At 63.8% G+C, this 53,620-nt stretch carries 62 protein-coding genes (2 of these 62 only partly in view); 34 read left to right on the top strand and 28 right to left on the bottom strand.

Annotated elements, in window-relative coordinates:
• Together FJW04_RS04825 and FJW04_RS04820 are read left to right on the top strand one after the other, a co-directional pair.
• Positions 1-521, top strand: partial view of an MFS transporter gene (locus tag FJW04_RS04825; RefSeq protein WP_015315355.1) — the end only. 727 nt of this gene lie to the left of the window's left edge; the window shows 521 of its 1,248 coding nt (coding positions 728-1,248); its start codon lies beyond the left edge, outside the window; its stop codon occupies positions 519-521.
• 31 nt (positions 522-552) lie between these two features.
• The gene (locus tag FJW04_RS04820) at positions 553-816 is read left to right on the top strand and encodes a metalloregulator ArsR/SmtB family transcription factor (RefSeq protein WP_010911936.1); all 264 of its coding nucleotides are present in this window, start codon (positions 553-555) and stop codon (positions 814-816) included.
• Between the two features lie 26 nt (positions 817-842).
• Here FJW04_RS04820 and FJW04_RS04815 read toward each other — a convergent pair whose 3' ends face one another.
• From FJW04_RS04815 to FJW04_RS04795, 5 genes are all read right to left on the bottom strand, one after another.
• Positions 843-1,307 carry an SRPBCC family protein gene (locus FJW04_RS04815; RefSeq protein WP_140712679.1) on the bottom strand — a complete coding sequence of 155 codons (465 nt, stop codon included), beginning with the start codon at positions 1,305-1,307 and terminating at the stop codon, positions 843-845.
• 17 nt (positions 1,308-1,324) lie between these two features.
• Complete coding sequence (locus FJW04_RS04810) at positions 1,325-1,696, bottom strand: nuclear transport factor 2 family protein (RefSeq protein ID WP_140712677.1); 372 nt, start codon at positions 1,694-1,696, stop codon at positions 1,325-1,327.
• A 13-nt stretch (positions 1,697-1,709) separates the two neighbouring features.
• Positions 1,710-2,033: a metalloregulator ArsR/SmtB family transcription factor gene (locus FJW04_RS04805; protein WP_140712675.1), complete on the bottom strand. Its 324-nt coding sequence runs from the start codon at positions 2,031-2,033 to the stop codon at positions 1,710-1,712.
• A 5-nt stretch (positions 2,034-2,038) separates the two neighbouring features.
• Positions 2,039-2,695, bottom strand: a complete 657-nt coding sequence (locus tag FJW04_RS04800; RefSeq protein WP_140712673.1) for a glutathione S-transferase family protein — start codon at positions 2,693-2,695, stop codon at positions 2,039-2,041.
• 88 nt (positions 2,696-2,783) lie between these two features.
• Positions 2,784-3,620: an alpha/beta hydrolase gene (locus tag FJW04_RS04795; RefSeq protein WP_140712671.1), complete on the bottom strand. Its 837-nt coding sequence runs from the start codon at positions 3,618-3,620 to the stop codon at positions 2,784-2,786.
• Positions 3,621-3,713: 93 nt separating this feature from the next.
• Here FJW04_RS04795 and FJW04_RS04790 point away from each other — a divergent pair, with 93 nt between their 5' ends.
• The 3 genes from FJW04_RS04790 (at position 3,714) to FJW04_RS04780 (ending at position 5,138) form a co-directional block, all read left to right on the top strand.
• Entirely contained in the window at positions 3,714-4,235 is a 522-nt protein-coding gene (locus FJW04_RS04790; RefSeq protein WP_015315348.1) for a helix-turn-helix domain-containing protein, read from the top strand.
• Positions 4,236-4,311: 76 nt separating this feature from the next.
• Positions 4,312-4,545, top strand: a complete 234-nt coding sequence (locus FJW04_RS04785) for a hypothetical protein (protein WP_023773965.1) — start codon at positions 4,312-4,314, stop codon at positions 4,543-4,545.
• Positions 4,546-4,706: 161 nt separating this feature from the next.
• Positions 4,707-5,138, top strand: a complete 432-nt coding sequence (locus tag FJW04_RS04780; RefSeq protein WP_015315346.1) for a heme-binding protein — start codon at positions 4,707-4,709, stop codon at positions 5,136-5,138.
• 9 nt (positions 5,139-5,147) lie between these two features.
• On the opposite strand, the gene FJW04_RS04775 is transcribed toward FJW04_RS04780, so the two are convergent.
• From FJW04_RS04775 to FJW04_RS04765, 3 genes are all read right to left on the bottom strand, one after another.
• Positions 5,148-5,549, bottom strand: coding sequence for a hypothetical protein (locus FJW04_RS04775; protein WP_015315345.1), 402 nt, complete (start codon positions 5,547-5,549; stop codon positions 5,148-5,150).
• A gap of 252 nt (positions 5,550-5,801) precedes the next feature.
• The gene (rpmF, locus tag FJW04_RS04770; protein WP_008834724.1) at positions 5,802-5,984 is read right to left on the bottom strand and encodes a 50S ribosomal protein L32; all 183 of its coding nucleotides are present in this window, start codon (positions 5,982-5,984) and stop codon (positions 5,802-5,804) included.
• A 141-nt stretch (positions 5,985-6,125) separates the two neighbouring features.
• Positions 6,126-6,887, bottom strand: a complete 762-nt coding sequence (locus FJW04_RS04765; protein WP_140712669.1) for a transglycosylase domain-containing protein — start codon at positions 6,885-6,887, stop codon at positions 6,126-6,128.
• A 222-nt stretch (positions 6,888-7,109) separates the two neighbouring features.
• Between FJW04_RS04765 and FJW04_RS04760 the strand changes: the two genes are divergently transcribed.
• Both FJW04_RS04760 and FJW04_RS04755 read left to right on the top strand, forming a co-directional pair.
• Positions 7,110-8,027 (top strand): polyprenyl synthetase family protein, encoded by a 918-nt coding sequence (locus tag FJW04_RS04760; protein WP_140712667.1) that lies wholly within the window; start codon positions 7,110-7,112, stop codon positions 8,025-8,027.
• Positions 8,028-8,138: 111 nt separating this feature from the next.
• Positions 8,139-10,478, top strand: coding sequence for a response regulator (locus FJW04_RS04755; protein ID WP_015315342.1), 2,340 nt, complete (start codon positions 8,139-8,141; stop codon positions 10,476-10,478).
• A 13-nt stretch (positions 10,479-10,491) separates the two neighbouring features.
• Here the strand turns inward: FJW04_RS04755 and FJW04_RS04750 are convergent, their stop codons facing one another.
• The 4 genes from FJW04_RS04750 to FJW04_RS04735 form a co-directional block, all read right to left on the bottom strand.
• Complete coding sequence (locus FJW04_RS04750; RefSeq protein WP_015315341.1) at positions 10,492-11,244, bottom strand: Stf0 family sulfotransferase; 753 nt, start codon at positions 11,242-11,244, stop codon at positions 10,492-10,494.
• Positions 11,245-11,370: 126 nt separating this feature from the next.
• Positions 11,371-12,225, bottom strand: coding sequence for a lytic transglycosylase domain-containing protein (locus FJW04_RS04745; RefSeq protein WP_140712665.1), 855 nt, complete (start codon positions 12,223-12,225; stop codon positions 11,371-11,373).
• Between the two features lie 5 nt (positions 12,226-12,230).
• The gene (ispG, locus tag FJW04_RS04740) at positions 12,231-13,484 is read right to left on the bottom strand and encodes a flavodoxin-dependent (E)-4-hydroxy-3-methylbut-2-enyl-diphosphate synthase (RefSeq protein ID WP_140616683.1); all 1,254 of its coding nucleotides are present in this window, start codon (positions 13,482-13,484) and stop codon (positions 12,231-12,233) included.
• Between the two features lie 333 nt (positions 13,485-13,817).
• On the bottom strand, positions 13,818-13,997 hold the full coding sequence (locus tag FJW04_RS04735) for a YdcH family protein (RefSeq protein WP_015315338.1): 180 nt from the start codon (positions 13,995-13,997) through the stop codon (positions 13,818-13,820).
• A 238-nt stretch (positions 13,998-14,235) separates the two neighbouring features.
• Between FJW04_RS04735 and FJW04_RS04730 the strand changes: the two genes are divergently transcribed.
• A complete protein-coding gene (locus tag FJW04_RS04730) occupies positions 14,236-14,439 on the top strand; it encodes a YdcH family protein (protein ID WP_015315337.1) in 204 nt (67 codons plus the stop codon).
• A 29-nt stretch (positions 14,440-14,468) separates the two neighbouring features.
• Here the strand turns inward: FJW04_RS04730 and FJW04_RS04725 are convergent, their stop codons facing one another.
• A complete protein-coding gene (locus tag FJW04_RS04725) occupies positions 14,469-15,257 on the bottom strand; it encodes an IclR family transcriptional regulator (protein ID WP_140712663.1) in 789 nt (262 codons plus the stop codon).
• A 170-nt stretch (positions 15,258-15,427) separates the two neighbouring features.
• On the opposite strand from FJW04_RS04725, the gene FJW04_RS04720 reads away from it, so the two are divergent.
• From FJW04_RS04720 to FJW04_RS04675, 10 genes are all read left to right on the top strand, one after another.
• Complete coding sequence (locus FJW04_RS04720; RefSeq protein ID WP_181172896.1) at positions 15,428-16,258, top strand: transporter substrate-binding domain-containing protein; 831 nt, start codon at positions 15,428-15,430, stop codon at positions 16,256-16,258.
• 73 nt (positions 16,259-16,331) lie between these two features.
• Positions 16,332-16,997, top strand: coding sequence for an amino acid ABC transporter permease (locus FJW04_RS04715; protein WP_140616681.1), 666 nt, complete (start codon positions 16,332-16,334; stop codon positions 16,995-16,997).
• Between the two features lies 1 nt (position 16,998).
• Complete coding sequence (locus tag FJW04_RS04710; RefSeq protein ID WP_140616680.1) at positions 16,999-17,649, top strand: amino acid ABC transporter permease; 651 nt, start codon at positions 16,999-17,001, stop codon at positions 17,647-17,649.
• A 5-nt stretch (positions 17,650-17,654) separates the two neighbouring features.
• The gene (locus tag FJW04_RS04705; RefSeq protein ID WP_140712659.1) at positions 17,655-18,449 is read left to right on the top strand and encodes an amino acid ABC transporter ATP-binding protein; all 795 of its coding nucleotides are present in this window, start codon (positions 17,655-17,657) and stop codon (positions 18,447-18,449) included.
• Between the two features lie 37 nt (positions 18,450-18,486).
• On the top strand, positions 18,487-18,948 hold the full coding sequence (locus tag FJW04_RS04700) for a RidA family protein (protein ID WP_015315331.1): 462 nt from the start codon (positions 18,487-18,489) through the stop codon (positions 18,946-18,948).
• A 25-nt stretch (positions 18,949-18,973) separates the two neighbouring features.
• Positions 18,974-20,179 (top strand): aminotransferase class V-fold PLP-dependent enzyme, encoded by a 1,206-nt coding sequence (locus tag FJW04_RS04695; protein ID WP_140662709.1) that lies wholly within the window; start codon positions 18,974-18,976, stop codon positions 20,177-20,179.
• Between the two features lie 411 nt (positions 20,180-20,590).
• The gene (locus FJW04_RS04690; protein WP_140712657.1) at positions 20,591-21,130 is read left to right on the top strand and encodes a sigma-70 family RNA polymerase sigma factor; all 540 of its coding nucleotides are present in this window, start codon (positions 20,591-20,593) and stop codon (positions 21,128-21,130) included.
• Positions 21,127-22,038, top strand: coding sequence for an anti-sigma factor (locus FJW04_RS04685; protein WP_140712655.1), 912 nt, complete (start codon positions 21,127-21,129; stop codon positions 22,036-22,038). The genes FJW04_RS04690 and FJW04_RS04685 overlap by 4 nt, the downstream gene beginning before the upstream one ends.
• A 99-nt stretch (positions 22,039-22,137) precedes the next feature.
• Complete coding sequence (gene purE / locus FJW04_RS04680) at positions 22,138-22,635, top strand: 5-(carboxyamino)imidazole ribonucleotide mutase (protein WP_023773946.1); 498 nt, start codon at positions 22,138-22,140, stop codon at positions 22,633-22,635.
• Positions 22,632-23,708 carry a 5-(carboxyamino)imidazole ribonucleotide synthase gene (locus tag FJW04_RS04675; protein ID WP_140712653.1) on the top strand — a complete coding sequence of 359 codons (1,077 nt, stop codon included), beginning with the start codon at positions 22,632-22,634 and terminating at the stop codon, positions 23,706-23,708. The genes purE and FJW04_RS04675 overlap by 4 nt, the downstream gene beginning before the upstream one ends.
• A 12-nt stretch (positions 23,709-23,720) precedes the next feature.
• Here the strand turns inward: FJW04_RS04675 and FJW04_RS04670 are convergent, their stop codons facing one another.
• Positions 23,721-24,140 (bottom strand): lysozyme inhibitor LprI family protein, encoded by a 420-nt coding sequence (locus FJW04_RS04670; RefSeq protein WP_140712651.1) that lies wholly within the window; start codon positions 24,138-24,140, stop codon positions 23,721-23,723.
• 242 nt (positions 24,141-24,382) lie between these two features.
• On the opposite strand from FJW04_RS04670, the gene ykgO reads away from it, so the two are divergent.
• From ykgO to FJW04_RS04650, 4 genes are all read left to right on the top strand, one after another.
• Positions 24,383-24,508 (top strand): type B 50S ribosomal protein L36, encoded by a 126-nt coding sequence (gene ykgO, locus FJW04_RS04665; RefSeq protein ID WP_112619114.1) that lies wholly within the window; start codon positions 24,383-24,385, stop codon positions 24,506-24,508.
• A 110-nt stretch (positions 24,509-24,618) separates the two neighbouring features.
• Positions 24,619-25,266, top strand: coding sequence for a hypothetical protein (locus FJW04_RS04660; RefSeq protein WP_140712649.1), 648 nt, complete (start codon positions 24,619-24,621; stop codon positions 25,264-25,266).
• 93 nt (positions 25,267-25,359) lie between these two features.
• Entirely contained in the window at positions 25,360-26,427 is a 1,068-nt protein-coding gene (locus tag FJW04_RS04655; protein WP_140712647.1) for an alpha/beta hydrolase, read from the top strand.
• A 52-nt stretch (positions 26,428-26,479) separates the two neighbouring features.
• On the top strand, positions 26,480-26,983 hold the full coding sequence (locus FJW04_RS04650) for a hypothetical protein (protein WP_140616892.1): 504 nt from the start codon (positions 26,480-26,482) through the stop codon (positions 26,981-26,983).
• Here FJW04_RS04650 and pyk read toward each other — a convergent pair.
• Positions 26,953-28,386 carry a pyruvate kinase gene (gene pyk / locus FJW04_RS04645; protein ID WP_023773940.1) on the bottom strand — a complete coding sequence of 478 codons (1,434 nt, stop codon included), beginning with the start codon at positions 28,384-28,386 and terminating at the stop codon, positions 26,953-26,955. The two genes, FJW04_RS04650 and pyk, sit on opposite strands and share 31 nt — an antisense overlap.
• The gene (locus tag FJW04_RS04640) at positions 28,383-28,829 is read right to left on the bottom strand and encodes a DUF1036 domain-containing protein (RefSeq protein ID WP_174361986.1); all 447 of its coding nucleotides are present in this window, start codon (positions 28,827-28,829) and stop codon (positions 28,383-28,385) included. The genes pyk and FJW04_RS04640 overlap by 4 nt, the downstream gene beginning before the upstream one ends.
• 286 nt (positions 28,830-29,115) lie before the next feature.
• Here FJW04_RS04640 and FJW04_RS04635 point away from each other — a divergent pair, with 286 nt between their 5' ends.
• The 3 genes from FJW04_RS04635 to FJW04_RS04625 all read left to right on the top strand — a co-directional run bounded on the left by FJW04_RS04635 (position 29,116) and on the right by FJW04_RS04625 (position 31,513).
• Positions 29,116-29,913, top strand: a complete 798-nt coding sequence (locus FJW04_RS04635; RefSeq protein WP_140712645.1) for an N-formylglutamate amidohydrolase — start codon at positions 29,116-29,118, stop codon at positions 29,911-29,913.
• Between the two features lie 11 nt (positions 29,914-29,924).
• Entirely contained in the window at positions 29,925-30,233 is a 309-nt protein-coding gene (locus FJW04_RS04630; RefSeq protein ID WP_015315317.1) for a DUF1244 domain-containing protein, read from the top strand.
• A 98-nt stretch (positions 30,234-30,331) separates the two neighbouring features.
• Positions 30,332-31,513 carry an MFS transporter gene (locus tag FJW04_RS04625; protein WP_015315316.1) on the top strand — a complete coding sequence of 394 codons (1,182 nt, stop codon included), beginning with the start codon at positions 30,332-30,334 and terminating at the stop codon, positions 31,511-31,513.
• Here FJW04_RS04625 and FJW04_RS04620 read toward each other — a convergent pair.
• Positions 31,471-32,385 (bottom strand): LysR family transcriptional regulator, encoded by a 915-nt coding sequence (locus FJW04_RS04620; RefSeq protein WP_140712643.1) that lies wholly within the window; start codon positions 32,383-32,385, stop codon positions 31,471-31,473. The genes FJW04_RS04625 and FJW04_RS04620 overlap by 43 nt on opposite strands.
• Positions 32,386-32,499: 114 nt before the next feature.
• Here FJW04_RS04620 and FJW04_RS04615 point away from each other — a divergent pair, with 114 nt between their 5' ends.
• Positions 32,500-32,709 carry a DUF680 domain-containing protein gene (locus tag FJW04_RS04615; RefSeq protein ID WP_140712641.1) on the top strand — a complete coding sequence of 70 codons (210 nt, stop codon included), beginning with the start codon at positions 32,500-32,502 and terminating at the stop codon, positions 32,707-32,709.
• An 89-nt stretch (positions 32,710-32,798) separates the two neighbouring features.
• Positions 32,799-33,758: an SDR family oxidoreductase gene (locus tag FJW04_RS04610; RefSeq protein ID WP_140712639.1), complete on the top strand. Its 960-nt coding sequence runs from the start codon at positions 32,799-32,801 to the stop codon at positions 33,756-33,758.
• A gap of 64 nt (positions 33,759-33,822) precedes the next feature.
• On the opposite strand, the gene FJW04_RS04605 is transcribed toward FJW04_RS04610, so the two are convergent.
• From FJW04_RS04605 to FJW04_RS04585, 6 genes are all read right to left on the bottom strand, one after another.
• Complete coding sequence (locus FJW04_RS04605) at positions 33,823-33,981, bottom strand: DUF3309 family protein (protein WP_015315312.1); 159 nt, start codon at positions 33,979-33,981, stop codon at positions 33,823-33,825.
• A gap of 96 nt (positions 33,982-34,077) precedes the next feature.
• The gene (locus FJW04_RS04600) at positions 34,078-37,254 is read right to left on the bottom strand and encodes an efflux RND transporter permease subunit (RefSeq protein ID WP_140712637.1); all 3,177 of its coding nucleotides are present in this window, start codon (positions 37,252-37,254) and stop codon (positions 34,078-34,080) included.
• Between the two features lie 76 nt (positions 37,255-37,330).
• Positions 37,331-38,506, bottom strand: coding sequence for an efflux RND transporter periplasmic adaptor subunit (locus FJW04_RS04595; RefSeq protein ID WP_140712634.1), 1,176 nt, complete (start codon positions 38,504-38,506; stop codon positions 37,331-37,333).
• Between the two features lie 536 nt (positions 38,507-39,042).
• A complete protein-coding gene (locus FJW04_RS29875; RefSeq protein ID WP_181171150.1) occupies positions 39,043-39,219 on the bottom strand; it encodes a hypothetical protein in 177 nt (58 codons plus the stop codon).
• A gap of 92 nt (positions 39,220-39,311) precedes the next feature.
• Positions 39,312-40,442 carry a patatin-like phospholipase family protein gene (locus FJW04_RS04590; RefSeq protein ID WP_140616664.1) on the bottom strand — a complete coding sequence of 377 codons (1,131 nt, stop codon included), beginning with the start codon at positions 40,440-40,442 and terminating at the stop codon, positions 39,312-39,314.
• Between the two features lie 218 nt (positions 40,443-40,660).
• Positions 40,661-41,749 (bottom strand): citrate synthase/methylcitrate synthase, encoded by a 1,089-nt coding sequence (locus FJW04_RS04585; RefSeq protein WP_140712632.1) that lies wholly within the window; start codon positions 41,747-41,749, stop codon positions 40,661-40,663.
• A gap of 93 nt (positions 41,750-41,842) precedes the next feature.
• Between FJW04_RS04585 and FJW04_RS04580 the strand changes: the two genes are divergently transcribed.
• Complete coding sequence (locus tag FJW04_RS04580; RefSeq protein WP_140712630.1) at positions 41,843-42,985, top strand: citrate synthase; 1,143 nt, start codon at positions 41,843-41,845, stop codon at positions 42,983-42,985.
• 20 nt (positions 42,986-43,005) lie between these two features.
• Here FJW04_RS04580 and phaR read toward each other — a convergent pair whose 3' ends face one another.
• Positions 43,006-43,614 (bottom strand): polyhydroxyalkanoate synthesis repressor PhaR, encoded by a 609-nt coding sequence (phaR, locus tag FJW04_RS04575; protein ID WP_015315307.1) that lies wholly within the window; start codon positions 43,612-43,614, stop codon positions 43,006-43,008.
• An 81-nt stretch (positions 43,615-43,695) separates the two neighbouring features.
• Entirely contained in the window at positions 43,696-43,923 is a 228-nt protein-coding gene (locus FJW04_RS04570) for a hypothetical protein (protein ID WP_140616661.1), read from the bottom strand.
• On the opposite strand from FJW04_RS04570, the gene FJW04_RS04565 reads away from it, so the two are divergent.
• The 6 genes from FJW04_RS04565 (at position 43,910) to FJW04_RS04540 (ending at position 51,943) form a co-directional block, all read left to right on the top strand.
• Entirely contained in the window at positions 43,910-45,088 is a 1,179-nt protein-coding gene (locus tag FJW04_RS04565) for an acetyl-CoA C-acetyltransferase (RefSeq protein ID WP_015315306.1), read from the top strand. The two genes, FJW04_RS04570 and FJW04_RS04565, sit on opposite strands and share 14 nt — an antisense overlap.
• A gap of 106 nt (positions 45,089-45,194) precedes the next feature.
• Positions 45,195-45,920, top strand: coding sequence for an acetoacetyl-CoA reductase (gene phbB / locus FJW04_RS04560; protein ID WP_015315305.1), 726 nt, complete (start codon positions 45,195-45,197; stop codon positions 45,918-45,920).
• Positions 45,921-46,651: 731 nt separating this feature from the next.
• On the top strand, positions 46,652-50,029 hold the full coding sequence (locus FJW04_RS04555; protein ID WP_140712628.1) for a helicase-related protein: 3,378 nt from the start codon (positions 46,652-46,654) through the stop codon (positions 50,027-50,029).
• A gap of 10 nt (positions 50,030-50,039) precedes the next feature.
• Positions 50,040-50,426, top strand: coding sequence for an RNA-binding S4 domain-containing protein (locus tag FJW04_RS04550; RefSeq protein WP_140712626.1), 387 nt, complete (start codon positions 50,040-50,042; stop codon positions 50,424-50,426).
• Between the two features lie 228 nt (positions 50,427-50,654).
• Complete coding sequence (gene fdxA, locus FJW04_RS04545) at positions 50,655-50,993, top strand: ferredoxin FdxA (protein WP_015315302.1); 339 nt, start codon at positions 50,655-50,657, stop codon at positions 50,991-50,993.
• 368 nt (positions 50,994-51,361) lie between these two features.
• The gene (locus FJW04_RS04540; protein WP_015315301.1) at positions 51,362-51,943 is read left to right on the top strand and encodes a CarD family transcriptional regulator; all 582 of its coding nucleotides are present in this window, start codon (positions 51,362-51,364) and stop codon (positions 51,941-51,943) included.
• Between the two features lie 77 nt (positions 51,944-52,020).
• Here the strand turns inward: FJW04_RS04540 and FJW04_RS04535 are convergent, their stop codons facing one another.
• The 3 genes from FJW04_RS04535 to FJW04_RS04525 all read right to left on the bottom strand — a co-directional run.
• A complete protein-coding gene (locus tag FJW04_RS04535) occupies positions 52,021-52,791 on the bottom strand; it encodes an amino acid ABC transporter ATP-binding protein (protein WP_015315300.1) in 771 nt (256 codons plus the stop codon).
• Positions 52,788-53,468: an amino acid ABC transporter permease gene (locus FJW04_RS04530; protein WP_027141826.1), complete on the bottom strand. Its 681-nt coding sequence runs from the start codon at positions 53,466-53,468 to the stop codon at positions 52,788-52,790. The genes FJW04_RS04535 and FJW04_RS04530 overlap by 4 nt, the downstream gene beginning before the upstream one ends.
• 135 nt (positions 53,469-53,603) lie before the next feature.
• Positions 53,604-53,620, bottom strand: the 3' portion of a protein-coding gene (locus tag FJW04_RS04525; protein WP_140616657.1) for an amino acid ABC transporter substrate-binding protein. Its footprint extends 757 nt past the window's final position; only the last 17 of its 774 coding nucleotides appear in the window; its start codon lies off the right edge, out of view — the gene reads right to left on this strand; it ends in the stop codon at positions 53,604-53,606.

Below are 53,620 nucleotides of genomic sequence, written 5' to 3'. Positions count from 1 at the left end.
TCGTCGCCGGCGCCGCCATGCAACTTCCGGCCGGGCGCCTCTCCGACAAGACCGACCGGCGTTTCGTGCTGGCCGGTGCCGCCTTCGGCGCGGCGCTGTTTGCGCTGCTCATCTTCCTGTTCGAGCCGCGCTCGGCGGTCTTCGTCCTCGTCTTCACCGCCGCCTACGGCGCTTTCGCCTACACGCTCTATTCGATCGCCGTAGCGCATGCCAACGACCACGCCCGGTCGGAAGATTTCGTCAAGGTGTCGGGCGGGCTGCTGCTGCTTTACGGCTTCGGCACCATGATCGGGCCGTTGCTGGCCGCCGCCCTGATGGGCTGGATGCGCCCGGAGGGCCTGTTCCTGGCGACAGCCTTCGCGCATCTGTCGCTGGCCGGCTACACGCTGCTGCGCATCAGCCGCCGCGCGCCGGTGCCGATCGGAGATCGCGATGCCTTCAAGACGCAGCCGGCCGACCGTTCGGTGACCCCCGAAGCATTGCGGCTCGATCCGAGAAGAAAAGCAGAAGCAAACAGTTGAGATTTGAAAAACTTTGCCTCACAAATGAGGCATGATGTTTTCCGACGCCTTCATGGCGATCGCCGATCCCAATCGGCGCCATCTTCTGGAAGAACTTCGACGCGGTCCGAAGACCGTCAACGAATTGGCGGCCGGGCTGCCAGTCTCCCGCCCGGCGGTATCACAGCATCTGAAAGTGTTGCTCGACGCCGGGCTGGTCAATGCCAAGGCTGAAGGCACGCGGCGTGTCTATACGGTGAGCAATGCCGGCTTCCTCAGACTCAACATCTGGCTCGACCAATTCTGGGAAGCCTGATCTTCTTCGATCAGCAGCCACAACGATCAGGTTTCCATCCGCAAAAACTTGCCGAGCAGATCGAGCAACACCCCGGTCCCATGCTCGCGTGTGCCGGACGTGTCATGGCCATCGAGGAAAGCGCCCTGCTCGGTCAGCACCAGGCGCGTGCCCTTGTCTTCGGCAAAAAATTCGATCGTGGCCAGCGACACCGAGATTCTGATATCGCCGAACAGCATGTCGTAGCTGTAGACGATGCGCTGGTCGGGCACGATATCCCAGTAAGTGGCAGTGTAGACATGGATCGGCCCATCCTTTGGCCCACCAGCGTTGATCTCCTTGCCGCCGACGCGAAAGTCCATCTCGAAGCGGCCAGGCATGGGATTGTCTGGATCGGTGAACCATTGTCGCTTGGCGTCAGGGTTGCTAAGCGCGAAGAAGACTTTCGCCGGCGCGGCCGGATAGAAGCGCTCGATGACAAAAGTGGAATGAACGACGGAACGTTCGGCCACGGTTGGGTCCTCGTTGGTCAGCTTGATGGATTCTGCGGAATGAAGGCGCCACCGCGATAGCTGGCGCCGAAATAGACCTCGACGCTGCGCAACTGGTCGCCGCGAAACGAATGCAGCTCGGTGTTGCGAAAGGTCTTTCCTTCAAGCGTCTCGCAGCTGTATCGGACGAACACGTCATTGCCGTCTTCGCAAATCCGCTCGATCGTCATCGACCGGAACAGCTTGCCATTCGGCCAGCAGCGCTCGAAATAGGTCGTGCGATCGATGGCGTCGTCATAGGGGCTGGTGAAGGTGAAATCGTCGGCAAGGGTCGCCTCCATGACGGCGCGGTCGCCGGCCTGAAAGGCCGCGAAATAGCCGCGGACCAGATCGGATTTTCTCTTTGACATGGCATGCTCCTCTTCAGTTCTCCGCAAGAAAATCGCCGAGCCAATCCAGCCGGCGTTCCCATGAGAGGCGCCGCTCATTGATCCAGTGTTCGGCCGCGCGCAGCGCCTTCGGCTCGATCTGACAGGTGCGCACCCGTCCGACCTTTTGCGTGCGCACGAGGCCGCTCGCCTCCAGGAGATTGAGGTGCTGGACGACCGCCGACAGCGACATCGCCAGCGGCTCGGCCAACTGGCTCACCGACGCCGGGCCGCGTGATAGCCGGTCGACCATCTGCCGCCGCGCCGGATCGGCGAGCGCCTGGAACATCAGGTCGAGTTGGGCGGGATCGTGCAGCATCGCGATCAGCCGTTGTTGTAGGGAAAGAACTTGAAGTAAGGCTGCGCCTCCTCGATCACCCTGGTGAAGGCGGCGCGCTGCAGCAGGCGGTCGTGATAGCGCTTCACGGCGGGATAGCTGTCGCCGAACGGCTCGACCTTGTTGGCATAGAAGAGCGCCGGAGACGCCGCGCAATCGGCCATGGTGAAGATATCGCCCACAGCCCATTCCCTCGACAGCATCTCCCGTTCGATGATGGCGTAGGAATTGCGCAGCTGGCTCCGCGCCTGCTCGACACCGAATGGATCGGTCTTGTCCTGCGGCCGCAACCTGTCGCCGACGATCTTCTGCATCGGCTCCTGCACATAGAAATCATAGAAGCGGTCAGCCTGGCGGACAGCCAGCGCCAAATCGATGTCGGCTGGAACGAGTTCGGCCGGTCCCGGATAGTGCGCAGCCAGATATTCCACGACGATGGTCGATTCCAGCACCGTCCGGTCACGCGCGTCGTCGCGCAGCGCCGGCATCTTGCCGGTCGTCGAAACCTTCAGAAAGGCCGCGCGCGATTGCTCATCGCCTAGGTCGACGATGACGGGCGCAAAAGGCGTGGCGTTCTCGTAGAGCGCGATCAGCGGCTTCCAGCAAAAGGAGGCCAGCGGATGGAAATGCAGCGTCAGGGACATTCTTGTGCTCATCTGCTCTGTGGAAACACTGAAGCATTTACTTAACTATTGCGCCAGGCCTCGCTCGTCAAGGCTCGCCCACGAAGTCTCAGCTGGATCGGACATGCTCGACAATGGCGGCTTCTATATCAGGCCAGTCATCCGGATGCAGTTCGTGACCGCCGCCTTCGACACGAAGGAGTTTCGCGCCGGTAACTGCTTGGGCCAAGGCCTCGCCATGCTCGACCGGAAAAATCGGATCCGACGTGCCGTGGATGACCAGAAGCGGCACCGCCATTTCGTGCAGGCGACCCTTCCATTGGTCATTGCCCTTGAGCATGAAATGATTGGTGGCGCTGAGCAAGCCGCCGGACCTGGTATAATCCCGCTCGATGAACGCCCTCATCCCGGCCTCGTCGAACCGATGCGCGGTGCTGGCGATCGCGCGTGCATCGCTGACCATGAAGTCGATGACCTGGCGGCGGTCCGCCCAGTCGACTTTGGCCCCATCGGCCGAATGCTCCATATAGGCATCGGTCGTTTGCGGCAGATGCGACGTGTCGGTCCCCACGGGCGAACTGCTGATCACGGTCAGCGAAGCGACGCGCGAAGGGTGCCGGAGCGCGACGAACTGCGCGATCATGCCGCCCATCGACATGCCCGCGACATGCGCCTTGCCGATGCCGTAACTGTCGAGAACGGCTATCGCGTCGTCAGCCATGTCGTCGAAAGTGTAGGGCGGCTGCCCCACCTGATATTTGGTCGACCGACCGGTGTCGCGATTGTCGTAGCGGATCACGTAAAGGCCGGCATTCGCGAGCTTCCGGCAAAACGCCTCCGGCCACCACAGCATCGAGGCCATCGCGCCCATGATCAGCAGCAGCGCCGGATCCGCCGGATCGCCAAAGGCTTCCGATACGATCTCGGGACGGTCTTTGCTCGTCATTTCATGGCCTCCTCATCTGCTTGCATTTTGCAATCGGTTGCACGATAATAAAACCGATACAATAATGCAACCGGTTTTTGTGGAGAAAATGGAATGACCCTCGATCGCCGGTCCGGCTGCCCGATCAACCTTTCGCTCGAGGTGTTCGGCGATCGCTGGAGCCTGATCATCCTGCGCGATATGATTTTCGGCGGCAGGCGCCATTTTCGCGAGCTGCTCAACGGCTCGATGGAGGGTATCGCCTCCAACATCCTCGCAGACCGTTTGAAGCGGCTGATGGAGCTCGGCATGCTGACCAAGGCGGACGACCCGAGTCATAAGCAGAAGGCGATCTACAGCCTGACCGAGATGGCCATCACGCTGGTGCCCATCCTGGCCCATCTCGGCGCCTGGGGCCGCGTCTGGCTGCCGACAAGCGAGGAACTCTCGATCCGCGCCGAACTCCTGGAAAAGGGCGGACCTCCAATGTGGGAGAAATTCATGGACGAATTGCGCCATGAGCATCTCGGCACCCCCCTCGACACAGCGCCCGGCTCCTCTGTCCGCGCGACGCTGCAGGCCGCCTATGAAGCGGTGGTTGCCGAAAAGGCCCGCAACGCCAGCCCGGCCGTCTGACCAACTATTTTCCCCGTTGAAAGGCCGGCTCTGCTACAAAGGACGGAAATCACACTTCACGGGATTGGATACGCTCTTGGTTGAGAACTCTAGGGACACTGCCCGCGCGCGTGCCGATCTGCGCTTCAAGAAGCAGGAAGAGGCGGCGACGGTCCGGCAGAAAGCCATGGCCGAATACGTCGCCGAGAGCGATGCCCGCAAGGCCAAGACCGACAAGCTGCGGGCGCTGCGGCTGGCCAAGGAAGCCGAAGATCTAGCCAACGCGCCTGCCGCACCTGCCAAGAAGCCAGCCCGCGCCAAGAAAAAATAGCCCCGTCTCTCCGCCAATGCCTCGTCCTGGATCGAGCGGTCGTAACGCATCCGACAGGCACGCCTTCGTCCCGCTGCTGCGCGGGAAGCAATTTCAACCGAAAGCGGGATTGCCTGGTCCGGCTGGCCGGCGATGATTGGGCTGTTCAACAGGAGATTGCCATGACCGCTCTGTCGCTCGAAAAAGCCGTCGAGATCATCAATGCCGCCTTCGCCAGGGGCGCCGACCTCAAGCTCAAGCCGCTCGGCGTCTCGGTGCTCGACGCCGGCGGGCACCTGGTCGCCTTCCAGCGCCAGGACGGCGCCTCGTTCCTGCGCCCGCAAATGTCGGCCGGCAAGGCTTATGGCGCGCTGGCGATCGGCATGGGCTCGCGCAGGGTCGAGGCCTTCGCCAAGGAGCGCCCGCATCTGGTTGCCGGCATTTCCGACGTGTCGGGTGGACGCGTGCTGCCGGTCGTCGGCGGCGTGCTGATCCGCGACAAGGCAGGCAGTGTCATCGGCGCTGTCGGCATTTCCGGCGACACGTCTGACAATGACGAGGCGGCCGCGATTGCCGGCATCGAAGCCGCCGGCTTCGCCGCCGATCCGGGCTGAGGTTCCGGTCTAACTCAAATTGATGTCGCGGCTGGCCGACCGCATCGACACCGCGAACCCGGCCAGCACGTCGAACAGCGCGATGATCAGCAGCGTGAAGAAGATGGAGTGCGCGGCACCCTTCACCAGCAGAAACTCGACCAGGAAAGCAACGAAGACAAGCGTCGACAACAGATGGTCCATGATCGAGGCGGTGGTCGTGCGCGCCGACTTCACCATTTCAAGGAACAGAAAAATCAGCCCGATCAGCACGATCAGGTCGCCGAGCGTCATCGAGAACACCCCGCCCGACATCATGCGGAACGAGAACATCTCGCTCGCCCACGGATCGTCGCCGCCGCCGAATATACCGAGCAGGCCGAGATTGTAGAGCACGAAAGGCACGATCAAAAGCGGGACGGCACCGAACATCTGGCGTCTCCATATGGGGGCACCTTCTGTAGAATGCCCCACAGGCACGGCGTCAAGATTTTTCGTGCGCGGCCGCAAACACGGTCGAATACCGGATGCAACAACCATGTCAGCCGGTTGCCCGGCCGACATGAAAGACGAGACAAAAAAGCTCAGCGCTTGAAGTAGCCGGCGCGCAGGGCAAGGCCAAAACGCAAAAAGACCGGCCAGAAGCCGGTCTTTTGTAACTCGGTTGCTTGGGAAAAGCTGGTCTCAGCTTTCCTTGGGCGTCAGCACCTGGCGACCGCGATACATGCCGGTCTTCAGGTCGATGTGGTGCGGGCGGCGCATTTCGCCGGAGTTCTTGTCCTCGACATAGGTCGGGGCCTTGAGGGCGTCGGCCGAGCGGCGCATGCCGCGCTTGGACGGAGAGGTTTTGCGTTTCGGAACGGCCATGGATATGCTCCACTACATGGTCAAAAGCCCCGCCCGCCCTCGTGAAAGGGCCATGTCGGGGCCTAAATCTGAGAAAGTCGGGTGCCTATACACGCCTGACACCGTTTTGGCCAGCACTGTGGTGAATCTTTTTTATACCGGCTAGTCCAGGCAACCGACATAGGCGCCGGAGCGGCCGGCGCGCCGCTCGATCAGATTGGCGAGCCTTCTCAAGCCCGGCCCTGGTTTTGCCGGATTGCGGGCGATCGGATTGGGCAGCGTGACGGCGAGAAGGGCCGCCTGCCGTCTGGACAGCTGCTTTGCCGAAATGCCGAAATGGTGCCGCGCCGCCGCCTCGATGCCGTAGATGCCGGGCCCCCACTCGGCGATGTTGAGATAGATCTCCATAATGCGCCGCTTCGACATCACCGCGTCGAAATAGACGGCCAGCGGCAGTTCGACGACCTTGCGCACCGAGCCCAGCGGCCGCGACCACAGGAAGAGGTTCTTCACCGTCTGCATGGTGATGGTCGAGGCACCACGCGTCGCCTCGCCGGCCAGCGCATCATCGACGACCCCCCTGAGCTCGCCAAGATCGACGCCGCGATGAAAGCAGAACTGCCCGTCCTCCGACATGATGACGGAATGGGCGAGCACAGGCGCGACATCATCGATCGACACCCAGCGCCGGTCGTAGCCGGAGAATGTCGCGAGATCCTTCAGCATCAGCGTCGACACTGGATGCACGAAGGACGGCAGGTAGAGAAAGGTCAGCACCACCGGGATGAGCGCCAGCACGGCGGCCACGACGATGCCGCGCCGGACCCAGCGCCTGAGACTGCGGCGGCTCACGCCTCGCGATCTCGTCGCCATGTCCAGCTTTTCGGTCTCATGATCGACGATCGGTTCCGCCAAGCCGCCCAACCCATGCCAGAGAACTCGCTTTGAAACTGGCTCCCGTGAGTCATGTGAGGGTGTTTTCGAGAACCGGAGCGGAGCGTACATTCGAGTACGTGAACACCGGAAGCGCGGAAAACGCCTTCAGATGACCGCAGGAGATGAGTTTCCAAACGGGCTCTTACCGCCCCGGCATAATGGCGCTTGCCTTCTTGCGCAACGTCTGAGTGTCGGCTACCGGTCCCGGCCATGACGAATGACGACGAAATGGCGTTCGAAATGGCGCTCATCAGGCGCGCGGCCGCCGTCGAGGTGATGCTGCGTCGCTTGCTCGACGACCGACCGCTTTCGGGTGAGATCGCTCGGCCCGATCGTCTGATGGCGGCGATGCGCCATGGCGTGTTGAACGGCGGCAAGCGCCTGCGCCCCTTCCTGGTCATGGAAAGTGCCGCCCTGTTTTCCGCCGATGGCGAAGCGGCGTTGCGCGTCGCGGCGGCGCTCGAATGCGTGCATTGCTATTCGCTGATCCACGATGACCTGCCGGCGATGGACGACGATGACCTGCGCCGCGGCCAGCCGACCGTGCACAAGGCCTTTGACGAAGCCACCGCCATCCTCGCGGGCGACGCCTTGCTGACGCTTGCCTTCGACATCATCGCCGGCGAAGCGACGGCGCTGCCGGCCAAACGGCGCGCAGCCCTGGTGCTGGCGCTCGCCCGCGCCGCAGGAGCCGGTGGCATGGTCGGCGGCCAGAAACTAGACCTCGAAGCCGAGCAGGTGCGACCGGACGAGGCCGGCATCATAACACTGCAGGCGATGAAGACTGGCGCGCTGATCCGCTTCGCCTGCGAGGCGGGTGCGATCCTGGCCGGCGCACAGTCGGATGACCTGGAAAGGCTTGCCGAGTTCGGTTCGGCGATCGGCCTGGCCTTCCAGCTCGCCGACGACCTGCTGGATCTGACGGCCGACGCCGAGCAGATGGGCAAGGCGACCGGCAAGGATGCCGCCGCGGGCAAGGGTACGCTGGTGGCCTTGCACGGTGCGGATTGGGCACGCAAGCAGCTCGACGGCCTCGTCGGCCAGGCGCACGCGCTGCTCGAACCCTATGGCGAAAAGGCTGCCCTGCTGAAGGCCGCGGCGATCTTCGTCGCAACCCGTAACAGCTGACGGCAGGCTCATGTCGGTTGCGCGGTGCACCTGCGGTCCACCAACGAAATCTTAATGTAAATGAAGCGTAATCCCAATCCTTAGAATGATGCGTATGTGTTGGGGTTGCGCATGCCGGAATATTCTTCCTTTATCCGGTCCGTCCGGATACGTTATCTTTCAGGATTGTTGGTTTTCGCGCTGGCTTCAGCCGCCATCATGGTTGCGCTCAATCGCGTCAATTCCTTGCGCCATGAAATCGATGCGCTGAGCAGCAATCTCGTCATTTTCACCCGCGATCTGCGCAACGCCACCAGCTTCGCCGAGACAACCAGTTCCGCCTGGCGGATCGAGACGCGCGATGCGCTGACGGCTTCGGCGCGCGACCATTCCGAGCGGCTGACCGGCGAGATCGAGACCCTGACCGCCCAGCTCGCCGCGATCCGCCCGCGCCTGTCGGCCAAGACCGTCAGCGAGCTCGCGGCCGCTTCGGTCAATGGCGACCTGTTCTGGTCGCCGCGTGACATGGTTCGCAACTTCAACCTGATGTCGGTGGCGCAAAAGACCGATGAATGGAGCACTCGCGAGATCCGCAACCAGAACGACCTGTTCGTTCAGCCCATGCTGGTGCGTGTCCGCACCGCGATGGACGACGAACGCCATCAGGCGGACGCGTCCAGCGACCGGCTGCTTTTGTGGGCAAGCGGCTTGTTGTTTGCCGTCCTGGGCATCGTCGCTTTCTGGATCTTCCGCCCGATGGAACAGGCGATCCGTCGCGCCTTTGCCCAGTCGGCCGAATCCTTGTTCAAGGCAGAGGCCGCCGACCGCGCCAAGTCGGAATTCCTGGCCAATATGAGCCACGAGATCCGCACACCGATGAACGGCGTGCTCGGTATGGCCGAATTGCTGGCCAAGACCGAGCTCAACCCGCGCCAGAAGACGTTCACCGACGTTATCGTCAAATCGGGCAACGCGCTGCTCACCATTATCAACGACATCCTCGACTTCTCGAAGATCAATGCCGGGCAGTTGACGCTCGACCCCGCCCCCTTCCGCCTCTCGGAAGCGGTGGAGGACGTGGCGACGCTTGTCTCGGCGCGCGTCGCCGAGAAGAACCTGGAACTCATCGTGCGCGTCGATCCCAGGCTGCCGGCCTATGTCGTCGGCGACGCCGGCCGCTTCCGGCAGATCGTCACCAACCTGGTCGGCAATGCGGTGAAATTCACCGAGAAGGGCCATGTGCTGATCGATGTCGGCGGCGAAACCGTCAACGACGTCGTCCAGCTCAAGCTGCGCGTCGAGGACACCGGCATCGGCATCCCGGCCGAGAAATTGCAGAACGTGTTCGAGAAGTTCGCTCAGGTCGATGGCTCCTCGACCCGCCGTCACGAAGGTACCGGCCTTGGGCTCGCCATCGCCGCCCGCCTCGTCGACCTGATGGCCGGCAAGATCGGCGTCGAGAGCGAGATCGGCCGCGGCTCCGTCTTCTGGTTCGCCGTGCCGCTGCCGGTCCACCGTGCCGAGGCGCGCGACGCCATCGTGCCGGTCGACGTCACCGGCGCGCGTGTGCTGGTCATCGACGACAATCCGGTCAACCGCGAGATCCTGCTAGAACAGCTCAGAAGCTGGAGCTTCGACTGCGCCGCCGCCGAAAGCGGCGCGGTTGGCCTCGCCTTCCTCGATCGCGCCTGCCAGCTCGGCGCCAGCGTCGACTGCATCATCCTCGATTATCAGATGCCCGGCATGAACGGCGCCGATGTCGCCCGGGCCATCGCCGCCGACAGCCGGCTGTCCACCATCCCAGTCGTTATCCTGACCTCGGTCGACCAGGTCGATTTCGGCAAGATGATCATCGACTTCGGTATATCGGCGCATCTGACCAAGCCGGCGCGCTCGGCGGTCCTGCTCGGCACCGTCATCTCGGTCATCCAGAAGGCGCGCTCGCAGGTCGGCAAGGCGCACTTCATTCGCGAACCGATCCAACCGATGCCTCAGCCGGCTCCGCCGGCCTTCACGGTTATCCGCGGCCCCGCCATGCCGATCGCGGCAGTGCCGGAATCGAATGCCGCGCCGAACAGCCCGATCGACATCCTCATCGCCGAGGACAATGACGTGAACCAGATGGTGTTCGGCCAAATCCTCAATGGGCTGGGCTTGAGCTACCGCATCGCAGGCAATGGCCGCACCGCGGTCGAGATGTACCGGTCGCTGCATCCGAGGCTGGTTCTGATGGACGTCTCGATGCCGGAAATGAACGGCTACGAGGCGACACGCGCCATTCGGGCGATCGAGGCGTCGTCGGGCGGCCACATTCCGATCATCGGCGTCACCGCGCATGCGCTGAAGGGCGACCGCGACAAGTGCATCGAGGCCGGCATGGACGACTATCTGCCCAAGCCCGTTTCGCCCGATCGCCTCGGCGCCAAGATAGGCACCTGGCTCAGCGAAACGGTGGTGGCCAAGACGGCCTGAACTCCGTCCGGCGTCAGACGGTTGCGTCCAGATGGTAGCGGCGCATCCAGTCGAGGCTTGTCGCGTCGGCGAGCTTCGCGACACCCGGTTTCACATCCCCGGCGTTCGGCGACTGTACGCCCAAGGCCTGACAGATGGAAATCAGTGTCGCCGCCGGGCTGCTTGAAAGCCGCTCGTAGCCAATCCGCAGTGGCGTTATGTCTTGCTCGGCGAACCATGTGTTCCACGCTGCGTCATAGGCCTCAAGCTCGGCGACTTCGTCCCTGATACGCTGGAAATCGTACCGCGGTTCTCCTGGCGATCCGACCCTTTCGATCTCCGTTCCATCGGGAGCGACGTGCCAAAGGCCGGTCTGCTCCGCCTTGACCAGGGAGACAGCCTGCGCAAGCTTGTTCTCACGCGACAGATGCACGTAGAGAACGCGACCGAAAGCCCTTTCGAAACGCGCTTTGTCCGACACAAGCCCCGGAAAAATCCGGTCGAGGATCGCTGAAAGCTCGTCCAGGTTTTCTCGCATCAGGCGCAGACCGAAGATTTCCGTACCACCCTTGCCGGCATCGATCGCCGCATTGAGATAGGCAAGCTGGAATTCAAGCTCGCCCATCGTGTCGCGAGGCGGCAGGTTCCATTCTTCGGCCCACTCCGACACATCCTGCCGCCGATAGAATGAGTGTGGATCGCCGGTCGTTCTGGTGGCCGCCAGCAGTTTGCACAGCAAGGTGCTGCCGGTTCTGGGCGTGCCGCAGATAATGTACGCGTCGAACATCGCTGTCCCTGTAGCTGCCGAAGGCGGACCAGCCCACCGGTCCGGCGCCGCTATAGCTGAAATCGTTGCTGGATACGATGGGCACATTCCAACGGCGTGTGCCCCGTGCAGCCCAACCCTCCTCGGCTACCGGTTGCGCACCACCACGCAGGCGCCACCGATGCTTTGCAGTTTCTGGCAGATGACATTGGCGGCGGCGCGGTCGTCGACGCCGATCCGGACCGCGTAGATGCCGCGCCGGCCGATCGGCGTACGCACTCGGCTGACCACCGGATCATGCCCGGCAAGCAGGGCCGGAAAACGGCCCCGTACCCTGAGCCATTGGCTGATCGCGGCGCTGCGGCGGAAATTGCCCGCCACCTGAATGCCCCATGGCTTGATGTTGATTGAGGCCATCGCCACGGTTCTGGACATGATCACCGGCAGCTTGCGGCAGGCGACCGCGAAATCCAGCTTGGCGTCGAGTGGCTCGACTTTGCCGGCATAGGCCCGGTCGGTGAACTTGTCGACCGGCTCGCCCATCACGTCGAAGACATAGCTTTCCGTCTCCATCGGCAGGAAGCCACCGGAATTCAGCCAGCGCGACACCCGGCTCTCGCCGGCATTGTAGGCAGCGGCCGCCAAACCGAGATTGCCATAGCCGGCCTTCATTTCGGCGAGATATCTAGCCGACGTCGGAATCGCCTGGTTGATGTCGAAGGAATTTTCAAGCCCCCGCATCTTGGCGGTGCCCGGCATGAACTGGGCAATGCCTTCGGCGCCGACAGGGCTCACGGCGTTGGGATCGAACCGGCTTTCCTTCCAGATCAGGCGGGCGAAGAAATCCCGAGGCAGGCCGTTCTGATCGGCATGCGCCTGGATCAGGTTACAGACCTTGTCGATCAGCCGCTGCTTGGCCGATTGCGGTGGATCCGCCTGGGCAAGCGTCGACCAGCCCATGCCACACAGGAAAATCAGCGCCACCCACGGGAAACGCCGCATCTGGCTTACTCTGCCGCGGCCTTGCCGCCCCGACCGAAGCGCTGGTCAATATAGTCGGCGACCATTTTCTCGAAATCCGCCGCGATCGACGGCCCGCGCAGCGTCGCCGCCTTCTTGCCGTCGACGAAGACCGGCGCGGTCGGCGTTTCTCCGGTGCCGGGCAGCGAAATGCCGATATCGGCATGCTTGGATTCACCGGGACCGTTGACGATGCACCCCATCACCGCGACCTTGAGGTTCTCGACGCCCGGGTATTTCTCCCGCCACACCGGCATGTTCTTGCGCAGGTCCGCCTGGATGTTCTGCGCCAGTTCCTGGAACACGGTGGAGGTGGTGCGGCCGCAGCCCGGGCAGGCCGCGACGATCGGCACGAACTGCCGGAAACCCATGGTCTGCAGCAGTTCCTGCGACACCTGCACCTCGCGGGTGCGATCGCCATTGGGCTCCGGCGTCAGCGAGATGCGGATGGTATCGCCAATGCCTTGCTGCAAGAGGATGCCCATGGCCGCGGAAGACGCGACGATGCCTTTGGAGCCCATGCCGGCCTCGGTGAGGCCGAGATGCAGCGCATGGTTGGAACGGGTCGCAAGCTCGGTGTAGACGGCGATCAGGTCCTGCACGCCGCTGACCTTGGCCGACAGGATGATTTTTTCGCGGCCAAGACCGATTTCCTCGGCCATCTCGGCCGACAGGATCGCCGACTGCACGATTGCCTCGCGCGTCACTTCCTGCGCCGTCAGCGGGAAACCCTTGTCCTGGTTGTCGTCCATCAGCCGCGTCAGGAGCTCCTGGTCAAGCGAGCCCCAGTTGACGCCGATGCGCACCGGCTTGTCATGTTTGATCGCCATCTCGACGATCGCCGCGAACTGCCGGTCCTTCTTATCCTTGAAGCCGACATTGCCGGGATTGATGCGGTACTTGGCCAGCGCCTCGGCGCAAGCCGGATGATCGGCCAGGAGCTTATGTCCGATATAGTGGAAATCGCCGACCAGCGGCACGTTGATGCCAAGCCGCTGCAGCCGCTCATGAATGCGCGGCACGGCGGCGGCACTTTCATCGCGGTCGACGGTGATGCGCACGATCTCGGAGCCGGCGCGGTGCAGCGCCGCGACCTGCGCGACTGTCTGGTCGATATCGGCCGTGTCGGTGTTGGTCATCGACTGAACGACCACCGGCGCGCCGCCGCCGACGACCACGCCGCCAACATCGACGCCGACCGAGGTGCGGCGGGGGAAGGGAGAAGAAAAATATCCGGTCATGCCGGCAGCCTTTTGTCTCTGGAGCGCTATGCGTCTCTCTGAAGCGCGTGCGTCCACCTGGACGCACAAGCCGGGGCCGATGCGTTGAAGTCCGGCATGAGGTGGAGGAGCAAAGATGGCTTGTCAATGGCGACAGGTCGCCACTGGCAGCAATTGGTCCCGGCCGGGACCTGAAACAGCACACGAGCTGGCAGCGGCCAGGCGGGCAAAATGGGTCCGAAGGATATTAGTTTCCGCTTATGGTGCAGCGCTGAAAATCGCAATCACTGCACCGGCGGCTGGCGCCGCCGGCAAGGAAGACCGCCAGTGGTGAGCGGCTATGTCAGGTGAGGATCAATGCGTGGTTGGTTGCGCCCTCAGTTTCTCAATCGCATCCTTGAGTGCCAGCTTGCGTCGCTTGAGATTCCCGATTTCGAGGTCATCAACCGACGGGTGATTCATCGCGTCATCGATTTCGCGTTCGATGTCGCCGTGTTTCCGCTGCAACTCATCAAGATGGGATGCAAGAGACATGATTGGTTCTCCCTTTCATGGTTTCCTCGATTGCAGCCGCCAAGGCACGTCCACCGCAGGTCGTATCTGTGACGGCACAATGACAGTGTGCCACCATCGAGCAGCGATGTCGAATGCTGCGTGGTAGCATTCCACGACAACGTGAAATGTGATATGGGCTGCGCGCCGGTGGCAGAAATTGCCGCCCCCGCCCAACCAGGCCCAGTTTTGGGCGCCGCAGACGTGCAGACGGTAGAGAATGTCCGATCAGGAACAGGCCGATACTCGCCTCGAATTTTCCCGGCTGAAGCAGGAACACGCCGATTTCGATGCCGCGATCAACGCGATGATCGCCATGAATTGCGACCCGCTGCAGATCCAGCGCATGAAAAAGAAGAAGCTGTTCCTCAAGGACCGACTGATGAAGCTGGAAGACAGGATCATTCCAGACATCATCGCCTGAGACGGAATCGCGCCGCCGGCACTTTCCGCCTATGCGCCGATCGAGAGCCCGGCGGCGCGGCCGCGCAGCAGGCCGATGAGATCGGCGGTCCGCTCCTCCGACGTATCGATCGGAACCACCAGGCACATCGTCGCCTCGACCTTGCCTGGCGCTGAAAAGACCGGCACGGCGAGGCATTTCGTATAGGCGTCGACCAGGCCCGAGGTGACGCAGTAGCCGGTCACCCCTGCCTTTGCGATGTCGGCGATGAAATCGTCGAGCCGCAGCTTGCGCCCGTCAGGCAGCACGAGATCGTCATCAGACACCATGGCTTCGATCGCAACTCTATCCAGCCCCGCAAGCAATAGCCGGCCAGACGCGGTCCAGGGCAGCGGTATCTGCAGGCCGGTGGCCGAACTGATGCGGAACGGCCTGGTACCAGGGCTGGAATGGACGATCGTATAGCGGCCGCTCTGCAGCATGCACAATTCCGAGGTCTCGCCCGTCTCGCGCGACAGATGGTCGACCTCCTGGCGCCCGCGCCGCAACAGGTCGTTGCCGCGCACATAGTCCATTCCGTAGAGGTAGAGCTTCTTGCCGAAATAGACGCGATTGCCGTCGCCGGCCATTTCCAGAAGGCCGGCGTCGACCAGCGACCGCACCAGCGTGTAGGTGGTCGAACGCGGCGCATTGACGCCCTTGGCGAGATCGCCAATCCCGATCGCACGCTGCGTCATGTGAAGGAACTCCAGGATCTCCAGGACCCGGTTGAGGCCCTTTTCACGGGACCCCGGCGCCTTCTCGTCGGCCGAAGCAGCCAAAACACTACCATCTTGCATTGTCGATTCCCGGTGCTAGTATCTGTCTTGTACAGGATACATGCGTCTCTTGTAAGAGACAATCTTTGATAATCACTGCCGCGTGTATGGGCTGTGCATAGGGGAACACAACACGAAAGGAGGTCGCCGTGAACGACACATCCGGAAGACGTGATTTTCTGAAATTGGGAATGGCGGGACTTGCCACGGCCGGCGTGCTGGCAGCCGTCGATGCGCAGAAGGCCGCCGCACAGGCCGCATCCGACAGCCTGCTGCGCACCGTGCTCGACAGAGGCAAGCTGATTGTCGGGACCGGCAGCACCAACGCGCCCTGGCATTTCGAGAACGATGCCGGCGAACTGGTCGGCATGGATATCACCATGGGCCGCATTCTCGCCAAGGGCCTTTTCGACGACCCGACCAAGGTCGAGTTCGTCATGCAGGATCCGGCCCAGCGCATTCCCAACGTGACCACCAACAAGGTCGACATCACCATTCAGTTCATGACCATGACGGCGCAGCGCTCGCAACTGATCAATTTCTCCCGGCCCTACTATGTCGAAGGCGTTGCCTTGCTGACCCTGCCGACCGCCGAGAACAAGACCTTCGACAAGCTGCTGGCCGGTGGTTCGGCGACACGCATTTCCATCCTGCAGAATGTCGACGCCGAAAGTTCCGTCCACTACGCTCTGCCGCAGGCCCAGGTGTTGCAGATCGACACCCAGGCGAACGTGCTGCAGGCGTTGGAGTCCAAGCGCGCCGACGCCGCCGCGGTCGACCTGTCCACCGTGCGCTGGCTCGCCTCGCGCAATCCCGACAAGTATTTCGATGCCGGCAAGAGCTGGTATTCGATGCTTTACGGCGCCGCACTGCGGCAAGGCGATTTGGACTGGCTGACCTTCGTCAACCAGACTTTCACCATCGCCATGTTCGGCCATGAATCGGCGCTCTACGACGCCACCTTCAAGGACTATTTCGGCCAGGAGCCGCCGGCGCGTCACCCCGGCTTCCCGGTCATCTGATCCCGGATTGCGGAAGGGTGGCGTTGTCGCCCTTCCGTTATCGACTCGACGTCCTTCACACCGAGGCGGATGCATGGGCTATGCCCTCAATTTCAACCTGATCTGGCGGCATTTCGACAAGCTCTGGGGCGGCCTGCTGCTCAGCCTCGAGCTTGCCGTGATCTCGATCGCCATCGGCGTTGTCATCGGGCTGGTGCTCGCTGTCTGGTACGTCTCGGCCGGACGCGTGGTGCGGGCGGTGATCGCCGCCTATGTCGAATTCATCCGCAATGTGCCGCTGATCCTGCTGGTTTATCTCGTCTTCTACGGCCTGCCGACCGTGGTCGACCTGGCCTACAGCGCACCAACCTCGTTTGTATTGACCCTGTCGGTCTATAGCGGCGCCTATCTGGTCGAGGTGTTTCGCTCCGGGCTCGAGGCTGTCCCGCGCGGCCAGCTCGACGCCGGCAAGGCGATCGGCCTGACCCCGTGGCAGAGGCTGTTGCACGTGCGCCTGCCGACCATGCTGCGCATCACGCTGCCGGCGCTCTCCAACACCTTCATCTCGCTGTTCAAGGACACCTCGATCGCCTCGGTCATCTCGGTGCCCGAACTCACCTTCGGCGCCCAGTGGATCAACTTCAACACCTTCCGCATCGTCGAGGTCTACCTAGTCACGACGGCGATGTATCTGGTAACCGGCTATGCGCTGCTTTTCGGGCTGCGGGTCGTCGAGCGCCGGTTCAGGGCGGCGCGCTGACATGCTGAGCCAGATCCTCTACGCACTGCCCTTCCTTGCCCAGGGCTTCGCCGTGACCTTGTGGGTGTCGCTGCTGGTGGTGGTGCTGTCGCTCATCGCCGGCGTCCTGCTGGGCGTCGGCCTGGTCTATGGTCCCGCCCCTTTGCGCTGGGCGGTGCGCATCTTCTCGGATACCATTCGCGGTATTCCGATCCTGGTGCTGATGTTCTTCGTCTATTACGGCCTGCCTGCAATCGGGCTGCATCTGCCATCGTTCTGGGCCGCGGTGTCCGCGCTCACCCTGTTCAAGACGGCGCAGGTCATCGAGTATCTCAGGGGCGCGGTCGGCTCGATCCCGAAGGGACAGTCCGAAGCCGCGATGGCGATCGGGCTGACCTTTCGCCAGAGGCTCACCTACGTCATCTTTCCGCAGGCCTTCAGGCGCTTCCTGCCGCCCTGGATCAATGGCGTCACCGACGCGGTCAAGGGCAGCGCGCTGGTGTCGCTGCTCGGCATCACCGATTTGATGCAGGCTATCAACCAGGTCATCGGCCGCACCTATGAAGCGATGCCGCTCTATATACTGGGCGCGCTCCTCTATTTCGCGGTCAACTACGCACTCTCGCTCGCCAGCCGGCGGCTCGAGCGGCGTTTCTCCTTCATCCGGGAATAGCAACGATGTCCGAAGCCCCAAACGCCAGTCCCGCGCTGCTCGACGTGCGCGATGTCTCCAAGGCCTTCGGCGCCGTCGACGTGTTGCGCTCCGTCAGCCTTCAGGTGAAGCGCGGCGAAGTGGTGACCGTCATCGGCCCTTCCGGCAGCGGCAAGACCACGCTGCTGCGCTGCGTCAACTTCCTGGAGAGCTACGACAGCGGCTCGATCCGCATCGACGGCAAGGAGGTCGGTTTTCGCGAAGCCGGAACGCGTCAGCGCCGTAGCGAACGCGATCTTGCCGCCATGCGCGCCGAGACCGGCATGGTGTTCCAGAGCTTCAACCTCTTCCCTCACCTGACGGCGGCCGGCAACATCATGCTGGGTCTGACCAAGGTGCGCGGAAAAAAGGACGCCGAGGCACGATCGATCGCCGAACACTGGCTCGGGCGCGTCGGCCTTGGCCACAAGGCCGACAGCCTGCCGGCCGAACTCTCCGGCGGCCAGCAGCAGCGCGTCGGCATAGCCCGCGCCGTGGCCATGGAACCGAAGATCCTGCTGCTCGACGAGATCACCTCCGCGCTCGATCCCGAACTTGTCGGCGAGGTGCTGGCCGTGGTGCGCAGCCTCGCCGAGGATGGCATGACCATGCTGATGGTAACCCACGAAATGGCCTTTGCCCGCGACGCTTCTAGCCGCATCGTCTTCATGGCCGATGGCGGCGTCAGCGCCGTCGGGCCGCCGAAGGAGATCCTCGCGGCGGAGACCAGCAACGAACGCCTCCGTACTTTCCTGGCGCGCTTCCGAGCCTCGCATTTCTAAACTCAGGCGGCCAAAGCCGCCCAAGGAGCCTTCATCCATGACGCCTTATATCAGGCTCGCCGAACTCGGCCTGACGTTGCCCGAGCCGCCGACGCCGATCGCCAACTTCGTCACCCATGCCGAGAGCGGGCGGCTGATCTTCCTCTCCGGCCAGGGGCCCCTGCGCGCCGACGGCACGCTCTGCACCGGCAAGGTGGGCGAGGACGTGACGGTCGAGCAGGCCTATCAGCATGCCCGGCTGACCGGGCTCAACCTGCTTGCCGTCATGCATGCCGCCGCCGGCGATCTCGGCCGTATCGTACGCGTCGTCAAGCTGCTCGGCTTCGTCAACGCGACGCCGACCTTCAGCGACCACCCGAAAGTGGTCAATGGCTGCTCGGACCTGTTCGCCGATGTCTTCGACAAGATCGGCGGCCATGCCCGCTCGGCGATCGGCGTCGGCTCGCTGCCTGGAAACATCACCGTCGAAATCGAAGCGGTCGTCGAGATCGCCGCCTGACCTGCCACCCACGGGATTAGCTCACATGAAAACCTCTTCCGACACCGGCTCCAACACCACCATCCGCGAACGGCTGGGATTGCGGCCGATCATCAACGTCTCGGGCACCATGACCGCGCTCGGCGCCTCGATCATCGTCCCGGAAGCGATCTCCGCCATGGCTGAAATGGCCTCGCAATGGGTGGAAATGGACGATCTGCAGCGCGCCGCGAGCACGGTCGTCGCACGCCTCACCGGCGGCGAGGCCGGCTTCATCACCGCCTGCTGCGCCAGCGGCATCACCATGGCGATCGCCGGTGCGATGACCGGAACCAGCCTGCTCGCCATCGAGCGCCTGCCCGACGACACTGGCGACCTCAAGTCGGAGGTCGTCATCCAGCTCGGCCACATCGTCAATTACGGCGCCCCGATCGACCAGTCGGTCCGCGTCGCCGGCGCCAGGGTGGTGCCCGCCGGCACGGTCAGCGTGACCCAGGACTATCATGTAAGCGAGGCGATCAACGAGCGCACGGCGGCGGCCCTCTACGTCGTGGCCCACCACACGGTGCAATACGGCATGCTGTCGCTGGAGGAATTCTGCGATATCTGCCACGCCAAGGGCGTGCCGGTGATCGTCGACGCCGCGTCCGAGTATGATCTGCGCGGTTTTCTGGCGCGCGGCGCCGATGTCGTCATCTACAGCGGCCATAAATTCCTGAGCGGGCCGACCAGCGGCATCGTCACCGGCCGCAAGGATCTGGTGCGGGCCGCCTATCTGCAGAACCGCGGCGTTGCGCGCGCCATGAAGGTCGGCAAGGAAAGCATCGCCGGCACCATGGCGGCACTCGAAGCCTGGGAGAAGCGCGACCATGCCGGCATCCGCCGGCGCGAGGAAGCAGCACTGAACCTGTGGAAGGACGCGCTGCAGGGACTGCCCGGCATCGCCGCCATCATCATTCCCGACCCCACCGCCAATCCGCTCGACCGGCTGCAGATATTCGTCACGCCGGAGAGCCGCTTCACCGCCGCCGGTCTTGCCTCGGCCCTTGCCGCCGGCTCGCCGCCGATCATCGTGCGCAACCACGAGGTCGAGCGCGGCCATTTCTTCCTCGACCCCTGCAACCTTCACCCCGGCGAGGCGGAGATTGTCGCCGAACGTCTGCGCGCCGTGCTGACGGCGAAGGAGCGCCCGGCCGACGCGATGAAGGTCGCCCGCAAGGATTCGTCAGGCGTCTTGCGCTGGCCGGATTGATTGCTAAACCGACCATGCCGAAGGCATCGGCTGATCACGCGACTGTGAACAGCCGGAATTTGCCCACGCGGGAATAAATCCTCTCTTCAACAAGTCTCCTCGACATACGCCACGGCTGGCGTGAGGAGACTGGCATGCCCCATCATTGCGAACACAGCGAACACGGCTGCGGCGTCAGCCGCCGTCATGCGCTGCCGAGCATGATCGTCATCAGTCCCTTCTCCATGGCGCCCCTCCTTTTCATAGCGCCCCTCATAGCGCTTGACACTGGTGACGCAGATGAATTCACTTTCAGCAAGGCAGACGACTTTGCCCGTTTCCGGGGGCTTTGCTCCTGCAAGCCAGGCAAAATCGCTGTCGCATCTTGAGGCGGCACGGCCTGTCCGCTCCGGAGGGGATCATGGTGCTGCTTTGAGCGACAAGGCCCTGGCAGAGCGCTTCAACCAGGTGGTGCTGCCGCATCTTGGCGACGCGCTGGCGCTTGCCCGCTGGCTGACCGGCAATGCCGCCGACGCCGAGGATGTCGTTCAGGACGCCTGCATCAAGGCGCATGCGGGCATATCAGGCTACGCCGGCGGCAATGCCCGTGCCTGGCTGCTGACCATCGTGCGCAACACCTCCTACACCTGGATGGCGCGCAACCGGCCGCGCGGCATGATGGCCGTCGGCGACCTCGGCGATCTCGACGACATGGCGGCGGCCCATGGCACCAGCCTGCCGCACGAGGACGGTCCGGAAGCGAGCCTGATCGCCAGGGCCGACACGGCGGCACTGGAGGCTGCGATCGCTGCCCTGCCGCAGCCGTTTCGCGAAACGCTGGTGCTGCGCGACATCAACGGCCTCAGCTATCGCGAGATAGCGGCCATGCTCGACGTGCCGATGGGTACGGTGATGTCCAGGCTGGCCCGCGCCCGCGGCCTGCTGGCGTCCGAACTGGGGAGAGCGCCATGACCGGCCATGACGATGGACTGCCCAATGATCCCGAAGGTGTCAGACTGATGATCCACGCCCTTGTTGATGGCGAGCTTGATGCGGCGGCGGCCCTTGCGGTGGAGCGTCGCATCGCCGCCGATCCCCGGCTTGCCGCCGAACATGCCCGCATCCTTGCCTTGCGAGGCGCGGTCAGCCGCCTGCCGCGCCCCGACGTGAGCGACGCCTTTCGGGCCCGCATCGCGGCGATCGGCATGGCCAGCACCGAGCAGCCGGCGACAGCCGAGGCAGCAGAGCCGCAGCGCGGCACGCCGTCGGCGCTGCCGGGCTTGATTGCCGGCGCTGGCGTCGGCCAGCGGCGTGAAGCCGGGACGCGTCCTTCGCTGGCGCGGAGATCGCCGAGGGCAAGCCGCTTCGGCTCGTTCGACTGGCGCGCCATGGCGGCATCGATCATGATCAGCGCGGTGCTGGCCAGCGGCGCGACGCAATGGGTAATGTTCAACGGCGCCGAAGACGGCTTGGCCGCGGCCGTCGCCAGCGGCCATCGCCGCAGCCTGCTCGCCGCGAGCCCGATCGACATCGTCTCCTCCGACCGCCATACGGTCAAACCCTGGCTGGACGCCCGCATCGGCGTCTCGCCGCCGGCGCCGGATCTTGCCCAGGAGGGTTTCGCTCTTATCGGCGGCCGGGTCGAGGTGATATCGGGCCGGCCGGTACCGGCACTGGTCTACCGCCACCGCGAGCACCTGATCACCCTGGTCGCCGAACCGCAGCAGGGCGGCAAGACCACCCAGCCGGACGATCTTTCCTCCGGCGGCTTTTCGATGGTGCACTGGAGCGACGGCGCCTTCTCCTATTGGGCGATCTCCGACATGGAGCGCCCCGAGCTCGACGACTTCGTCGCTCGCTTCCGCAAGGCGGCGGTATGAGCCGGAATGTGGCCGTCGGCATCTCGCCGATGGCCTGAAATCCTTGCGGCCCCGCGCGAATTCCGCTAAGGCGCGCCTTTGTCGCCGGGGAGCAGAAGCTTGGACGATCAACGCGCCGACGTCGCCATCATCATGGGCAGCCAATCCGACTGGGCGACGATGCGTCAGGCAGCGGAGACGCTGGAGGCGCTTGGTGTGCCCCATAAACGGCTGATCATTTCGGCGCACCGCACGCCCGACCGGCTCTACGAATTCGCCAAAGGCGCCAAGGCCGCCGGCTACAAGGTCATCATCGCCGGCGCCGGCGGTGCCGCGCATCTGCCCGGCATGACGGCGGCGATGACGCCACTGCCGGTGTTCGGCGTGCCGGTGGAATCGAAGGCGCTGTCGGGCCAGGATTCGCTGCTTTCCATAGTCCAGATGCCGGCCGGCATTCCTGTAGGAACGCTGGCCATCGGCAAGGCTGGTGCGGCCAACGCCGCCCTGCTGGCCGCCGCCGTGCTGGCGCTCAACGACGACAAGCTTGCCCAGCGCCTCGATGCCTGGCGCGCCTCGCAGACCGCCAAGGTCGCGGCCGAACCGACGGATACGCCGTGAGCCTGCCCGCCGGATCGACCATCGGCATCATTGGCGGCGGCCAGCTTGGCCGCATGCTGGCAATGGCCGCCGCCCGGCTCGGCTATCGCACCATCGTGCTGGAGCCTCAACCGGATTGCCCGGCGGCACAGGTCGCCAACCGGCAGATTACGGCCGCCTATGACGATCCGGCAGCACTTGCCGAACTGGCGGCTGCAAGCGCCGTCGTCACCTACGAGTTCGAGAACGTGCCGGTCGCCGCCGCAACCGCGCTTGCCGCCAAAGTGCCGGTCTATCCGCCGCCGCGGGCGCTTGACGTGGCGCAGGACCGGGTGAGCGAAAAGACATTCCTCAACGGCATCGGCATCGCCACCGCCGTGTTCCATCAAGTCGACACCGACGACGAGCTGGCGGCGGCGCTGAAGGCCTTCGGCGGCAGCGGCATCCTGAAGACGCGGCGAATGGGTTACGACGGCAAGGGCCAGCGCGTCTTCCGCAACATGGAAGCCGGCGGTTTCGCCGGCACCTGCGAGGGGATGGGCAATGTGCCGCTGATCCTGGAAAGCTTCGTGCAGTTCGAGCGCGAGATTTCCGTCATCGCCGCGCGAGGGCTGGACGGCACTGTCGCCGCCTACGATCCAGCCTGGAATGTGCACCGCGACGGTATTCTGCACACATCGACCTTGCCGGCCGGCGTTGCGCCGGCGACCGCGCGGGACGCGAAAGACGCGGCGACGAAAATCCTGTCGGCGCTCGACTATGTCGGCGTCATCGGTGTCGAGTTCTTCGTACTGGCCGACGGCTCCCTGCTGGCCAACGAGATCGCGCCCCGCGTCCACAATTCCGGTCATTGGACCGAAGCCGCCTGCATCGTTTCGCAGTTCGAGCAGCATATCCGCGCCATTGCCGGCCTGCCATTGGGAAGCTCGAACCGTCATTCCGATTGCGTCATGGAGAACCTGATCGGCGACGACGTGCTGCGCGTTCCCGCCTTGCTCGCCGAGCCCGACCTGATGCTGCACCTCTACGGCAAGGCCGAGGCCCGGCCCGGTCGCAAGATGGGTCATTTCACCCGCATCAGCCGCCGCGGCTGATACCAGACACGCCTATTGCACCTCGTCGCTGTCCGCGTCGGGGCTGGCGCAACTTGCATCGCCTTCCTCGCAATTGGCGGAGACGGCGAGCTGCTTGATGCGATCATTGGTCAGCCTGGTCAGGCATTGCGAGACCTCCATCGCATGGATGGACCCGCCCTGGCTGGCGGCGGTGTTATGCGCGCATTCGGCATCCCGGAAGCTGATCCAGGCGCGTTGTGCCACATGAAGCAATCTCTTGCCATCGGCATCATCGGAGCCGATCAGCGCCTGATAGGCCGCATTGAGCCTGGCGTCGGCCGCCTGATAGTCCTCGCCGGCACAGATATTCATCATCTGCTGGCTGTCGTCGGAGCGGTTGCATTCCTGCCCTCGGGCAGCCGAGCTCGCCGCCAGGATGACGAGGCAGGAGGAGAGGAATATTCGGCGCATGGTCGTCCCCAAATCGCTTGCGATGGACGACATCATCCCAGCCGGCCCATGGCCGCGCAATGCCACGGGGCCGACATGGCGGATATTTGATGATATCGGGACGCGGAGCACGCTTGCGGTTGACTTACGGTTGACATGGGCAAGTCTCCTCGTTTATGAGCCACCCACCGTTCAAAAGGCGCGTCTTCTGGCGCGCCTTAAAAATTCGACCCCGAACCGGGTCCAGACCGACAGGCAAGACCATGAAGATCAAGAATTCGCTCAAGGCGTTGAAGGCGCGTCACCGCGACAACCAGCTGGTTCGCCGCAAGGGCCGCGTTTACATCATCAACAAGGCCGCCCCGCGCTACAAGGCGCGCCAGGGTTGAGTTTTCGGCCGGAGGCTTTTTCGTCTCCGCCCACTGATGCTTGTCGGCCAGCCGACCTTCCCACGCTAAAATCACTTTGATGTTCCGCCGCCCGGGATTAAACTCGGGCGATGCGGATTCTTTTTGTATTCTTGACGACTTTGCTGGTTTCCGGCGTCATCTCCCTGCCGGCCCAAACCGGTGATCGGCCGATCGCGGTGGCGGCCGCGGATGGTCAGCCGGCGCCCGCCGATGCCCAGCCAGCGGCTCCGGACACTCCGGCCACGCCGATGACGAAACAGGCCCGGCTCGACAAATTGTTCTCCGACCTGAAGCGCGAGCGCAACGAAAAGGCCGCCGAGCGCATTGCCGGCAGCATCTGGAACGAATGGTTCCAGTCCGGCAGCGCCTCGATCGACCTGATGATGCAGTGGTCGCAAAAGGCGATGAATGATCAGAAGTTCGACGTCGCGCTCGATTTCCTGGACCAGGTGGTGACCTTGCAGCCTAGCTACGCCGAAGGCTGGAACCGTCGCGCCACCGTGCATTTCATGATGAAGAACTACGGCAAGTCGATGGCCGACATCGACCGCACGCTGCAGCTCGAGCCACGCCATTTTGGCGCGCTGTCGGGCCTGGCCCAGATCATGGCCGAGACCGGCCACAAGCAATCGGCGCTCGAGGCCTGGCAGAAGGTGCTGGCCATCTACCCGATGATGCGCAGCGCCCAGAACCAGGTCGCGACCCTGTCGGAAGAGCTTGCCGGCGAAGGCATTTGATAGATCAGGAATAGCCATTAGGCGCTGGCGCTGGCGCTGGAGCCAGCCCTACTGCCCCACAACTTATCCCCCTCCATTCCCGTATATCCCCGCATGAACCTGATCTATGCCGCGCTCGCCTTCGTGATGGCGCTTGTCCTTGCCCTTGTCGGCGTCACCCGCGCCGGCTCGTGGCTGATCGAGCGCCGCGGTCCATCGGTCGGCGCGTTCGCCGACATCGACGGTGCTCGCATCCACTACGTCCACCTCCCCGCCCCAGCCAGTGCGGATCTGCCGCCGATCGTCTTCATCCATGGCGCCAGCGCCAATTTGAAAGACCAGATGCTGCCCCTCAGGCCGCTGCTTGAAGGCCGCGCCGAAATGCTGTTCTTCGACCGGCCTGGTTTTGGCTGGTCCGGCCGCGGTCCAGGCAACAATGAGGACCCATCGGCGCAAGCCGCAACCATCGCCGCCCTGATGGACCGTCTCGGCATCAAGAAGGCAATCATCGTCGGCCATTCCTTCGGCGGCGTGGTGACGGCGGCTTTCGGCCGCGAGCATGGGGACAAGACGCTCGGGCTGGTCTTCCTGGCGCCGGCGACCCATCCCTGGCCGGGCGGCGCGACGTCCTGGTACTACGACCTGACCACCATTCCGGTGATCGGCCGGCTGTTTTCCGAGACGCTGACCTATCCTGCCGGGACGCTGTGGATGGCGGACGCCACGACCTGCGTCTTCTCACCCAACAAGGTGCCCGACAATTATCTCGCCGCAACCTCGATCCCGCTGGTGCTGAGGCCGTCGGCCTTTCGCGCCAACGCCACCGACGTTGCCGGCCTCTATCGCTATGCGCTCGCCGCCGCACCGCACTACAAAGAGATTACGGCCCCGACCGTGGTCATCTCCGGCGACCGCGACAAGGTCGTCTATGCCCGGATCCACTCCGTCGGCCTGGTGCGCGACATCCCGGGTGCCGAGCTCGTCTGGGTGCATAATCTCGGTCATAAGCCGGACTGGATCGCTTCCGACCTCGTCGTCGGCGCCATCGAGAAAGTCGGCGGCAAGGATATCGATCTGGAAGCAATCGCCAGGACGGTGGAGGCACGGATTGCCGGCGACACGTATGGCACGGGCAAATGCGCCGACATCAAAGAACCTGAAGCGGAGCTCGCGCCGACCTGATGCGTGCCATCCGAAAACGGCCACCGCAGCCCGCCATTGGGATCAGAGCGGCATGTACGTCCTGAAACACGGCATAAAGAGAAATCCGGAAAAGCGATGGGCGCTGCCGGATCGCATCTTCTTCGGTCACGGCGCATGCGCCATTCTCGCCGGCACCTTCCTCAAGCATCCGCCTTTGGAGGGATTTTACGGCGAACGGATCATTCCTGACGAAGGCTTTTCAGGAAACCATATCTATGTGACGAACGGCCTGATCGCTTTCGACTATCATGGCTATTGCGCCCGAGAGCGGTTGCTCGAACACCATGAAAGAAGCTGGGCTTCGCGCAACGCCGGATGGCGTTGCACGATTGCGAAAGTGGATTTCGATCTGCTCGATAAGACCGAACTCAACCGGCGAAAGATGCTCGGCCCGGATCAGTATCTGCATGACCCCATTCCTCGCGCGCGACGGTTCCTCCAGCGAAAAAACCACGCGGAAGCCGCGGTAAGAGCGCTCAGGACTGCAACGACGCTGGGGGCCGACTACCGGCCGGCTGTTTCCGATCCGACATAGGCGATGCGCAGCATGTTGGTCGATCCCGGAGTCCGCAGCGGCACGCCTGCGGTGATGATGACCCGGTCGCCCGGCTTGCCGAAGTCTTCTTCCAGCGCGATGCGGCAGGCGCGGTTGACCATGTCGTCGAGATCGGTGGCGTCGGGCGAGACGACGCAATGCGTGCCCCATAAAAGCGACAACCGTCGCGCCGTGTTGAGGATCGGCGACAACGCGATGATCGGCACCTGGGGACGCTCGCGCGCGGCGCGCAGGCCGGTGGTGCCCGATGCCGTGTAGGTGATGATCGCCGACAGTTTCAGCGTTTCGGCGATTTCGCGGGCGGCCAGCGAAATGGCATCGGCGCCGGTCGCTTCCGGCTCGGAGCGTTGCGCGTTGATAATGCCGGCATACGTCGGATCGGTTTCGACCTTGGCGGCGATGCGGTTCATCATCGCCACCGCCTCGACCGGATAGGCGCCCGCCGCCGATTCCGCCGACAGCATGATCGCGTCGGCGCCTTCGAAGACGGCGATCGAAACGTCGGACACTTCGGCGCGGGTCGGCACAGGGGCGGTGATCATCGATTCCAGCATCTGCGTGGCGACCACCACCGGCTTGCCGGCACGGCGCGCGGCGCGCGTGATCTGCTTCTGGATGCCGGGCACCGCCTCCAACGGCATTTCGACGCCGAGATCGCCGCGGGCGACCATCAGCGCGTCGGACAGTTCGATGATCTCGGCCAGCCGGGCCACGGCCTGCGGTTTTTCGATCTTGGCCATGATCAGCGCCCGGCCACGGGCGATCTTGCGCGCCTCGGCCAGATCTTCCGGCCGCTGCACGAAGGACAGCGCGACCCAGTCGACGCCCGTGGCGAGCACCGCGTCGAGATCCTTGCGGTCCTTCTCGGTCAGCGCGCCGACCGGCAGGTCGGTATCGGGCAGGCTGACGCCCTTCTTGTCGGAAATGGTGGTGCCGGCAATAACGGTGCAGACGATCGACTTGCCGTCGCTCTTTACCGCCTTCAGTTCGAGCTTGCCGTCGTCGATCAGGAGGCGATGGCCAGCCTCGACCGAGCTCAGGATTTCAGGATGCGGCAGGTAGACCCTTGTCGAGGTGCCGGGCTCGGGATTGTCGTCGAGCGTGAAGGTCTGGCCCAGCGTCAAGACTTCCTTGCCATTGGCGAACTTGCCGACGCGCAGCTTCGGGCCCTGCAGGTCGGCCAGGATGCCGATCGGCCTGCCAACTTTTTCCTCGACGGCGCGGATGCGGGCGACCAGCGTGCGCATCAGCTCATGATCGGTATGGCTCATATTGATGCGGAACACATCGGCGCCGGCTTCGAACAGCTTTTTCAGCATCTCCTCGGAGGAAGATGCCGGACCGATTGTGGCTAGGATCTTGACCTTGCGGCTACGTCTCATTGACTATTCGTTCCCGGGGCGGCTGGAGCGCCTCCCGTTGCGGGCTCGTCGGTGAGCTGGACCATCCAGCTTGCCTGCTCGCCCGTGTCATATTCCTGGAATCCAGCGCGCTGGAAGCCCCTGGCGACGCAGTCGCTTACGCCGGCAATCTTGAACTCTTTTTCAGCCACGCACATGTTGATCGGGCCGTCCCAGCGTCCACCGCGCTCGGCGTCTTCTGCATAAAGATAGTAAAACCTTGATGACAGCGGTCCTTCGATCAACGTCTTGCAACTCGATCCCTCGATGTGCCACCAGCCCTCGGTGATCCAGCCGGCCTTGGCCCGATAGCCGATACCGACGCCGACCAGGTTCTGCGTGGCGTTGCAGACGCGAAAGTCGGCGCGCGCCGGTGAAGCTGTGACCATCGCTGACAGTCCCACGGCGAGCGTCAGGAGCGGCATGGCTAAGGCAAAGCGCGCGCGCTGCCCGCCGTCGGAACCCATCCTAAAACCCCTCAAGAACCACATCAGCATCTCTCTGCGCCCCTTTTCGGAAAAGTCCGGGCGCATGTCAACGCGCCGTTTTGACCAATTCCAATCGATTTAGGAAGGCTCCCGGCGCACGACCGTCGCCCCGTGCCAGATTTCCCGGGAAACCTTGGCTAAACAACGGCATTGCGTACACGTCGTCTTCGTGGAATGACGATAGCATCCTCCCCGAAGGCCAGCGAACGACCATTTTCCGCCAATGACCCGATCCACAGTTTTCGCGCCCTTCGACATCGTCGAGGGCGACCGCAAGCGAGGCATCGTGCTTCTGGCCGATCACGCCCGCCGCGACCTGCCGGAAGAATATGGCAGCCTGGGGCTGCCGGCGGCCGAATTCGACCGCCATATCGCCTATGACACTGGCGTCGAAGCGGTGACGCGCGAACTGGCGGCCCTGCTCGATGCGCCGGCGGTGCTCGCCAATTTCTCGCGGCTGCTGATCGACCCCAACCGAGGCGAGGACGATCCAACACTCATTCGCCAGCTTTACGACGGCACCATCATTCCCGGAAATTATCCCCTGGCGCAGGAGGAACGCGAAAGGCGGCTCGATCGCTTCTACCGCCCTTATCACGACGCGGTCGGCGCCATGATTGCGTCAGTCGCGCAGGCTTCAGGGCAAGCGCCTTTCATCTTCTCGGTGCATTCCTTCACCCCTGCCATGCAGGGCAAGCAACGTCCGTGGCATGTCGGTATCCTGTGGGACAAGGACGACCGGGTGGCGCGACCGCTGATCGATATGCTGGCTGAGCACAAACAACTCGTGGTTGGCGATAACGAACCGTATGATGGCGCGTTGCGCGGCGACACCATGTTCAGGCACGCCATCGTCAATGGCTATGCCCACGCGCTGATCGAAATCCGCCAGGATCTGATAGCGGACCAGAAGGGCATTGTCGCCTGGGCCGGGCGGCTCGCACCGATCGTTGACGCGATCGACCGCCGTCCCGATATACATGCGGTAAAGATGTTCGGCTCGCGCACCGGGCCGCTATGACGGAGGTTTCGATGACCGAACTCAGCAACGAACAGAAGCGCGACTTCGAGGCCGCCGCCTTTCGGCGACTGGTCGAGCATTTGCGTGAACGGGGCGACGTGCAGAACATCGATCTGATGAACCTCGCCGGCTTCTGCCGCAACTGCCTGTCGAACTGGTACCGCGAAGCAGCCAATGCCGAAGGCGTCGAGCTCGGCAAAGAGCAATCGCGCGAGATCGTCTACGGCATGCCCTATGCGCAATGGCAGGCGCTCAACCAGATAGAGGCTTCGGACGCCAAGAAGGCGGAATTCGAAGCACGGCGCCCCAAGGATCACTGAGCCCGTTTAGCCCAAATGCTTTCCCACAACAGCGCTTGACTGAAAATTGAATCGATCTAATTTGCCGCGCAAAGCCATTTTCTGACCGGATTCGTGCCATGAACGCTTCGAACGCCATGCAGACTGCCATTCGTGGGCGATGGGCCGTGGCGGCCATTTTCCTCGCCAATGGTTTCCTGACCGGCAGCTGGGCGCCGCAGATTCCTGTCTTCCTGACCCGGCTGGACATCTCGAAATTCACGCTCGGCCTGCTGATCCTTTTGTTCGGCGCCGGCGCGGTCACCGCCATGACATGGTGCGGCCACCTGATCTCCAAACACGGCTCGCGCACCGTGCTGCGCTGGTTCGGCCTGTGCGGCAGCCTCGGCCTGCTGGTCGTGGCGCTGGCACCCGACGTGCCGCTGGCGGCCATCGCCATGTTCATATTCGGCGGCTCGATCGGCGGCATGGATGTCGCCATGAATGCCAATGCGGTGGTGGTGGAACGGCGGCTGGGGCGTGCCATCATGTCCTCGTCGCACGGCTTCTGGAGCCTCGGCGGTTTCGCCGGCGGCGCCCTCGGCGGCTTCGCCATCCAGACCTATGGCCACCTCGCCCATGCCGCGGTGGTGACCGTGCTTGCCTTCGCGGCAATCGCGGCGGCGGTGCCCCACATCGTGGCCGAAAACAAACCGCAGGCGGTCGAGCATCATAAATTCGCTCTGCCGGCAAACCCATTGGTCTACCTCATCGGCCTGATGGCCCTGTTGACGATGATTTCAGAGGGCGCGGTGCTCGATTGGGCGGCGCTGTATCTGCGGCAGGAACTCGGCGCCGACCTCGCCGTCGCCGGTCTTGCCTATGCCGCCTTCTCCGGCGTCATGGCGATCATGCGCTTTTTCGGCGATGGCGTCCGCAACCGCTTCGGCGCAGTGATGACACTGCGCGGTTCGGCCATCGTCGCGGCCGCCGGCATGCTGATCGCCGGCCTGTCGCCTTCGCCTTGGCTCGCCATATCAGCCTTTGCGCTTTGCGGCTTCGGCATCGCCAACATGGTGCCGATCATCTTTTCCGCCGGCGGCAACCAGGAGGGCATGTCCTCGGGCACCGGCATGAGCGTCGTCACCACCATGGGCTATTCCGGCATTCTGGTGGCGCCGTCGGCGATCGGCTTCGTCGCCGAGCATTCCAGCTTCGGCCCGATCTTCATCGCCATGTCGGCTCTGCTGATCGTCGTCTTGCTGATGGCCGGATTGGCTCACCGCGCCGAATTCGCTCCGGATGCCGCCCCCGCCGAATAACGTTTCAATTCCTCGTGGAGAAAATCCGCCACGCGCCGGATGCGCACGCTGGTGCGCACGTCGCGATGCATGGCCAGCCATACCGGCAGGGCAGGCAAGGGCAGGCCGGGCAACACTTTTTCGACCAGCGGATCGCGGTCTGCCAGCGGCTCCTGGCCAAGACCAATGCCGTTTCCCGCCCGCACCGCTTCCCAGAGCACGATCTGACTGTCGGCCCTGAAACGAAAGCTGTTTCGGGTGACCGGGATGCCATACTGGGAAAAAGCTCGGATCATTTCGTCGCTGCGATCGAAGCCGATCAGGGCGTGATTGACGAGGTCGGCCGGCCCCAGCGGGCGCCCGCGCCTATCGAGATAGGATATGGCCGCGCAGGCGCAGAGTGCGATATCGCAGACCTTGCGCGCCACCAGTTCGTTCTGCGCCGGCTTGACCATGCGGATGGCAATGTCGGCATCCCGGCGCAGCAGGTTCTCGACCTGGTTCGAGGCAACGATCTCGACCTCGATGCCGGGCTCATCGATGCCGAGCCGCGCCATCATGTCGGGCAGCACATAGGCCGCTACCACCTCACTGGCCGCGATGCGCACAGTGCCTTCGATCGCCTCGACCGAACCCAGCGCGAGCCGTGAAAAGGCGCTTGCCTGCTCGCTCACCGTCTTGCCGCGCTCGAACAGCGTGGCTCCCGCTTCGGTCAGCGCATAGCCGCTTCGCCCGCGCCGGAAAAGCGTGACGCCGAGCGCCTGTTCCAACTCCCCGATGTGACGGCCAAGCGTCGGCTGGCTTGCCGACAGCTTTCGCGCCGCGGCCGACAGGCTGCCGGTTTCCGCCACGGTGACAAAGCTCTTGATCAGGTTCCAGTCAATGTCGTCCATTCAATAATGAATATCAAACCTGCATTCGTAGTCAATTTTAATTCATCGATGAAGCAATCATATTCACCCTGCAAACACCGATACCGACTGCAACAACCAATCAGGAGTAATCCAATGACCAAGATCGCAATCGCAACCGCCGCCCTCTTCATCGCCGCCAACACGGCTTTCGCCGGCAGCGACAAGTTCGGCTCGGACAATGCCAGCCAGCCAACCGTCGTCACCACCGACAATGTGACCACCACGTCGATCAGCAAGTCCGAGGCGACCAATCAGAAGCCAGCCGTCCAGGGCAGCAACCGCGACCTCTTCGGCAGCCGCTGAACGGCGGCCCTCGAAAATCCAGAAGCGGCGGGCTTGTCCCGTCGCTTCTAGGCAAACCCGGCACTTGAAAACGAATAAGGAGACGAAGAATGACCAAGATCGCAATTCTCGGCGCCAATGGCCGGCTCGGTCGCGTGGTTGCCAAGGCCTTCATGGACGCCGGCTTCGACGTCCGCGCCGTCACCCGTACCGGCATGGTGCCGGCCGAGCTTGAGGGCGCCACGGCGGTTGCCGGCGATGCGCTGGACCGTCAATCGCTGATCCAGGCCACCGAGGGTGTCGACATCATCTTCAACGGCCTCAACCCGATCTACACCGACTGGGGCAAATGCCTGCCAATGGCCGAAAATGTCATGGCCGCCTGCCATGCCAACGATGCGCAGCATCTCTTCCCCGGCACCGTCTACAATTACGGCTCGCCCATGCCGGCGGTGATCACGGAAGACACGCCGTTCCATCCGACGACCGAGAAGGGCCGCATCCGCTGTGCCATGGAGGATCTGTTCCGCCGTGAGGCCGAGGCCAGACGGGTGCGCACCATTGTTCTGCGGGCCGGCGATTTCTTCGGCGGCACCGGCAGCGGCTCCTGGTTTGACCTGATCGTCGCCGCCAAGATCAACAAGGGCATCTACACCGCGCCCGGTCCGGCCGACCTCGTGCATGAATGGGCCTATTTGCCGGATTTCGCCGTCGGTTTCGTCGCGCTGGCCCGCAATCTCGACAAGCTCGGCTTCTATGAGGCGCTGAACTTTCCAGGCCATGCCGTCACCGATCTCGAGATCAAGGTGGCCGCCGAGAACGCCATCGGCCATCAACTCAAGATGACTTCCATGCCTTGGTGGGTGCTGCGCGCCGGCAGCCCGTTCGTGGCGATGTGGCGAGAGATCGTCTCGATGTCATACCTGCGCTTCGAGCCGCACCGGCTGGCCTCGACGCGGCTGGCAGGCATCATCGGCGAAATCCCGCATACGCCGCTCGATCAGGCGGTGAACAAAGCCTTGCAGGATATCGGCATCGCCGTCGCGCCCACCCGTCGCCAGGCCGCCTGATCGAGCTTGCTGGCAGGTGAGAACGGCTGCGCTCGGTAAGGTCCGGCGGCGAAATCGTTGCCGGTCAGATCCTGCCCAGCACAAGCAGGATCAGCACCACGACCAGGATGACGCCGACAATGCCCGATGGTCCGTAGCCCCAGGAGCGCGAATGCGGCCATGCCGGCACAGCGCCGATCAGGATCAGGATCAGGATGATAACGAGAAGTGTGCTGATCGTCATTTTGAGCCCTCGCCGTCTGGTTGCATTCGAGGGAACAATGCAAAAGGCCGCCCGGTTGTTCCCGGACGGCCTTTGTTGCTTGGCCTGCGAAACGCTCTATTCCGCCGCCTTCGGGAAGCTGACTGCCGGCTCGGCGCCGACATCTGCCAGAGGCCCTTGGGAGGAGATCTCGCCCTTGCCGCGCCGGAAGAGACGGCTGATTAAGCCGCGTCGCGCGCCGGGTTTGATCTTGGCGCGGGTGAACACCATCAGCATCGACGGCGTCACGACCAGCGTCAGAATGGTGGCGAAGGACAGGCCGAAGACGATCGCCGAGGACAGCGAAATCCACCATTGCGTCGACGGCGCATTGATCGTCGTCTCGTGATGGAAGATTTCGAGCCCAAGGCCGAAGGCGATCGGCAGCACGCCGAGAATCGCCGACACCGCCGTCAGCACAACCGGTCGCGCACGCTCGCGGCAGGTCTGCAGCACCGCGTCCATCTTGTCCCAGCCCTCCTCACGCAACCGGTCGTAGGTGTCGATCAACACGATGTTGTTGTTCACCACCACGCCGGCCAGCGCGATGACGCCAATGCCCGACATGACGATGCCGAACGTCTCGCCCGTGATCAGCAGTCCAAGGAACACGCCGATTGTCGCCATGACCACGCAGGACAGCACCAGCCATACGCTGGTAAACTTGTTGAACTGCGCCAGCAGCACCAAGAAGATCAGGAAGATCGCCGCGCCGAAGGCCTTGCCGAGGAAGGCGCTGGCTTCCGCGCTGTCCTCATTCGATCCGGCGAGCTTCCAGCGTATTCCGCTGCCCAGATTCATATCGGTGACGGCCTGAGTGACCTGCTGCTGGACTGCCGCGACCTGTTGGCCGGCGGCAACATTGGCCTGCACCACCACGGTTCGGGCACCGTCGATGCGGTTGAGGATGCCGACCGTCGGCTCGGGTTTGCGCACGACGAAGTTTGAGATCGGCACCGACCCTTGCGAGGTCTGCACCCTGAGCTCGTCCAGCGTCGACAGCGTGCGCCGGTCTTCCGGAAGACGCAGGCGGATGTCGACGGCGTCATCGGCACCAGCAGGCCGGTATTCGGAGAGCTTCAGTCCGTTCGTCACCAGCTGCACCACGGTGCCGACCGAAGTCGGGCTGATGCCGTATTGCGCGGCCTTGGCGCGGTCGACCTCGAGAGCCCAGTCGACGCCGGGCGGCGGCAGGCCATCGGAAATATCGATGACGCCCGGCACCTTGGCGATACGCGCCGCGACGGCGCGCGCCTTGTCGTCGAGGCCGGCTGGATCGACGGCCGATAGCCTGATCTGGATCGGTTTGCCGGTCGGCGGACCGGCTTCCGGCACGCGCACCTCCACGTCGACCCCGGGAATGCCGGCCATCACGCCGCGCAGATCGCTTAGGATCTGGTTGGCGGACTTGCGTTCGCGCCAGTCGATGAATTCGTACTGGATGACGCCGACGACGTCCTCGGGCACGTCCTGGCCGCCGCCCTGCGTCTTGCCGACGCGGGTGTAGACCGACTTCACGCCAGGCCACCCGAGCAACCGGCTCTCGGCGATCTTGGTCGCCGTATCCATTTCGGCCAGCGAAAGGTTGCCGCGGGCATGCACGTAAAGCAGGCCGTAGTCAGGTTCGACGCTCGGGAAAAACTCGACGCCGGCACCGTACTTTGAATAGCCAACGAAAATACCGGTCAGCAAGACGACGGTGAGCACCATCACGGTGATGGGAAAGCGCACCGCCTGCTTGACGACAGCCATGTACCAGCCGTCGCGATTGCCATCCTCGTGATGCTGCGGCGCCTTGGCGAATATAGCGCCCAGCGTCGGCGCGAAGACCAGCGCATAGAGCATCGAGGCCGACAGCGTGACGATCAGCGTGATCGGCATGTACTTCATGAAATCGCCGATGATGCCGGGCCAGAACAACAGCGGCGAGAAGGCGGCGATACGCGTCATCGTCGCGGCGATGACCGGGCCGGCCATGCGCTTGGCGGCAAGCGCGAAGGCTTCCTGCTTCGGCATGCCTTCGCTCATCCTTCGTTCGGCGAACTCGGTGACGATGATGGCGTCGTCGACCAGCATGCCGACCGCCAGGATGAGGCTGAACAGCACGATCATGTTGATCGTGTAGCCCATCATGGCAAGCAGCAGGATACCGATTAGGAAGGACGACGGAATGGCCAGGCCAATCAGCAGCGAGGCACGGCCGGACAGCGCGTAGAGGATGACGATGAACACCAGGATGACAGCGATCATCACATGGTTCTGCAAGTCCCCCAGCAGCTGGTTGACGAAGACCGACTTGTCCTGCGTGTAGGTGACGTGCATGCCCTCGGGCATGGTCTTGACGAAGGCATCCGACACCTCCCTGACCTTGGTCAGCGTATCGATCAGATTGGCGCCGATGCGCTTTTTGACTTCGATGGCGATGGCCGGCTTGCCGTTGAGGCGCGTGATTGTCGTCGCGTCGGCGAAGGTCGAGCGTATCGTCGCGATGTCCTTGGCCTGCACCACGGCATTGGGCCCGGCGACCACGGGAAGTGCCGCCACATCCTCGGGTGTCTCGATCAGCGACGGCACCTTGACGGCATATTTGCCTTCCGAGCCCTCGATGTTGCCGGCGGCGACCAGGCTGTTGGAAGCACCGACCGCGCCGATCAGCTGGTCGAGCTGCAGGCCATAGGACGACAGCTTCATCGGATCGATGACGACCTCGACCAGATCGTCGCGCGAGCCCTGCAACGAGCCTTCGAGCACGCCGGGCACTTCCTCGATGCGATCACGCAGTTCGCGCGCCGCGGCAGCCAGCACGCGTTCGGGCAATTCGCCGGACAGCGTGACGACGAGCACCGGAAATTCGGAAATGTTGACCTCCGTGACGACAGGCTCCTCGGCCGCCTGCGGCAGGTCCGCCTTGCCGTCCTGCACCTTGGAGCGTGTGTCCTGCAGTGCCGTCGCCAGGTTCGTCTGCGGCTGGAACTCGACCAGAACGTAGCCGCCGCCCTGGAAGGCGGCCGAGCGCATCTCCTTGAGGCCCTTCAGGCTTTTCAACTTGCTTTCCATCGGCCGCAGCAGAAGACGCTCGGAATCCTCCGGCGAAATGCCTTGATAGACCAGGCTGACATACATCATCGGAATCGGAACATCGGGTTCCGCTTCCTTCGGTGTCGACTGATAGGCGACCCAGCCTGCAATCAGCAGGAAGACCAGGACCGAGATGGTCAGGCGGGCATTGTTGATTGCGAGTCTGACGATATCCATGACTTATGCCTGTTGCTTTCGGGAGTGGCGAACGGACTGACGTCGCCGGGCAGGGCCCGGCGCCGGCGTCGCTGCGCTACTGCGTCCCGGCGGTGGCTTCGCCGATCAGCTTGTTGATGGTCGCCTGGTCCGCCTCGACCGGCTTGACCTCGTCGCCTTCCTTCACCAGTTCCTGGCCGGCAACGATGATGCGCGCATCGGCCGGGATGCCCCCAAGCACGAGACCGGTCGGCGTATCGTCGACCAGATCGATCGGGAAGAACGCCACCTTGTTGTCCTTTCCGACGGCGCGGATGCCGAGGTCGCCCTTGTCGCCGAGCGTCACCACCGAGCGCGGCAAAAGCACCGCGTCGGTCGGCAGCGCGCTGAGCTGGATTTCGGCCGTCATGCCGGCCGGCACCGAGCCATTGGCATTGGGGATGGCAATCTCGACACGGAAGGTGCGGGTCGCCGACGAGGCGTCGCGGCTGATATAGCGCACGGTGCCTTCGACGGTCTGGCCGCTGACCAGCCGAACGCTGGCCTTGTCGCCGATCTTGAGATAGCCGAGGTCGCGCTCGCTGATTTCGCCGCGCGCGATCACCGGATCGAGCTTGAGGATCGTCGCCACCTCGCCGCCCTGCATGACGGAGCTGCCGAGTTCCACCGGCACCCGGTCGATGACGCCGTCGAACGGCGCCTTCACTTCGTTGCGGTCGAGCTCGGCCTGTGCGGTGTCCAGCTGCGATTGCGCCTGGGTCAGGTTGGAGCGGGCGGTGTCGAGCTGCAGCTTCGGCAAATTGCCTGTCTTGGCCAGACGCTCGGCGGCGTCGAGTTCGGCCTTGCGCTGCGCCACAAGCTGCTTGGCGTTGTCGACCATCGAGATCTTTTCCTCGGCGGCGAGCATCAGCACCAGGTCGCCGGTCTTGACGTGGTCGCCCTGCTTGACCGGCAGCTTGTCGATGACGCCGGCGACGCGGGTTGCCAGCACCGCGCGCTTGTCGGCTTCGGTCAGCCCGGAAATGCGGATGGCGCGCGCATAGGTCTTTCGCGGCGGCGTCACCACAGCGACGGTACGCAGCGGGGCCTTCGGTTCGGCTTCCGCCGTCTTCGGCTTGCTCGCGTCCGGCGTCTTGCCCTGCTCGGCTTCGGCTGCCTTGGCCTTGTTCGCCGCCACGCTGCCGACCGACGAGAACTCGCCTGTCGCCATCCACGCCGCGAAACCGATGAGCACAACAATGGCTGCAAGCTTGTGAAACCTGATTTTAGGCATCGTCATTTTTCCACTGCGGGTTCGGCCAGCACCGCGTCTGATGACGCGTGCGCGTCGCCGATATGGGTGCGCGCTCGACCGTGTTCAAATTGCCGTGATCGGCGAGCGCGCTTCTACATCAAAGTTGCATCGCAATATAGCCCCAAAGTTGCAGCAGCATTGCGTAGCCGAACAAGGTGTGGCCGCCATGAAACGGTACTTCGTCACTTGCCAGGCTACTTGGTGAAGCCGGCCGCCGGCTCACAATCCGGCTCTGAAACATCGTCCACCGGAGACCAGCGCGGCTCGCCACAGGCCCGTCCGGCCGTCTCCGAAATATAGCCGCGATCCGCATTGCGTCGCCGATCGAAGTGCAGGCACAAACCGACGATCCGCGTCAGTGTGATCGGCGAGAGGCAATGGTCGAGACACCATAACACTCGACTAAAGGGCTGGAATTGTTCGAAAAAAGGCACGGCAACCTTTCAGGTCAGGCTTGCCGCCGCCAAGGCCCCGAGGTCGAACCTGATGCTGAAAAACTCAACGCGCCCGCATTCTTACGCCTTGGACCATCGCGTCGCGATACGCGCGACATAGGGCTCGGCACGAGACAGGTGCGGGAACACCGGGTGTGTTTCGTCCCATTCGCAATTCGGGTCGAGCATTGCGCCCGATCCCTTCGGACGTCTTCCGCCCGGCGTCATCTGACCGTTGGTGGCAACAGGCGTCAGCATGATGACGGCTCTTCCGCACGCCAAGGTTGCTGTCACGCCAGCAGCGCTGGACTACGCGCTGCTGCGGAGACCCCGCCATGCCGCCGGCGGGCTCAGGCCCGACGGCGCTCTGCCTCCGGATTCTTGCGAACGGCGAGAAACTCCTTCACGCGACGGCCCGGTGCTGGACCGCGGACCGGCTTGAAACCGTCGTCGAGTTCGCCCGAGAGATCGAGCGTGGCATGCTTGCCGACGGCAGCGTAATTCTCTTCAAGCCAGTCGCTGGCGGCGGTGCGGCCGAGGTCGCGCAGATAGGTCAGGAAGGCCCATTCGGCATTGACCTTCGAGGATGCCGACAGGCCCTTGAACGCCTCGTCGGCATCGATGCGGTGCATGCGGATGTCCCGGTATTCGCCATGCGGCAGACGCCCGGCGGCGATCAGTTCCTTGACGAAGGCGATCGAGCGGAATTCGCGCAGCAGCCCGGCATTGAAGGTGATCTCGTCGATGCGGTTCTGGATCTCGTTGGCGCTTCTCGGTGTTCCCTCGCGCACCACCGGGTTGATCTGCACCAGAAGCACGTCCTCGGTCGCCGCCGTCTTGAAGAATGGATAGAGCGCCGGATTGCCGCCATAGCCACCATCCCAATAGGGCACGCCCTTGATCTCGACAGCACGGAACAGTTGCGGCAGGCAGGCCGAGGCCATCACTGTGTCGAGATCGATCTCGCCGTCGGAAAACACTCGCAACTGCCCTGTCTCGACATTGGTGGCGGAGATGAACAGTTCCATCGGCTTGCAGGCATGGACATTCCCGAAATCGATCTCCCGCGCGACGACGTCGCGCAGCGGATTGAGGCCGAGCGGGTTGGCGACATAGGGCGAGAATACCCGCGACATGGTGTCGAAGAAGACATAGCCCGGCGTGTTCTCGATCGACCAATTGCCCCAGGCGACATCCCACGGCATGCGTTGCACCGGGCTGAACCGTCCCTTCGCCGCCACCGCGCGCCAGAAATCGTCCAGCTTCTTGCGCGCGCCCTCGACCCCGCCTCTGACAAAACCGTCAGCCAGCGCCACCGCGTTCATCGCGCCGGCACTGGTACCGGACACCGCCGATATCTCCAGCCTGCCATCCTCCAGCAGCCGATCGAGCACGCCCCAGGAAAAGGCGCCATGCGAGCCGCCGCCCTGGAGAGCGATATTGATCTTCTTCTTTTCCTCCGCCTTGCCGTTCTTCGTCATGGCGTTCCTGTCATCCTGATTCGCCGGCCTGCCCCGACATCGTTCGAAGGAAGCAGCTATCGCCAGCTTATGTTGCAGTGCAGCATATAAGAATGGACCAAGGCAAGAACACGAACACGCTCGCGTGATCACATGAAATTTCGGTCATGCGAAAGCCAATCGCTGCATGCGGAGAGACCGCGGCTTTCGAAACAGGCATGAAGCCAGGCAAATGGGCGCTAGGCGACGAGGTCCGGCACAGGCCCGATATAGCGTGACTGCGGACGGATCAGCCGTCCGGTGGTCTGCTGCTCGCGCGCGTGCGCGACCCAGCCGGCAACGCGCCCGGCTGCGAAGACATTGCTGAACGCCTCGGGCGGAAACCCTGCCGCTTCCAGCACCAGTGCGGTGTAGAATTCGACATTGGTCTGCAGCGAACGCTGCGGCTTGGCGACCCGGAGCACGTCGAGCGCGGTTTGCTCGACCGTCTCGGCGAAAGCCAGCCGCCTGCCGGTGTCGCCCTCACCGCCAAGCTTGCGCACCACCGCTTTCAGGACATCGGCACGCGGATCGCGCACGCGGTAGATGCGGTGACCGAAGCCCATGATGCGTTCGCCATGCGCGATCTCGTCGCGCAGCCAGGTGGCCGCATCGCCATGCGCGGCGATGGCGTCGAGCATCTCGATGACCGGGCCGGGCGCGCCGCCATGCAGCGGCCCCTTGAGCGCGCCAAGCCCGGCCAGCACCGACGGTGTCAGGCCGGCCTGGGTCGAGGCGACGACGCGGGTGGCGAAGGTCGAGGCATTGAGGCCGTGATCGCAAACGGTCACCAGATACGTGTCGAGCGCGTTTGCCAATGCCGGCGACGGGGCCGATCCCCTGAGCATCCGCAACATGTCGGTGGCATGATCCGCCTTGCCGTCGGGTGCGATCGGCTGCTCGCCGCGCCGCAGGCGCAGCAAGGCCGGCGTCAGCACCGCCGGCGCAGCGATCAGCCGCAAGGCGTCCGCCAGCGTTTCGCCATCCGGCAGCAAGGCGATGCCGGCGCGCATGGCGCTGTAGATTTCGAGCGGCGCCAGCAGGCGCAGCGAAGGCGCGAGCCGGTCGAAGACCTCGGTGCGTGCCCCGCCCAACCTTGCCGCCAGTTCGGCGTCACCGGGCAGATCGTCGAAGAAGCCGTCCAGCAGCAGGCGGACGACCCGGGCGTAACTCCATCGTCCAGCCAAGTCCCCAAGCGAATGGCCTCGGATCGTCAGGCGGCCGCCCAGGCCATCCACGTCGGACAGCACGGTTTCGGCCGCCACCACCTCATCGAGCCCGTTCGCCATGGCCTTGTCTCCTTGAAGCTTTTCCTGGTGGGAGATAAGGATGGGCGCCATAAGCATCAATCTTGATCAATAGAATCAATATCCGAGCTCGATATGTCCGAATGGTTGTCGCGGGAAGAGGCGCTGGAAAGGCTCCGGGTGAGGCCGCAGACGCTCTATGCCTATGTCAGCCGCGGCCGCATCGGCATGCGCCCGGATCGGGCCGATCCGCGCCGCAGCCAGTACCGCGCCGACGACATCGCGGCGCTGGCAACGCGAAGGGCGCGCGGGCGCAGCCCCTCGGCCATTGCCGAAAGCGCGATCGCCTGGGGCGAGCCGTCGCTCGTCACCGCGATCTCGACCGTCTGGCACGGCAACCTCATCTATCGGGGCCGGGATGCCGTTGCGCTGTCCGACCATGCCACGCTGGAAGAAACCGCTGGACTGCTCTGGGCTCTGTCCGGCCCGGTCCATTTCGAAGCATCACCACCAGATGCGCCGCGCCCGACCGGCCGCGCCCAGGCGTTCGTGCAACTCGCTTTGCTTGCCGGCCAGGCGCGGTCTTCGCTTGGACGAAATGCTGCCTCGCTGTGCACTGATGCCGCACGCGCGATCGGTGTGCTGGCCAGCGCCCTCGGTGCCGAGGCGGGGCCGGAACCGGTGCACCAGCGATTGGCGCGGGGCTGGTCGGTGGACGATGAAGGCGCGGATGCGATCCGGCGTGCGCTTGTGCTGCTTGCCGATCACGAACTCAACGCGTCGACCTTCGCGGCCCGCGTCGCCGCCTCGACCGGAGCCTCGCCCGCCGCTTGTCTGCTGGCCGGCCTGACGACACTGTCAGGTCCCCGCCACGGCGGCGCCGGCGAAGCCGTGATGCAACTCGCCGAAGACGCGGGACGGCATGGTGCCGATGCCGCGATCCGGCACTGGCTTGGCCACGACCGGCCACTGCCGGGATTCGGCCACCAGCTCTATCCCGAGGGCGATCCCCGGGCCACGGCGCTTCTGGCGGCCTTCGACAACACCGATGAAACATTGCGGTCGCTGGAAACCGCCGCCATGGCGGCGACCGGCGCCCAACCGAATATCGATTTTGCCCTGGCCGTGCTGGCGCGCAGCCTTGGCTTGCCGCGCGATGCACCGTTCCACCTCTTCGCGCTTGGACGCAGCGTCGGCTGGGCGGCACATCTGGTCGAACAGATCGTGACCGGCAGCATCATCCGGCCGCGCGGCCGCTATGAGGGATTGCTGCCGTAAATCGCGTGAGCGCTATGCGCTCACGACATCGTATCGAGCTTGCGCTGCATGGCCGCGATCTGGTCCTTCAACTGCTGCAGATCGTCGGACTTCTCCGGCGCTTCCTTCCTGGCCGGCTCGGCGGGGGCCGCTGCCGGTGCCGAGCCGGCGGGCGGAAAAGGCGTGAACAGCCGCATCGCGTTCTGGAACATTTCCATGTTTCGGCGCGTCTGTTCTTCCAGCGCCTTGATCGGCGTCGCCATCTTCATCACGTCCAGTGGCGACTTGCCGATGGCGCCCTTCATCTGCTCGCGGAACCGCTCTTGTTCCTTGGAGAAGGCGATCATCGATTGCTCGAGGAAACTCGGCACGATCATCTGCATCTGGTCGCCGTAGAAGGCGATCAGCTGGCGCAGGAACGGGATCGGCAGCATGTTCTGCCCGTCCTTGTTCTCCAGCTCGAAGATGATCTGGGTCAGCACCGGATGCGTGATGTCGTCGCCGGTCTTGGCGTCCTGGACGGTGAACTCCTCGCCCTTCTTGACCATCTCGGCCAGATCCTCGAGCGTCACATACGTACTCGTCCCCGTATTATAGAGGCGGCGATTGGCGTATTTCTTGATAATGATAGGGTCGTCTTTTGCGGCCATCTGCATCCTCCCCGGATCCCGGCACGCCTGAGTAAGCAGCCGGTAACGATTGCGCCCTTTTTGAGGATATGCGCAAAAGCCCTACAATTCCAAGCAGTTTGTGCACTGCGGGATCATATAATGCTGCATAGCAGGCAAAATATGCTGCGCGGCAGCGACCGGACCGCCGACACCACGATGCGCGGCCCGCTTGCGGCGCATCGGCGCCATGCCGATTTCCGGTTTGACTTGGGGGTGGGAAAGGGCAAAAAAGTCCTCAACGGCACAACAACACCCTTGAAGTCTGGAGAAGAAAATGTCCGCTTCCATTGTCATTGCCAGCGCCGCGCGCACGGCTGTAGGCTCCTTCAACGGCGCCTTCGCCGCCACGCCCGCGCATGAGCTCGGCGCCGTCGTCGTGCAGGAACTTTTGGCGCGTGCCGGGGTCGAACCGGCCGAGATCGACGAGGTCATCCTCGGCCAGGTGCTGACCGCGGCGCAAGGCCAGAACCCGGCCCGCCAGGCCTCGATCCTTGCCGGACTGCCCAAGGAGACCACCGCCTGGGGCCTCAACCAGGTTTGCGGTTCGGGCCTGCGCGCCATCGCGCTCGGCATGCAGCAGATCGCCACCGGCGACGCCAAGGTAATCATTGCCGGCGGCCAGGAATCGATGTCGCTGTCGCCGCACGCCGAGCACCTGCGCGCCGGCGTCAAGATGGGCGACTACAAGATGATCGACACCATGATCAAGGACGGGCTGTGGGACGCCTTCAATGGCTACCACATGGGCAACACCGCCGAGAACGTCGCCCGCCAGTTCCAGATCACCCGCGACGACCAGGACCAGTTCGCACTGGCCTCCCAGAACAAGGCCGAGGCCGCGCAGAAGGCGGGCAAGTTCAAGGACGAGATCGTCGCCTTCACCATCAAGGGCAAGAAGGGCGATACGGTTGTCGATCAGGACGAATACATCCGCCACGGCGCCACGATCGATGCCATGACCAAGCTGAAGCCGGCCTTCGACAAGGATGGCACGGTGACCGCCGCCAATGCCTCCGGCATCAATGACGGTGCCGCCGGCGCGCTGCTGATGAGCGAAGCGGAAGCCGCAAGGCGTGGCATCACCCCGCTGGCGCGCATCGCCTCCTGGGCGACCGCCGGCGTCGATCCGGCGATCATGGGCACCGGACCCATTCCCGCTTCACGCAAGGCCTTGGAACGGGCCGGTTGGTCGGCAGGGGATCTCGACCTTGTCGAGGCCAATGAGGCGTTCGCCGCACAGGCCTGCGCCGTCAACAAGGACATGGGCTGGGATCCCTCGATCGTCAACGTCAATGGCGGCGCCATCGCCATCGGCCACCCGATCGGCGCCTCGGGCGCCCGCATCTTCAACACGCTGGTCTTCGAAATGCGCCGACGCGGCGCCAAGAAGGGGCTGGCCACCCTATGCATCGGCGGCGGCATGGGCGTCGCCATGTGCGTGGAGGCTTTCTGATAGACTTTGGACGGGCGGCGCAAGCCGCCCGTTTCACATGTGGTGCCTGTCGTAAATCCAGTGCCTGCCAAGCCCGACAACAGGGCGATTTCAAAAGGGGAAATGCATGACCAAGGTTGCAATCGTCACGGGTGGATCGCGTGGCATCGGCGCGGCGATCTCGATCGCTTTGAAGAACGCCGGCTATTCGGTTGCCGCGAACTACGCCGGCAATGACGAGGCGGCGGCGAAGTTCAAGGCGCAGACCGGCATTCCGGTCTACAAATGGTCGGTCGCCGACTATGACGCTTGCGCGGCCGGTATCAAACAAGTCGAGGCCGACCTCGGCCCTGTCTCGGTGCTGGTCAACAATGCCGGCATCACCCGCGACGCCATGTTCCACAAGATCACCCGCGAGCAGTGGAAAGAGGTGATCGATACCAATCTGTCCGGTGTCTTCAACATGACCCATCCGTTGTGGGGCGGCATGCGCGACCGCAAGTTCGGCCGCGTCATCACCATCTCCTCGATCAACGGCCAGAAGGGCCAGGCCGGTCAGGTCAATTACTCCGCCGCCAAGGCCGGCGACATCGGCTTCTCGAAGGCGCTCGCCCAGGAAGGCGCCCGCGCGGGCATCACCGTCAACGTCATCTGCCCTGGCTACATCGCTACCGAGATGGTCAAGGCAATCGACGAAAAGGTGCTCAACGAGCGCATCATCCCGCAAATCCCCGTGGGCCGCCTTGGCGAACCGGAAGAGATCGCGCGCTGCGTGGTCTTCCTCGCTTCGCAAGATGCCGGCTTCATCACCGGCTCGACCCTCACCGCCAATGGCGGCCAGTACTTCGTCTGAGACGTCTGCTCGCGCAGTCCAACGCTGCGGATCCATGCGTGCCCTGCGATAAGCGGACCGGAAAATCGGTCCGCTTCCAAATGGCGCCTGACTCTTGGAAGACGCCGCTGTGACGCAATGCCCCAATCCGGCACGCAAAGGTTAATGCCGGTAGGCGCGTCTGTGCGAACCCTGTGGTTAAGCCTGTGGATTCTCGGTGGATAAGCTGTTCACAACACAAGATATTGAGGGAACAAAAAGAGAAAATACGGCCGGCGCTGCTTTGTCGCCGATTCGTTCCGGCTTTGAGCCCCAATGTTAAGATTAATGGCCGCGATAAGCTGCTATTCTTTAACGCCGAGTTTAGAAAGATTAACAGTTTCATAAGCTTAACAGGACGCGCACCGAATCGCCCTCATTGTTCCCGGCGAAAGTTAACGGCAGGACCCGCCCAGCATAAAACGGGCCAGTTCGGTGATTCAGCATGTGGTGAGACTCGTGGTCACGAAATCCATATCTAGCCGTGAACAAAAGCTGAATCTGACGGAGTCGCCGATTCGTCGCTGATTCGTTCCAGACTCGTTCCAACTGTTAAGCAGGGGCTGATTTGCGGAGTGAGGCGGGCGTCTCCGGAACCCTGCCGGAACATTCTGCTTTCGCTTCGCGCCCGAAATCCCTATGTGTCGGCTGTCATACGCGCCGTCCTGGCACGCTCCCGACCACGAGAGGCCAGAAAGCCTTATTTCCGAGCGATGAACATCCAGCCGAAACACACCGAGCCGCTGATCCTGTCGGGCCGCGACGTGACCGCCGTGCTTGGGCCGACCAACACCGGCAAGACCCATCTCGCAATCGAGCGCATGGTGGCGCACGAAACCGGTGTCATCGGCCTGCCGCTGAGGCTGCTGGCCCGCGAGGTCTACACTCGCGTCTGCGAAAAGGTCGGTGCCAACAAAGTGGCGCTGATCACCGGCGAGGAGAAGATCCAGCCGCCGGGCGCCAGATATTCGGTCTGCACCGTCGAAGCCATGCCGCGTGAAACCGACGCCGCCTTTGTTGCCATCGACGAGGTGCAACTGGCCGGCGACCTCGAGCGCGGCCATATCTTCACCGACCGCATCCTGCATCTGCGCGGCCGCCAGGAGACGCTGCTGCTTGGCGCGGCCACCATGCACGGCATTCTCCAGCGGCTGCTGAAAGGCATCTCCGTGGTGACGCGGCCGCGGCTGTCGCATCTCGCCTATGCCGGCTCCAAGAAACTGACCCGCCTGCCACGGCGCACCGCGATCGTCGCCTTCTCCGCCGACGAGGTCTATGCCATCGCCGAACTCATCCGCCGCCAGCAGGGTGGTGCGGCCGTCGTGCTCGGGGCGCTGTCGCCCCGCACCCGCAATGCTCAGGTGGCGCTGTTCCAGTCGGGCGATGTCGACTATCTCATTGCCACCGACGCGATCGGCATGGGCCTCAACCTCGACCTCGACCATGTCGCCTTCGCCCAGAACCGCAAGTTCGACGGCTACCAGTACCGCAATCTGACGGCGGCGGAGCTCGGCCAGATCGCCGGCCGCGCCGGCCGGCATCTGCGCGATGGCACGTTCGGCGTCACCGGCCAGGTCGATCCGCTGGACGAGGACCTGGTCCAGAAGATCGAGGGCCATGACTTCGACCCGGTGAAGGTGCTGCAGTGGCGCACCGCCCAATTCGATTTCGCCAGCCTCGATGCGCTGAAGCGCTCGATCGAGACCAACGCCCCGGTCGAGGGTCTGACACGCGCGCTGCCGGCCGTCGATGCGCAAGCGCTCGAACATCTCTCCCGCGACGAAGACATCCGCGCGCTCGCCACCAACGCCAAGCGCGTGGCGCTGCTGTGGGAAGCCTGCGCCCTGCCCGACTATCGCAAGATCGCGCCTGCCCAGCATGCCGACCTCATCGCCTCGATCTACATGGACCTCGCCCGGCAGGGCCATGTCGACGAGAACTACATGGCCGAACAGGTGCGCCGCGCCGACACCACCGAGGGCGACATCGACACGCTGTCGCACCGCATCGCCCAGATCCGCACCTGGACATTCGTGTCGAACCGGCCCGGCTGGCTGGCCGATCAGGCACACTGGCAGGAAAAGACGCGCGAAATCGAAGACAGATTGTCGGATGCGCTGCATGAGCGGTTGACGAAACGCTTCGTAGACCGCAGGACTTCCGTCCTCATGCGGCGCCTTAGAGAAAATACCATGCCTGAAGCCGAAATCAGTCCTACCGGAACCGTCCTTGTCGAAGGCCATCATGTCGGCGAGTTGCAAGGGTTCCGCTTCACCGCCGACCAGACCGCCGGCGGCGAAGACGCCAAGGCCGTGCGCACTGCCGCGCAAAAGGCGCTTGCCGCCGAGTTCGAGGCACGCGCGGAGCGCTTCGGCGCCTGCGCCAATGGCGATCTCGCGCTCGGTTCGGACGGCACGCTGCGCTGGATCGGCGCGCCGATAGGCACGCTGGTCTCGGGCGAAGACGCGCTGAAGCCGCGCCTGGTGTTGCTGGCTGACGAACAGCTGACGGGCCCGGCGCGCGACAAGGTCGCGGCGCGCGCCGAACGCTTCGTCAATTTCCAGATCGAGTCGTTGTTGAAGCCGCTGGTCGATCTGAAGAACGCCGAGCAGATTTCCGGCATCGGCCGTGGCATCGCTTTCCAGCTGGTCGAGAATTTCGGCCTCATCAACCGTCGTGACATCGCCGAAGAGATGAAATCCTTGGACCAGGAAGGCCGCGCGGCGCTGCGCCGGCTTGGCGTCCGCTTCGGCGCCTACCACGTGTTCGTGCCGGCGCTGATCAAGCCGGCACCCGCCGGGCTGGTGACGCTGCTGTGGGCGTTGAAGAACGACGGCAAGGACAAGCCAGGCTTCGGCGACGTCGTCCACGCGCTGGCGTCGGGCCGCACCTCTGTTGTCATCGACCCGGCCTTCGACAAGGCCTTCTACAAGCTCGCTGGCTACCGCAATCTCGGCCGCCGCGCCGTGCGCATCGACATTCTGGAGCGGCTGGCCGACCTGATCCGCCCGGCGACCAACTGGAAGCCCGGCCTTGGCCAGCGTCCGGACGGCGCCTATGACGGCCAGTCCTTCATGGTGACGCCGCCGATGATGTCGATCCTTGGCGCCACCGCCGACGACATGGAAGAGATCCTCAAGGGTCTTGGCTATCGCGCCGAGCCGAAGCCGGCCGCGGAAGTCAAGGCACGGCTGGAAGCGCAGGACAATGCCGCGCGGGAAGCCGCCGCGGCCAGGCAGGCAGCCGAAGAAGCAGCCCGCGCGGAACAAGCCAAGGCGGCGGAAGAGGCGGTTTCGCCGGCCGCCGAGGGAGTTGAACTGGTGCCGGATGCGGCAACCGACGTGGAGACGGAGGTTCCAGCCGAAGTCGCCGCCGACGCGCCGGTGGAAGCTGTCGCGCAAGAGCAGGCGGAAGCCACCGCTGAAGTTGCGGAGGAACCTGTAGCCGAAGCCGCTGTTGAAGCCGCCGAGCCGGCGCCGGTTGAGCCGCGGGCCGAACCTGAAACTGCCGAGGTAGAGGCGGCACCCACGGAGGAAACCGCAGCGGCGGACCCCGCCGTCGAAGCCTCCGCGTCGACGGTAGCCGCCGAACCGGCTGCCGTGGCGGAAGCCGCCGGCGAACCCGTGCCGGAAGCCGAAGCGCCAAAGCCGATCCTGCTGTGGCGCCAAGGTCGCTTCGATCAGCGTCCGCGTCATCGCGACGGCCGCAACAACCGGCCGCAAAACGGACAGGCGCACGGCCGAAGCAACGCGCCGGCCGGCGGCGAACAGGCAACAGCCGCGCCCGCGGACCGTCCCGCGCACGAAGGACGCCGCGACGGCGCCGGAAAGCCGCGCTTCGACCGCTCGAAGTTCAAGCCCAAGCCGCAAGCTGAGGGCGCTGAGCGCCGCGACGGCCGCCCGCAGGGCGAGCGTCCCGAGCGCCGCGAAGGCCGGCCAGACTGGAAGGGCGGCAGGCCGGAAGGCAAGGGTACCGATCGCGGCGGAAAGCCCGCTTTCCAGCCCAAGCCGCGCGAGGAGCGCCCGGCGCGTTTCGATCCGGACTCGCCCTTCGCCAAGCTCGCCGCCTTGCGCGACCAATTGAAGAAGTAAACTCGCTTCGATGGTTGCTGAAGGCCGTCAGCGCATCGACAAATGGCTGTTCTTCTCGCGCGCGGTGAAATCGCGCTCTTTGGCGGCCAAATTGGTGGTCGCCGGCCGCGTGCGCATCAATCGCGACAAAGCAGCGCAGGCCTCCGATCTGGTCAAGCCAGGCGACGTGCTGACCATCACGCTCGATCGGCGTATTTTCGTCTGGAAGGTGCTCGGCGCTGGCGCGCGGCGCGGCCCGTCCGAGGAAGCCCGCACTCTTTATCAAGACATGTCGCCCCCGACCGCACCGAAGGGCGACGCCCCGCCCGACGCTATCGCGGCGCTGCGCCAGGCAGGCAGCGGCCGACCGACCAAAAAAGAGCGTCGCCAGACCGACCGATTGCGCGACGAAGATTGAGCCTGCCGATCAATGCGGATGTGCTCTCCCGCGGCAACGGCAACCAAAACAGATTTTGCACCGGCAAACCAACGTCGGTGAGGGATGCGGGACCGTCGCGGCACCGCCGATCTGAAATTCAATTCCCAAACTCTGGCGCCGCTGGGGATGGCTACCCTTGCAAGCAGCCCATAAAGGCGTTACCTCACGGAAAAAGCCAACAAAAACGGGACGTCCCGGAGCCGACCGATGACCTATGTGGTGACCGACAACTGCATCAAATGCAAATATATGGACTGCATCGAGGTCTGTCCGGTCGACTGTTTCTACGAAGGCGAGAACATGCTCGTCATCCATCCCGACGAGTGCATCGACTGCGGCGTCTGCGAGCCGGAATGCCCGGCCGACGCGATCAAGCCCGACACCGAGTCCGGCCTCGACAAATGGCTGCAGATCAACACCGAATATGCCGATAAATGGCCCAACATCACCGCCAAGAAGGAGCCGCCGGCCGACGCCAAGAGCTTCGACGGCGAGGCCGGCAAATTCGAGAAATACTTCTCCGCCGAGCCCGGCGAAGGCGATTGACAACACCGCTGTAAAGGCTTGTATGACGCAGCGTAACAGGCACGCCGGATTAACCGCCTTGACAGGCGGCGATTGGTTGTGGCCTTCGCTTACGCAGCAAAACCTTGATTCTTCCGACTTTTTGTGTTACATCAGCGAAACATGCCGGTGACACAACGTCGATTTATGGCGCAGACGCCCCAAATCACTGAAAGGTGAAAATCCCATTCCGGACCAGAGCGATCTGGGCCAGGCGGTCGCAATTCTTGCGGTTTGCCGGTCCCGGCTTTTCCGGTGGGTCATCTGTTGTGCGGCTAATGATCGGTGACCCCGATCACGTGAGTTCAGCCGGCACCGCCGCCGGCCCACAACAAGGAGTTCAGGGCGTAATGGCAACGATCACCCCGCAGAAGAAGTCCACAGCTGCACGTCACGGTTTCAAGACCGGCGAGTTCATCGTCTATCCGGCGCATGGCGTCGGCCAGATCGTCTCGATCGACGAGCAGGAAGTGGCTGGCCACAAGCTGGAACTGTTCGTCATCGACTTCCAGAAGGACAAAATGCGCCTGAAAGTGCCGGTCGCCAAGGCGACCTCGATCGGCATGCGCAAGCTGTCGGAAGAGGATTATGTCGAGCGCGCGCTGAAGGTCGTGCAGGGCCGCGCCCGCGTCAAGCGCACCATGTGGTCGCGCCGCGCCCAGGAATATGATGCCAAGATCAATTCGGGCGACCTGATCTCGATCTCGGAAGTCGTGCGCGACCTCTATCGCGCCGACAACCAGCCGGAGCAGTCCTATTCCGAACGCCAGCTCTACGAGGCGGCACTCGACCGCATGGCCCGCGAGATCGCGGCCGTCAACCGCATGTCGGAAACCGAAGCCGTGCGCCTGATCGAGGTCAACCTCAACAAAGGCCCCAAGCGTGGCGCCAAGGCCGACAATGAGGAAGCCGAGCAGGAAGAAGCTGCCTGAGCTTTTTCGCATTCAAGTTGACGAAAACCCGGCCTCGCGCCGGGTTTTTGTTTTGGGGAAGGCCGCGATTGTCGCGCCTATGCGCCTCCCTCTTCCTCCGCCGCCTCCTGCTTCAGCGTGGCGATAAACCGCTTGGTGCGTTCGCGCTCCGGATTGCCGAACAGCTTGGCGGATGCCCCCTGCTCGACGATGACGCCGGCGTCGAGGAACACCGCCTCCTGGGCGATCTTGGAGGCCAGGCGCAAATCATGCGTCGCCATCACCATGGTCGTTCCCTCGCTGGCGAGCTGACCCAGCACATCGACCACCTCCTGCGCCAGCTCCGGGTCGAGCGCCGAAGTCGGTTCGTCGCACAGCAGCACCTTCGGCGACGGCGCCAGCGCACGGGCGATCGCCACGCGCTGCTGCTGGCCGCCCGACAGCGTCGCCGGCCAGGCATCGGCCTTATGCACCATGCCGACCTTCTCCAGCAGCGCGAGTGCCCGCTCATGTGCCTTCTGCGGCGACCATTTGAGCACCGTAACCAAGCCTTCCATGACATTTTCGATGGCGGTGCGATGCGGAAACAACTGGAAATTCTGGAACACCATGCCGGTCTGCAGGCGCAGACGCCTTATGTCCGCCGCCGGCACCTTCCCGCCCGGGCGGAACTCAAGCGTCTCGTCGCCGATCCGCACCGTGCCCGAAGTTGGGATCTCCAGCAGGTTGATGCAGCGCAGCAGCGTGCTTTTCCCCCCGCCGGAAGGGCCGACAAGCGCGGTGACGCTGCCTTCGGCGATGGCGACAGTCACCCCCTTCAGCACGAGATTGTCGCCGAAACGCTTTTCGATGTTGGTGAGGCTGATCATGAGCGTGCCTCCAGGAAGCCGCCATAGCGGTTGAGCCGCTCCTCCAGTCGCGTCTGCAAGGCCGACAGTACCGAACTCATCGCCAGATAGAGGATCGCCGCCTCGACATAGAGGATGAGCGGCTCATAGGTGGTGGCGACGATGCGTTGCGCCGCCTGGAACATTTCCGGCACGGTGATGGCGGCGGCCAGCGACGTGTCCTTGACCAGCGAGATGAAGGTGTTGGAGAGCGGCGGCACCGCCACCCGTCCGGCTTGCGGCAGAATGGTGCGCCGCATCGCCTGGCTCCAGGTCATCCCGATCGAATAGGCGGCCTCCCACTGGCCCTTGGGCACCGAGCCGATGGCCGCCCGGATGATTTCCGACGTGTAGGCCCCGATGTTGAGCGTGAAGCCGATCAGCGCCGCCGTGAAGGCGTCAAGCAGGATGCCGACCGACGGCAGGCCGTAGAAGATCAGGAAGAGCTGCACCAGGAGCGGCGTGCCGCGGAAGATCCAGACATAGAAGCGCACGAGCGCCACCAGCGGCTTCGGGCCGAACAGCCTGCCGAGCGCCGCGCCCAGCCCTACCGTCAGGCCGAGCACGAAGGACAGCAACGTCAGCGGCACGGTAAAGATCAACGCTGCCCACAGCAGCGAGGGCAGCGAGTCCAGCATCAGTTGCAGCCAGTGCGGCACGAAAGATCCTCCGGAATGGACGGGGAGCGTCATCGAAGCGAATGCCCCAGCCATATCACGACAAAAGCGGCGAGCCGTCAAAGACGACTCGCCGCTGGATACGTCACAGGGCGACAGCCGGCCCCGCTTGGTGAATTACTTCGAGACGTCCT

Source organism: Mesorhizobium sp. B2-7-3 (assembly GCF_006440715.1).
In the GTDB taxonomy this organism is placed as follows: domain Bacteria; phylum Pseudomonadota; class Alphaproteobacteria; order Rhizobiales; family Rhizobiaceae; genus Mesorhizobium; species Mesorhizobium australicum.
The sequence above is the reverse complement of the archived record's forward strand: the minus strand, read 5'-3'. Positions and strand labels throughout refer to the sequence as shown.

Bases quoted from the DNA above. Each gene is read 5' to 3' on its own strand.
- FJW04_RS04820 (WP_010911936.1), top strand. From the start codon at position 553: ATGATGTTTTCCGACGCCTTCATGGCGATCGCCGATCCCAATCGGCGC.
- FJW04_RS04810 (WP_140712677.1), bottom strand. From the start codon at position 1,696: ATGTCAAAGAGAAAATCCGATCTGGTCCGCGGCTATTTCGCGGCCTTT.
- FJW04_RS04805 (WP_140712675.1), bottom strand. From the start codon at position 2,033: ATGCTGCACGATCCCGCCCAACTCGACCTGATGTTCCAGGCGCTCGCC.
- FJW04_RS04800 (WP_140712673.1), bottom strand. From the start codon at position 2,695: ATGTCCCTGACGCTGCATTTCCATCCGCTGGCCTCCTTTTGCTGGAAG.
- FJW04_RS04795 (WP_140712671.1), bottom strand. From the start codon at position 3,620: ATGACGAGCAAAGACCGTCCCGAGATCGTATCGGAAGCCTTTGGCGAT.
- FJW04_RS04790 (WP_015315348.1), top strand. From the start codon at position 3,714: ATGACCCTCGATCGCCGGTCCGGCTGCCCGATCAACCTTTCGCTCGAG.
- FJW04_RS04780 (WP_015315346.1), top strand. From the start codon at position 4,707: ATGACCGCTCTGTCGCTCGAAAAAGCCGTCGAGATCATCAATGCCGCC.
- FJW04_RS04775 (WP_015315345.1), bottom strand. From the start codon at position 5,549: ATGTTCGGTGCCGTCCCGCTTTTGATCGTGCCTTTCGTGCTCTACAAT.
- rpmF (WP_008834724.1), bottom strand. From the start codon at position 5,984: ATGGCCGTTCCGAAACGCAAAACCTCTCCGTCCAAGCGCGGCATGCGC.
- FJW04_RS04760 (WP_140712667.1), top strand. From the start codon at position 7,110: ATGACGAATGACGACGAAATGGCGTTCGAAATGGCGCTCATCAGGCGC.
- FJW04_RS04755 (WP_015315342.1), top strand. From the start codon at position 8,139: ATGCCGGAATATTCTTCCTTTATCCGGTCCGTCCGGATACGTTATCTT.
- FJW04_RS04750 (WP_015315341.1), bottom strand. From the start codon at position 11,244: ATGTTCGACGCGTACATTATCTGCGGCACGCCCAGAACCGGCAGCACC.
- FJW04_RS04745 (WP_140712665.1), bottom strand. From the start codon at position 12,225: ATGCGGCGTTTCCCGTGGGTGGCGCTGATTTTCCTGTGTGGCATGGGC.
- ispG (WP_140616683.1), bottom strand. From the start codon at position 13,484: ATGACCGGATATTTTTCTTCTCCCTTCCCCCGCCGCACCTCGGTCGGC.
- FJW04_RS04735 (WP_015315338.1), bottom strand. From the start codon at position 13,997: ATGTCTCTTGCATCCCATCTTGATGAGTTGCAGCGGAAACACGGCGAC.
- FJW04_RS04730 (WP_015315337.1), top strand. From the start codon at position 14,236: ATGTCCGATCAGGAACAGGCCGATACTCGCCTCGAATTTTCCCGGCTG.
- FJW04_RS04725 (WP_140712663.1), bottom strand. From the start codon at position 15,257: ATGCAAGATGGTAGTGTTTTGGCTGCTTCGGCCGACGAGAAGGCGCCG.
- FJW04_RS04720 (WP_181172896.1), top strand. From the start codon at position 15,428: ATGGCGGGACTTGCCACGGCCGGCGTGCTGGCAGCCGTCGATGCGCAG.
- FJW04_RS04715 (WP_140616681.1), top strand. From the start codon at position 16,332: ATGGGCTATGCCCTCAATTTCAACCTGATCTGGCGGCATTTCGACAAG.
- FJW04_RS04710 (WP_140616680.1), top strand. From the start codon at position 16,999: ATGCTGAGCCAGATCCTCTACGCACTGCCCTTCCTTGCCCAGGGCTTC.
- FJW04_RS04705 (WP_140712659.1), top strand. From the start codon at position 17,655: ATGTCCGAAGCCCCAAACGCCAGTCCCGCGCTGCTCGACGTGCGCGAT.
- FJW04_RS04700 (WP_015315331.1), top strand. From the start codon at position 18,487: ATGACGCCTTATATCAGGCTCGCCGAACTCGGCCTGACGTTGCCCGAG.
- FJW04_RS04695 (WP_140662709.1), top strand. From the start codon at position 18,974: ATGAAAACCTCTTCCGACACCGGCTCCAACACCACCATCCGCGAACGG.
- FJW04_RS04685 (WP_140712655.1), top strand. From the start codon at position 21,127: ATGACCGGCCATGACGATGGACTGCCCAATGATCCCGAAGGTGTCAGA.
- FJW04_RS04670 (WP_140712651.1), bottom strand. From the start codon at position 24,140: ATGCGCCGAATATTCCTCTCCTCCTGCCTCGTCATCCTGGCGGCGAGC.
- ykgO (WP_112619114.1), top strand. From the start codon at position 24,383: ATGAAGATCAAGAATTCGCTCAAGGCGTTGAAGGCGCGTCACCGCGAC.
- FJW04_RS04660 (WP_140712649.1), top strand. From the start codon at position 24,619: ATGCGGATTCTTTTTGTATTCTTGACGACTTTGCTGGTTTCCGGCGTC.
- FJW04_RS04655 (WP_140712647.1), top strand. From the start codon at position 25,360: ATGAACCTGATCTATGCCGCGCTCGCCTTCGTGATGGCGCTTGTCCTT.
- FJW04_RS04650 (WP_140616892.1), top strand. From the start codon at position 26,480: ATGTACGTCCTGAAACACGGCATAAAGAGAAATCCGGAAAAGCGATGG.
- pyk (WP_023773940.1), bottom strand. From the start codon at position 28,386: ATGAGACGTAGCCGCAAGGTCAAGATCCTAGCCACAATCGGTCCGGCA.
- FJW04_RS04640 (WP_174361986.1), bottom strand. From the start codon at position 28,829: ATGCCGCTCCTGACGCTCGCCGTGGGACTGTCAGCGATGGTCACAGCT.
- FJW04_RS04635 (WP_140712645.1), top strand. From the start codon at position 29,116: ATGACCCGATCCACAGTTTTCGCGCCCTTCGACATCGTCGAGGGCGAC.
- FJW04_RS04630 (WP_015315317.1), top strand. From the start codon at position 29,925: ATGACCGAACTCAGCAACGAACAGAAGCGCGACTTCGAGGCCGCCGCC.
- FJW04_RS04625 (WP_015315316.1), top strand. From the start codon at position 30,332: ATGAACGCTTCGAACGCCATGCAGACTGCCATTCGTGGGCGATGGGCC.
- FJW04_RS04620 (WP_140712643.1), bottom strand. From the start codon at position 32,385: ATGGACGACATTGACTGGAACCTGATCAAGAGCTTTGTCACCGTGGCG.
- FJW04_RS04615 (WP_140712641.1), top strand. From the start codon at position 32,500: ATGACCAAGATCGCAATCGCAACCGCCGCCCTCTTCATCGCCGCCAAC.
- FJW04_RS04610 (WP_140712639.1), top strand. From the start codon at position 32,799: ATGACCAAGATCGCAATTCTCGGCGCCAATGGCCGGCTCGGTCGCGTG.
- FJW04_RS04605 (WP_015315312.1), bottom strand. From the start codon at position 33,981: ATGACGATCAGCACACTTCTCGTTATCATCCTGATCCTGATCCTGATC.
- FJW04_RS04600 (WP_140712637.1), bottom strand. From the start codon at position 37,254: ATGGATATCGTCAGACTCGCAATCAACAATGCCCGCCTGACCATCTCG.
- FJW04_RS04595 (WP_140712634.1), bottom strand. From the start codon at position 38,506: ATGCCTAAAATCAGGTTTCACAAGCTTGCAGCCATTGTTGTGCTCATC.
- FJW04_RS29875 (WP_181171150.1), bottom strand. From the start codon at position 39,219: ATGCTGACGCCTGTTGCCACCAACGGTCAGATGACGCCGGGCGGAAGA.
- FJW04_RS04590 (WP_140616664.1), bottom strand. From the start codon at position 40,442: ATGACGAAGAACGGCAAGGCGGAGGAAAAGAAGAAGATCAATATCGCT.
- FJW04_RS04585 (WP_140712632.1), bottom strand. From the start codon at position 41,749: ATGGCGAACGGGCTCGATGAGGTGGTGGCGGCCGAAACCGTGCTGTCC.
- FJW04_RS04580 (WP_140712630.1), top strand. From the start codon at position 41,843: ATGTCCGAATGGTTGTCGCGGGAAGAGGCGCTGGAAAGGCTCCGGGTG.
- phaR (WP_015315307.1), bottom strand. From the start codon at position 43,614: ATGGCCGCAAAAGACGACCCTATCATTATCAAGAAATACGCCAATCGC.
- FJW04_RS04565 (WP_015315306.1), top strand. From the start codon at position 43,910: ATGTCCGCTTCCATTGTCATTGCCAGCGCCGCGCGCACGGCTGTAGGC.
- FJW04_RS04570 (WP_140616661.1), bottom strand. From the start codon at position 43,923: ATGGAAGCGGACATTTTCTTCTCCAGACTTCAAGGGTGTTGTTGTGCC.
- phbB (WP_015315305.1), top strand. From the start codon at position 45,195: ATGACCAAGGTTGCAATCGTCACGGGTGGATCGCGTGGCATCGGCGCG.
- FJW04_RS04555 (WP_140712628.1), top strand. From the start codon at position 46,652: ATGAACATCCAGCCGAAACACACCGAGCCGCTGATCCTGTCGGGCCGC.
- FJW04_RS04550 (WP_140712626.1), top strand. From the start codon at position 50,040: ATGGTTGCTGAAGGCCGTCAGCGCATCGACAAATGGCTGTTCTTCTCG.
- fdxA (WP_015315302.1), top strand. From the start codon at position 50,655: ATGACCTATGTGGTGACCGACAACTGCATCAAATGCAAATATATGGAC.
- FJW04_RS04540 (WP_015315301.1), top strand. From the start codon at position 51,362: ATGGCAACGATCACCCCGCAGAAGAAGTCCACAGCTGCACGTCACGGT.
- FJW04_RS04535 (WP_015315300.1), bottom strand. From the start codon at position 52,791: ATGATCAGCCTCACCAACATCGAAAAGCGTTTCGGCGACAATCTCGTG.